50 protein-coding genes, 2 tRNA genes and 2 pseudogenes (1 of these 54 running past the window's edge) are annotated in these 57,671 nt (G+C 72.6%); 35 read left to right on the forward strand and 19 right to left on the reverse strand.

From position 1 onward, the window contains the following. Positions 1 to 270 precede the first annotated feature (270 nt). Positions 271 to 1,881 carry a citramalate synthase gene (cimA, locus tag Voc01_RS21065; RefSeq protein ID WP_203929205.1) on the forward strand — a complete coding sequence of 537 codons (1,611 nt, stop codon included), beginning with the start codon at positions 271 to 273 and terminating at the stop codon, positions 1,879 to 1,881. Here cimA and Voc01_RS21070 read toward each other — a convergent pair. Continuing rightward, positions 1,851 to 2,816, reverse strand: a complete 966-nt coding sequence (locus tag Voc01_RS21070) for an endonuclease/exonuclease/phosphatase family protein (RefSeq protein ID WP_239160362.1) — start codon at positions 2,814 to 2,816, stop codon at positions 1,851 to 1,853. The genes cimA and Voc01_RS21070 overlap by 31 nt on opposite strands. A gap of 15 nt (positions 2,817 to 2,831) precedes the next feature. Beyond that, on the reverse strand, positions 2,832 to 3,587 hold the full coding sequence (locus Voc01_RS21075) for a 3-methyladenine DNA glycosylase (RefSeq protein WP_203929206.1): 756 nt from the start codon (positions 3,585 to 3,587) through the stop codon (positions 2,832 to 2,834). Positions 3,588 to 3,615: 28 nt separating this feature from the next. Here Voc01_RS21075 and Voc01_RS21080 point away from each other — a divergent pair, with 28 nt between their 5' ends. The 4 genes from Voc01_RS21080 to Voc01_RS21095 all read left to right on the forward strand — a co-directional run bounded on the left by Voc01_RS21080 (position 3,616) and on the right by Voc01_RS21095 (position 5,499). Continuing rightward, entirely contained in the window at positions 3,616 to 4,410 is a 795-nt protein-coding gene (locus Voc01_RS21080) for a fumarylacetoacetate hydrolase family protein (protein ID WP_203929207.1), read from the forward strand. A gap of 63 nt (positions 4,411 to 4,473) precedes the next feature. Continuing rightward, positions 4,474 to 4,545, forward strand: a tRNA-Gln gene (locus Voc01_RS21085). Positions 4,546 to 4,596: 51 nt separating this feature from the next. Further along, positions 4,597 to 4,669, forward strand: a tRNA-Glu gene (locus Voc01_RS21090). Positions 4,670 to 4,761: 92 nt separating this feature from the next. Further along, positions 4,762 to 5,499 carry a sulfite exporter TauE/SafE family protein gene (locus Voc01_RS21095; protein ID WP_203929208.1) on the forward strand — a complete coding sequence of 246 codons (738 nt, stop codon included), beginning with the start codon at positions 4,762 to 4,764 and terminating at the stop codon, positions 5,497 to 5,499. A 114-nt stretch (positions 5,500 to 5,613) separates the two neighbouring features. On the opposite strand, the gene Voc01_RS21100 is transcribed toward Voc01_RS21095, so the two are convergent. Next, entirely contained in the window at positions 5,614 to 6,300 is a 687-nt protein-coding gene (locus Voc01_RS21100) for an IclR family transcriptional regulator (RefSeq protein WP_203929209.1), read from the reverse strand. Positions 6,301 to 6,349: 49 nt separating this feature from the next. Here Voc01_RS21100 and leuC point away from each other — a divergent pair, with 49 nt between their 5' ends. The 3 genes and pseudogenes from leuC to Voc01_RS21115 all read left to right on the forward strand — a co-directional run. Further along, on the forward strand, positions 6,350 to 7,753 hold the full coding sequence (gene leuC, locus Voc01_RS21105; protein ID WP_203929210.1) for a 3-isopropylmalate dehydratase large subunit: 1,404 nt from the start codon (positions 6,350 to 6,352) through the stop codon (positions 7,751 to 7,753). 27 nt (positions 7,754 to 7,780) lie between these two features. Further along, positions 7,781 to 8,368, forward strand: coding sequence for a 3-isopropylmalate dehydratase small subunit (gene leuD, locus Voc01_RS21110; protein ID WP_203929211.1), 588 nt, complete (start codon positions 7,781 to 7,783; stop codon positions 8,366 to 8,368). A 143-nt stretch (positions 8,369 to 8,511) separates the two neighbouring features. After that, a pseudogene (locus tag Voc01_RS21115) lies at positions 8,512 to 9,000 on the forward strand (HU family DNA-binding protein); the annotation flags it as partial. A gap of 107 nt (positions 9,001 to 9,107) precedes the next feature. Here the strand turns inward: Voc01_RS21115 and Voc01_RS21120 are convergent. From Voc01_RS21120 to cofC, 6 genes are all read right to left on the reverse strand, one after another. Beyond that, positions 9,108 to 9,491, reverse strand: a complete 384-nt coding sequence (locus tag Voc01_RS21120; RefSeq protein WP_203929212.1) for a hypothetical protein — start codon at positions 9,489 to 9,491, stop codon at positions 9,108 to 9,110. A 352-nt stretch (positions 9,492 to 9,843) separates the two neighbouring features. Next, a complete protein-coding gene (locus Voc01_RS21125; protein ID WP_203929213.1) occupies positions 9,844 to 10,722 on the reverse strand; it encodes an NUDIX hydrolase in 879 nt (292 codons plus the stop codon). After that, the gene (locus Voc01_RS21130) at positions 10,719 to 12,260 is read right to left on the reverse strand and encodes a CYTH and CHAD domain-containing protein (protein ID WP_203929214.1); all 1,542 of its coding nucleotides are present in this window, start codon (positions 12,258 to 12,260) and stop codon (positions 10,719 to 10,721) included. Before Voc01_RS21130 ends, Voc01_RS21125 begins: the two co-directional genes overlap by 4 nt. Next, positions 12,260 to 14,599, reverse strand: coding sequence for an RNA degradosome polyphosphate kinase (locus Voc01_RS21135; RefSeq protein ID WP_203929215.1), 2,340 nt, complete (start codon positions 14,597 to 14,599; stop codon positions 12,260 to 12,262). Before Voc01_RS21135 ends, Voc01_RS21130 begins: the two co-directional genes overlap by 1 nt. Before the next feature lie 53 nt (positions 14,600 to 14,652). Next, positions 14,653 to 14,850: a cold-shock protein gene (locus Voc01_RS21140; protein ID WP_203929216.1), complete on the reverse strand. Its 198-nt coding sequence runs from the start codon at positions 14,848 to 14,850 to the stop codon at positions 14,653 to 14,655. A 9-nt stretch (positions 14,851 to 14,859) separates the two neighbouring features. Then, entirely contained in the window at positions 14,860 to 15,486 is a 627-nt protein-coding gene (cofC, locus tag Voc01_RS21145) for a 2-phospho-L-lactate guanylyltransferase (RefSeq protein WP_203929217.1), read from the reverse strand. 132 nt (positions 15,487 to 15,618) lie between these two features. Here cofC and Voc01_RS21150 point away from each other — a divergent pair, with 132 nt between their 5' ends. Genes Voc01_RS21150 through Voc01_RS21160 form a run of 3 tightly spaced genes read left to right on the forward strand, consistent with a single transcriptional unit; the run spans position 15,619 to position 18,421 of the window. Beyond that, positions 15,619 to 16,350 (forward strand): lysophospholipid acyltransferase family protein, encoded by a 732-nt coding sequence (locus Voc01_RS21150; protein WP_203929218.1) that lies wholly within the window; start codon positions 15,619 to 15,621, stop codon positions 16,348 to 16,350. Beyond that, the gene (locus Voc01_RS21155) at positions 16,347 to 17,342 is read left to right on the forward strand and encodes an NAD(P)H-dependent glycerol-3-phosphate dehydrogenase (RefSeq protein ID WP_203929219.1); all 996 of its coding nucleotides are present in this window, start codon (positions 16,347 to 16,349) and stop codon (positions 17,340 to 17,342) included. Before Voc01_RS21150 ends, Voc01_RS21155 begins: the two co-directional genes overlap by 4 nt. After that, the gene (locus Voc01_RS21160) at positions 17,339 to 18,421 is read left to right on the forward strand and encodes a cystathionine gamma-lyase (RefSeq protein ID WP_203929220.1); all 1,083 of its coding nucleotides are present in this window, start codon (positions 17,339 to 17,341) and stop codon (positions 18,419 to 18,421) included. Before Voc01_RS21155 ends, Voc01_RS21160 begins: the two co-directional genes overlap by 4 nt. On the opposite strand, the gene Voc01_RS21165 is transcribed toward Voc01_RS21160, so the two are convergent. Next, on the reverse strand, positions 18,418 to 21,108 hold the full coding sequence (locus Voc01_RS21165) for a bifunctional diguanylate cyclase/phosphodiesterase (RefSeq protein ID WP_203929221.1): 2,691 nt from the start codon (positions 21,106 to 21,108) through the stop codon (positions 18,418 to 18,420). The two genes, Voc01_RS21160 and Voc01_RS21165, sit on opposite strands and share 4 nt — an antisense overlap. Positions 21,109 to 21,233: 125 nt before the next feature. On the opposite strand from Voc01_RS21165, the gene Voc01_RS21170 reads away from it, so the two are divergent. Further along, on the forward strand, positions 21,234 to 22,334 hold the full coding sequence (locus Voc01_RS21170) for a D-alanine--D-alanine ligase family protein (protein ID WP_239160363.1): 1,101 nt from the start codon (positions 21,234 to 21,236) through the stop codon (positions 22,332 to 22,334). Positions 22,335 to 22,495: 161 nt separating this feature from the next. Here Voc01_RS21170 and Voc01_RS21175 read toward each other — a convergent pair whose 3' ends face one another. Together Voc01_RS21175 and Voc01_RS21180 are read right to left on the reverse strand one after the other, a co-directional pair. Further along, on the reverse strand, positions 22,496 to 23,044 hold the full coding sequence (locus Voc01_RS21175; RefSeq protein ID WP_203929223.1) for a DUF3515 domain-containing protein: 549 nt from the start codon (positions 23,042 to 23,044) through the stop codon (positions 22,496 to 22,498). After that, on the reverse strand, positions 23,044 to 23,277 hold the full coding sequence (locus Voc01_RS21180) for an Lrp/AsnC ligand binding domain-containing protein (protein WP_203929224.1): 234 nt from the start codon (positions 23,275 to 23,277) through the stop codon (positions 23,044 to 23,046). Before Voc01_RS21180 ends, Voc01_RS21175 begins: the two co-directional genes overlap by 1 nt. A 127-nt stretch (positions 23,278 to 23,404) precedes the next feature. Here Voc01_RS21180 and Voc01_RS21185 point away from each other — a divergent pair, with 127 nt between their 5' ends. Next, positions 23,405 to 24,352, forward strand: a complete 948-nt coding sequence (locus Voc01_RS21185; RefSeq protein ID WP_203929225.1) for a thiamine-phosphate kinase — start codon at positions 23,405 to 23,407, stop codon at positions 24,350 to 24,352. 59 nt (positions 24,353 to 24,411) lie between these two features. On the opposite strand, the gene rpmB is transcribed toward Voc01_RS21185, so the two are convergent. Further along, positions 24,412 to 24,603: a 50S ribosomal protein L28 gene (gene rpmB / locus Voc01_RS21190; RefSeq protein ID WP_203929226.1), complete on the reverse strand. Its 192-nt coding sequence runs from the start codon at positions 24,601 to 24,603 to the stop codon at positions 24,412 to 24,414. 139 nt (positions 24,604 to 24,742) lie between these two features. Between rpmB and fakA the strand changes: the two genes are divergently transcribed. The 14 genes from fakA (at position 24,743) to Voc01_RS21260 (ending at position 39,976) form a co-directional block, all read left to right on the forward strand. After that, a complete protein-coding gene (gene fakA / locus Voc01_RS21195; protein WP_203929227.1) occupies positions 24,743 to 26,335 on the forward strand; it encodes a DAK2 domain-containing protein in 1,593 nt (530 codons plus the stop codon). A gap of 34 nt (positions 26,336 to 26,369) precedes the next feature. Beyond that, entirely contained in the window at positions 26,370 to 28,571 is a 2,202-nt protein-coding gene (recG, locus tag Voc01_RS21200; RefSeq protein WP_275423739.1) for an ATP-dependent DNA helicase RecG, read from the forward strand. After that, the gene (rsmD, locus tag Voc01_RS21205) at positions 28,568 to 29,128 is read left to right on the forward strand and encodes a 16S rRNA (guanine(966)-N(2))-methyltransferase RsmD (protein ID WP_203929229.1); all 561 of its coding nucleotides are present in this window, start codon (positions 28,568 to 28,570) and stop codon (positions 29,126 to 29,128) included. The genes recG and rsmD overlap by 4 nt, the downstream gene beginning before the upstream one ends. Beyond that, positions 29,125 to 29,622 carry a pantetheine-phosphate adenylyltransferase gene (coaD, locus tag Voc01_RS21210; protein ID WP_203929230.1) on the forward strand — a complete coding sequence of 166 codons (498 nt, stop codon included), beginning with the start codon at positions 29,125 to 29,127 and terminating at the stop codon, positions 29,620 to 29,622. The genes rsmD and coaD overlap by 4 nt, the downstream gene beginning before the upstream one ends. 102 nt (positions 29,623 to 29,724) lie before the next feature. After that, complete coding sequence (locus tag Voc01_RS21215) at positions 29,725 to 30,231, forward strand: SPFH domain-containing protein (RefSeq protein ID WP_203929231.1); 507 nt, start codon at positions 29,725 to 29,727, stop codon at positions 30,229 to 30,231. 98 nt (positions 30,232 to 30,329) lie between these two features. Beyond that, complete coding sequence (locus Voc01_RS21220) at positions 30,330 to 30,890, forward strand: YceD family protein (RefSeq protein ID WP_203929232.1); 561 nt, start codon at positions 30,330 to 30,332, stop codon at positions 30,888 to 30,890. A 5-nt stretch (positions 30,891 to 30,895) separates the two neighbouring features. Then, positions 30,896 to 31,069, forward strand: coding sequence for a 50S ribosomal protein L32 (rpmF, locus tag Voc01_RS21225; RefSeq protein ID WP_203929233.1), 174 nt, complete (start codon positions 30,896 to 30,898; stop codon positions 31,067 to 31,069). Positions 31,070 to 31,083: 14 nt separating this feature from the next. Beyond that, positions 31,084 to 32,079 (forward strand): phosphate acyltransferase PlsX, encoded by a 996-nt coding sequence (locus Voc01_RS21230; protein ID WP_203929234.1) that lies wholly within the window; start codon positions 31,084 to 31,086, stop codon positions 32,077 to 32,079. Further along, positions 32,076 to 32,915: a ribonuclease III gene (gene rnc, locus Voc01_RS21235; protein WP_203929235.1), complete on the forward strand. Its 840-nt coding sequence runs from the start codon at positions 32,076 to 32,078 to the stop codon at positions 32,913 to 32,915. The genes Voc01_RS21230 and rnc overlap by 4 nt, the downstream gene beginning before the upstream one ends. Next, entirely contained in the window at positions 32,912 to 34,174 is a 1,263-nt protein-coding gene (locus Voc01_RS21240) for a putative hexosyltransferase (RefSeq protein ID WP_203929236.1), read from the forward strand. The genes rnc and Voc01_RS21240 overlap by 4 nt, the downstream gene beginning before the upstream one ends. Positions 34,175 to 34,182: 8 nt before the next feature. Beyond that, complete coding sequence (gene mutM, locus Voc01_RS21245; protein WP_203929237.1) at positions 34,183 to 35,037, forward strand: bifunctional DNA-formamidopyrimidine glycosylase/DNA-(apurinic or apyrimidinic site) lyase; 855 nt, start codon at positions 34,183 to 34,185, stop codon at positions 35,035 to 35,037. Positions 35,038 to 35,280: 243 nt separating this feature from the next. Beyond that, positions 35,281 to 35,469, forward strand: coding sequence for a hypothetical protein (locus Voc01_RS21250; RefSeq protein WP_203929238.1), 189 nt, complete (start codon positions 35,281 to 35,283; stop codon positions 35,467 to 35,469). Between the two features lie 320 nt (positions 35,470 to 35,789). Beyond that, positions 35,790 to 39,359, forward strand: a complete 3,570-nt coding sequence (gene smc / locus Voc01_RS21255) for a chromosome segregation protein SMC (protein WP_203929239.1) — start codon at positions 35,790 to 35,792, stop codon at positions 39,357 to 39,359. Beyond that, positions 39,356 to 39,976, forward strand: coding sequence for an HAD family hydrolase (locus Voc01_RS21260; RefSeq protein ID WP_203929240.1), 621 nt, complete (start codon positions 39,356 to 39,358; stop codon positions 39,974 to 39,976). Before smc ends, Voc01_RS21260 begins: the two co-directional genes overlap by 4 nt. Here Voc01_RS21260 and Voc01_RS21265 read toward each other — a convergent pair. Beyond that, positions 39,973 to 40,521, reverse strand: coding sequence for a hypothetical protein (locus Voc01_RS21265; RefSeq protein ID WP_203929241.1), 549 nt, complete (start codon positions 40,519 to 40,521; stop codon positions 39,973 to 39,975). The two genes, Voc01_RS21260 and Voc01_RS21265, sit on opposite strands and share 4 nt — an antisense overlap. 131 nt (positions 40,522 to 40,652) lie before the next feature. Between Voc01_RS21265 and Voc01_RS21270 the strand changes: the two genes are divergently transcribed. The 8 genes and pseudogenes from Voc01_RS21270 (at position 40,653) to purE (ending at position 47,107) form a co-directional block, all read left to right on the forward strand. Continuing rightward, the gene (locus Voc01_RS21270; RefSeq protein ID WP_203929242.1) at positions 40,653 to 41,867 is read left to right on the forward strand and encodes a sensor histidine kinase; all 1,215 of its coding nucleotides are present in this window, start codon (positions 40,653 to 40,655) and stop codon (positions 41,865 to 41,867) included. Next, positions 41,864 to 42,499: a response regulator gene (locus tag Voc01_RS21275; protein WP_203929243.1), complete on the forward strand. Its 636-nt coding sequence runs from the start codon at positions 41,864 to 41,866 to the stop codon at positions 42,497 to 42,499. The genes Voc01_RS21270 and Voc01_RS21275 overlap by 4 nt, the downstream gene beginning before the upstream one ends. A 133-nt stretch (positions 42,500 to 42,632) precedes the next feature. After that, positions 42,633 to 43,217: an ATP-binding transcription factor AbmR gene (abmR, locus tag Voc01_RS21280; protein WP_239160364.1), complete on the forward strand. Its 585-nt coding sequence runs from the start codon at positions 42,633 to 42,635 to the stop codon at positions 43,215 to 43,217. A gap of 65 nt (positions 43,218 to 43,282) precedes the next feature. Then, a pseudogene (locus tag Voc01_RS53190) lies at positions 43,283 to 43,534 on the forward strand (TMEM165/GDT1 family protein); the annotation flags it as partial. Between the two features lie 84 nt (positions 43,535 to 43,618). Then, positions 43,619 to 44,122, forward strand: a complete 504-nt coding sequence (locus tag Voc01_RS21290; RefSeq protein ID WP_203929245.1) for a SigE family RNA polymerase sigma factor — start codon at positions 43,619 to 43,621, stop codon at positions 44,120 to 44,122. Further along, positions 44,119 to 45,414 (forward strand): hypothetical protein, encoded by a 1,296-nt coding sequence (locus Voc01_RS21295; RefSeq protein WP_203929246.1) that lies wholly within the window; start codon positions 44,119 to 44,121, stop codon positions 45,412 to 45,414. Before Voc01_RS21290 ends, Voc01_RS21295 begins: the two co-directional genes overlap by 4 nt. Before the next feature lie 65 nt (positions 45,415 to 45,479). Further along, on the forward strand, positions 45,480 to 46,613 hold the full coding sequence (locus Voc01_RS21300; RefSeq protein ID WP_203929247.1) for a 5-(carboxyamino)imidazole ribonucleotide synthase: 1,134 nt from the start codon (positions 45,480 to 45,482) through the stop codon (positions 46,611 to 46,613). Then, positions 46,610 to 47,107 carry a 5-(carboxyamino)imidazole ribonucleotide mutase gene (purE, locus tag Voc01_RS21305; protein WP_203929248.1) on the forward strand — a complete coding sequence of 166 codons (498 nt, stop codon included), beginning with the start codon at positions 46,610 to 46,612 and terminating at the stop codon, positions 47,105 to 47,107. The genes Voc01_RS21300 and purE overlap by 4 nt, the downstream gene beginning before the upstream one ends. A 20-nt stretch (positions 47,108 to 47,127) precedes the next feature. Here the strand turns inward: purE and Voc01_RS21310 are convergent, their stop codons facing one another. The 5 genes from Voc01_RS21310 to Voc01_RS21330 all read right to left on the reverse strand — a co-directional run. Then, positions 47,128 to 47,991, reverse strand: coding sequence for an META domain-containing protein (locus tag Voc01_RS21310; RefSeq protein WP_203929249.1), 864 nt, complete (start codon positions 47,989 to 47,991; stop codon positions 47,128 to 47,130). A 38-nt stretch (positions 47,992 to 48,029) separates the two neighbouring features. Continuing rightward, positions 48,030 to 53,375 (reverse strand): zinc ribbon domain-containing protein, encoded by a 5,346-nt coding sequence (locus tag Voc01_RS21315; RefSeq protein WP_203929250.1) that lies wholly within the window; start codon positions 53,373 to 53,375, stop codon positions 48,030 to 48,032. 44 nt (positions 53,376 to 53,419) lie between these two features. Beyond that, positions 53,420 to 55,828 carry a bifunctional polysaccharide deacetylase/glycosyltransferase family 2 protein gene (locus Voc01_RS21320; protein WP_239160365.1) on the reverse strand — a complete coding sequence of 803 codons (2,409 nt, stop codon included), beginning with the start codon at positions 55,826 to 55,828 and terminating at the stop codon, positions 53,420 to 53,422. After that, the gene (locus Voc01_RS21325; RefSeq protein WP_203929251.1) at positions 55,825 to 56,796 is read right to left on the reverse strand and encodes a hypothetical protein; all 972 of its coding nucleotides are present in this window, start codon (positions 56,794 to 56,796) and stop codon (positions 55,825 to 55,827) included. The genes Voc01_RS21320 and Voc01_RS21325 overlap by 4 nt, the downstream gene beginning before the upstream one ends. Positions 56,797 to 56,970: 174 nt before the next feature. Beyond that, positions 56,971 to 57,671, reverse strand: partial view of a UDP-glucose dehydrogenase family protein gene (locus tag Voc01_RS21330; protein WP_203929261.1) — the 3' portion only. The gene runs 700 nt beyond the window's last position; only the last 701 of its 1,401 coding nucleotides appear in the window; its start codon lies beyond the right edge, outside the window; its stop codon occupies positions 56,971 to 56,973.

The raw sequence follows: 57,671 nt of genomic DNA on the forward strand, positions 1-57,671 counted from the left end.
GTGCAAGATCGGCGCACGCTTGGACGACGGGGCGGGCGCGAGCGGCGTGGCCGGTCCGCAACCGGACACAGCGCTACCAGTGGTTGGTGGTCTCAGTTTGTGGAACTGGCTTCCACGTAGTAGGCGTACGTGGCACTATGACCGCGTGACCCGGCTCATTATTGGCCCCTAGCGCGCCCGCGACCGTCGAAGACGGCATTCCGCAGCGCGCAGACCTCTCGCTTCCCGGCGGGAGGTTTTTTGTTGGTCAAAATCAGGAGGATCGAGGAAATGCAGGTCTACGACACCACGTTGCGGGACGGGGCCCAGCGCGAGGGAATCACGTACTCGGTGGTCGACAAGCTCGCCGTGGCGCGGCTGCTCGACGAGTTCGGAGTCGGGTTCATCGAGGGCGGCTGGCCCGGCGCGATGCCCAAGGACACCGAGTTCTTCCGCAGAGCGCGCACCGAGCTCAACCTCAGGCATGCCCTGTTCACCGCGTTCGGCGCCACCCGCAAGGCCGGCACCACCGCCGACAAGGACCGGCAGGTCAGGGCGCTCCTCGACGCCGAGACGCCGGTGGTGACGCTGGTGGCGAAGTCCGACGTGCGGCACGTCGAGCGGGCCCTGCGCACCACGCTGGAGGAGAACCTCGCGATGGTGCGCGACACCGTGGAACTGATGGTCCGCGAGGGGCGTCGCGTCTTCCTCGACTGCGAGCACTTCTACGACGGGTTCCGGTTCAACCCCGAGTACACGACCCTCGTCGCGTACACCGCGTTGGAGGCCGGCGCCGAGGCCGCGGTCATGTGCGACACCAACGGGGGCATGCTGCCGTCGATGGTCACGCGCGTCGTCGGCGACGTGGTCGAGCGGCTGGCCGCGCTGGGAGTCGAAGATCCGGTGACGAGGCTCGGCATGCACGCGCAGAACGACACCTCCTGCGCCGTGGCCAATACCGTTGCCGCCGTCGAGGCCGGGGTGCCGCACTTCCAGGGGACCGCCAACGGCTACGGCGAGCGGCCCGGCAACGCCGACCTCTTCGCCGTCGTGGCGAACCTGCAACTCAAGCTCGGGCTGAAGGTCCTACCGGACGGATGCCTGGAACAGATGGTGCGCGTCTCGCACGCCATCGCCGAGATCGCCAACATCGCCCCGGACACCCACCAGGCATATGCCGGGTCGTCGGCCTTCGCCCACAAGGCGGGCCTGCACGCGAGCGCGATCAAAGTGGACCCGCTGCTGTACAACCACATCGAGCCCGAGCTCGTCGGTAACGACATGCGGATCCTGGTGACGGAGATGGCCGGCCGGGCCAGCGTCGAGCTCAAGAGCCGCGAGCTGGGCGTGGATCTGGCCGGCCATCCCGAAACGCTGTCCCGGGTCACCGACCGGGTCAAGCAGCTGGAGGCGCAGGGCTGGTCGTTCGAGGCGGCCGACGCGTCGTTCGAGCTGATGATCAGGTCGGAGCTGGGGGACGCCGCGGCGCAGCGCCCGTTCTCGCTGGAGTCCTACCGGGTGCTGGTGGAGCACCGGGAGGACGGCGCCGTCGTCTCCGAGGCGACCGTCAAGGTCCGGGTACGCGGCGAGCGGGTCATCGCCACCGCGGAGGGCAACGGACCGGTCAACGCGCTCGACAACTCGCTGCGGGTCGCCCTGACCAAGCACTTCCCGGAGCTGGCCGACTTCGAGCTCGCCGACTACAAGGTCCGCATCCTCGAGGGCAGCCACGGCACCGGCGCGATCACGCGCGTGCTCGTGGAAACCCGCGGACCGGGCAAGGACTGGGTCACCGTCGGCGTGCACGAGAACGTCGTCGAGGCCAGCTGGCACGCCCTGGTCGACGCGCTCACGTACGGGCTGTCGAGGAACTATGCGGTGGGGAGCACCAACTCGGCGTAGAACGCCTTGTGGTCGGTGCCCCGTATCCGGTACGGGCGGGCCGCCCGGACTCCGATCCGGCGGTCCGCCAGTACCCGGTCGAGCGTCACACCGGGCATGAACCACTTCTCGTCGTACGGCCACGACGGGCGCAGCCCCGAACCGACCACCGACGCGGCATCGCGGTACCCGGTGTCGATGAGCCGGCGCAGCGCCGCATGGTCGAGGGTCGCGTTGAAGTCGCCGGCCAGGACCCGGAGCGGGCCGTCCACAGTGGCCGGTGGCTGGTCGCGGAGATCCCGTTCCCAGTAGGCCATCGCCGGCGCGCCCCACGGAGCGGTCGGATGAACCGACTCGACCAGGACCGGCGGCGCGCCTGGTACGTCCACTGTGGCCTGTGCCTGGAGGAAACCGCCGGCGTGGGTGCGCACCGACCGCTCCCGCAACGGATGCCGACTCAGCAGGGCCGACCCGCCGGTGCCGTCACGCGGGTACAGCGCCCGGTACGGCAGCACCTCGTCGGCGCCGGCCTCCGCCAGCCCCGTGAGGTCGCCGGGGGAGAACTCCTGCAACGCCAGCACGTCGACGTTCAGGCGGCGGACCAGGTCGAGCACCTGGCGCTCGTCGCCGTTGCCCGCCAAAAGGTTCGCCGAGAGCACCTTGAGAGAAGGCCCGCCGGCTGCCCGTCTCCCATCATTTATCGCGCGGGGAGCGACCACGACGCACAGCGCGAGGGCCGCGACCACCGCGACCCCGCCCGCCACCCAGCGGCGGGTGCCCAGCGCCACGGCCGCGACCACGACGGCGGCCGCCGCGACGTACGGCGTGAACGCCATGAGCTGCACCCACGGCCAGCCGCGCTCGAGGCCGAACACGCGGGTGACCGACCACACCGCGCAGCCGAGGACGGCCACCCAGAGGGCGGCGAGGAGGAGGCGCCTGACGGTCGGATGCACCCGGCCGACGGTAATTCACGCGGTAAAGGCGCGATCCACTATCGCGATGAGCCGCTCGCGCAGGGGAGCGGCCCGGTCGGCGAACGCCTTCTGCGCGGCTGTGTACTCGGCGCGACCTGCCGGTGTCTCGATGCGGACCGGCTCGTAGCCGAGGTCGCGGAGGTCGTAGGGGCTGGCGCGCATGTCGAGGGTGCGGATGTCGCGGGCCAGCTCGAAGCAGTCGACCACTGTCGGGGAACCGACGAGCGGGGCGAGCTTGAAGGACCACTTGTAGAGGTCCATGTTGGCGTGCAGGCAGCCGGGCTGCTCGAGGTCGTGCTGGGTGTCGCGGGTCGGCTGCAGGAGGTTCAGGCTGCGCGCGGGCGGCGTGAAGAAGCGGAACGCGTCGAAGTGGCTGCAGCGCACCTGCCTCTCCTCCAGGAGCCGCGCGATCTCCGGCTGCGACAGGCGTAGCGGCCAGGCGGTGTGCCGGACCTCCCGCTGGTCGAGGCGGTAGACCATGGCCCACTCGTGCAGGCCGAAGCAGCCCAGGTGCGGCGGCCGCTTCGCGGTGTTCGCGAGAAGGTCGCGGATCCACTGTGCGCGTGCCCGGTGCTCCGGCCTGATCCCGGTGGTGTCGGGGCGCCACTTCCGCAGCTGCGCCGGCCGGTGCGAGTAGTAGGTGAAGAGGAAGTCCTCGACCGGGTGCTTGACGCCTCTCCTGCGCCGTTCGAGGTGACCGTGCAGCAGCGCATCGACCCTGCGCTCATGCTTCTCGGCCTCCGACTGCACCGGTCGAGCGTACGACTATGTTGGTGCCATGCGGTTCGCTCGGTTCGTGCACCCCGGTGGCATGTCGTTCGGCGTGGTCGAGGGTGAGGCCGGCGCGCCGGTCTCCGCCCTGACGGTCGCCGAGATCGACAAGATCCCGTTCGAGGAGATCCGGTACACCGGCAAGCGGTGGGCGCTGCCCGACGTCCGGCTCCTCGCGCCGATCTTCTCCAGCAAGGTGGTGTGCGTGGGGCGCAACTACGCCGACCACGCCGCCGAGCTGGGCAACGAGGTGCCCAAGGAACCGCTGATCTTCCTCAAGCCGTCGACGTCGGTGATCGGCCCCAACGACGCGATCCGGCTGCCCCCGCAGAGCCGGCAGGTCGAGCACGAGGCCGAGCTCGCCGTGGTGATCGGTATCGGACCCGGCCCGGCCCGCCGGCTCGACCGGGCCGCCGCGTCGAAGGTCATCTTCGGGTACACGTGCGCCAACGACGTCACCGCCCGCGATCTGCAGAAGGCCGACGTCCAGTTCACCCGCGCCAAGGGCTTCGACTCGTTCTGCCCGCTCGGCCCGTGGATCGTCACCGGTCTCGACGTCAGCGACCTGGAGGTGCGCTGCGAGGTCAGCGACGAGGTCCGGCAGATCGGCCGCACCAAGGACATGGTCTTCGACGTCGCCACCCTGGTGTCGTACGTGTCACACGTGATGACGCTCCTGCCCGGCGACGTCATCCTCACCGGCACCCCGGCCGGCGTCGGCCCATTGACCGCCGGCGACACCGTCACCGTGCGGGTCGAGGGCATCGGCGACCTGACCAACCCCGTGACGGCGCTGGATTAGCTAACCGATTTGGCCGCGACGCCGGGCGGCCTGTAGAGTTCTCTCTCGGCGCTCCGGTGCCAATGGGGTATGGGGTAATTGGCAGCCCAACTGATTCTGGTTCAGTTAGTCTAGGTTCGAGTCCTGGTACCCCAGCGGCTGATGTGGTTGGTGTAGTCTTCACCGGCAACACAGTTGATGTTCTAGGGCCCCGTCGTCTAGCGGCCTAGGACGCCGCCCTCTCAAGGCGGTAGCGAGGGTTCGAATCCCTTCGGGGCTACACGTGATGCGGCGCTCCCCAATGATGGGGGCGCCGTTTCTGCTTCTCGGGGGAAGTTCAGGGGGCGCTGTGCCGGATCTCGTCGTCGCGGGGTGACAGCGGCTACCCTGGCCGCCGTTTCGGCCGTTCTCGTGCTCAGTGGGGCGTTGCACGCGGCCACCGGGTTCGGCTTCGCACTCCTCAGCGCGCCGATCCTCGCCGCGCTGCTCGGCCCGCCCGACGCGATCAGCGTCATCGTCCTCACCGGCGTCGTCGTCGACGTGCTCATCCTCGGCGCGGAGCGGCGCCGCCCGTCACCCTCCTGGCCGGAGGCGGTCGGGCTCACGGCGTGGGCGGTGCCCGGTCTCGTCGCGGGCGCCTGGCTCCTCAGCTCGCTGCCGCGCACCGGGCTGCAGCTGCTCGTCGCCGGCGCCGTGCTGGGCGGGGTCGCGATGCGCGTCGTGGGCGGCCGCCGCGCGGCCGCCTCGCCCCACCGCGGGTGGACGCGCGCCGCGGCCGGCCTGTCGTCGGGACTGCTCTCGACGTCCACGACACTGGGTGGCCCGCCGGTGGTGCTGTACCTGATGAGCCGTCGGCTGAACCCACAGACCATGCGGGACACGCTGGTGGTGCTGTCACTGCTGCGGACGCCGCCGAGCGTGCTGGCGCTCGTGGTGGCCGGCGCATTGCGGTGGCGGCCGGAGATCCCGCTTCTCTGGCTGGCGGTGCTGGCCGGGTACGCCTGCGGGAAGTGGGTGTTCGTCCGCCTCGACGCGGGTCGGTATGAGCGGGGGGTGTTGGGGTTGTTGGTGGTGGCCGCTCTTACGGCCACGGTGGTTGCCCTCGTGTAGCGGGCTGTTGGTGCCGCAGCCCGTGCCCACGTCCCTTCCGCGATCTTGGACGCTTCTACATCGGATTCGATGCATATGTGTCCAAGATCGCGGGGGGTGGGTGAGCGACGGGGGTCAGAGGCCGGACAGGCGCTGACCCGCGCGGACCACGGCCATCGCGTGGCGGTCGCCGGGGCGGCGGCCGAGCCGTTCGATCGGGCCGCTCACGCTGATCGAGGCGATCACGCGGCCGGTGCGGTCGCGGATCGGGGCGGAGACGCTCGCCACACCGGGCTCGCGTTCGGCGACGCTCTGGGCCCAGCCGCGGCGGCGGACCTCGGCCAGTGTGCGCCCGGTGAACTTGCACCGGGGCAGCAGCGGCATCACCGCCTCCGGCGGTTCCCACGCGAGGAGCACCTGCGCGGCGGAACCGGCGGTCATCGGCAGCACGGCACCGACCGGAACCGTGTCGCGCAGGCCGCTCGCGCGTTCGGCGGCGGCCACACAAATGCGCTCGTCGGCCCTGCGCAGGTACAGCTGGGCGCTCTCGCCGGTGGCGTCGCGCAGGGCGGTGAGGATCGGCTCGGCCGCGGTGAGAAGGATGTCGGGCGCGGCGTTGGCCAGCTCGCCCAGGCGGGGACCCGGGCGCCAGCGGCCCTGCGCGTCGCGCACGAGCATCCGGTGGATCTCCAGCGCCTGCGCCAACCGGTGGGCAGTGGCCCGTGGGAGCTTGGTGCGCTCGACCAGTTCCGCGAGGCTGGCGCCGTCTACGCAGGCGGCGAGGATGGTGACCGCCTTGTCGAGGACGCCGACGCCGCTCATACTGTGTCCCACAAGCCGAAACTTACCTCCCAAATTTTAGGATGTCCAGATGTCGGGAGAACAGTCACCGCGCACGCTCGCGCAGAAGGTATGGGACGCCCACCTCGTCCGTCGGGCCGAGGGGGAACCGGACCTGCTCTACATCGACCTGCACCTGTTGCATGAGGTCACCAGCCCACAGGCGTTCGACGGCCTGCGGATGGCGAACCGCCCGGTCCGCCGGCCGGAGCTCACGATCGCCACCGAGGACCACAACACACCCACCGACAACCTGCTCACGATCGCCGATCCGATCTCGCGTACGCAGATCGAGACGCTGCGCAAGAACTGCGCCGACTTCGGGATCCGGCTGCACCCGCTCGGCCACGCGCAGCAGGGGATCGTGCACGTGATGGGCCCCCAGTTGGGACTCACCCAGCCGGGCATGACGATCGTGTGCGGCGACTCGCACACCGCCACCCACGGCGCCTTCGGCGCCCTCGCCTTCGGCATCGGCACCAGCGAGGTCGAGCACGTGCTCGCCACGCAGACGCTGCCGCAGGCGACGCCGAAGCAGATGGCCGTCACGGTCACCGGCGAGCTGCCGCCCGGCGTCACGGCCAAGGACCTGGTGCTGGCGCTCATCGCGAAGGTCGGCACCGGCGGCGGTCGCGGGCACGTGGTCGAGTACCGCGGTCCCGCCATCGAGAAGCTCTCGATGGAAGGCCGCATGACGATCTCGAACATGAGCATCGAATGGGGCGCCAAGGCCGGGCTCATCGCACCGGACCAGACCACGTTCGACTACCTGAAGGGCCGCGAGCACGCGCCGAAGGACTGGGACGCCGCGGTCGAGCACTGGAAGAGCCTGCGCACCGACGAGGGCGCGGTCTTCGACACCGAGGTGGTGCTCGACGCGTCCACGCTGACGCCGTTCGTCACGTGGGGCACCAACCCCGGACAGGGAGCGCCGTTGAGCGCGACCGTTCCCGACCCCGAGTCGTTCACCGACCCGGTGGACCGCACCGCCGCCACCAAGGCGCTGGAGTACATGGCCCTCGAGGCGGGCACGCCGCTGCGTGACATCGCGGTCGACGTGGTGTTCCTGGGTTCCTGCACCAACGGCCGCATCGAGGATCTGCGCGCGGCCGCCGACGTGCTGCGCGGCCGCAAGGTCGCCGACGGCGTTCGGATGATGGTGGTGCCGGGCTCGGCGGCCGTCCGCGCGGCGGCCGAGGAGGAGGGCCTGCACGAGGTGTTCACGGCGGCGGGCGCCGAGTGGCGGTTCGCCGGCTGCTCCATGTGCCTGGGCATGAACCCCGACACGCTCAAGCCCGGCCAGCGCTCGGCGTCCACCTCGAACCGCAACTTCGAGGGGCGTCAGGGGCGCGGTGGACGCACGCACCTGGTGTCGCCGCCGGTGGCCGCGGCCACGGCCGTCACCGGCCGCCTGTCAGCGCCGGCCGACCTGTAGACCCCTTACGCGAGACGGAGATCACCGATGGACAAGTTCACCGTCCACACAGGAACGGCTGTGCCGCTAAGGCGGTCCAACGTGGACACCGACCAGATCATCCCGGCGGAGTACCTGAAGCGGGTCACCCGCACGGGGTTCGCCGACGGCCTGTTCAACGCCTGGCGCGGCGATCCGGCGTTCGTGCTGAACCAGGAGGCCTACGCCGGGGCCACGATCCTGGTCGCCGGACCGGAGTTCGGCACCGGCTCGTCGCGGGAGCACGCCGTCTGGGCCCTGCAGGACTGGGGCTTCCGGGCAGTCGTGGCTCCCCGATTCGGGGATATTTTTCGGGGGAACTCCCTCAAGGGGGGCCTCCTCCCGGTGGAGTTGCCCGCCGACGCCGTCACGGAGCTGTGGGACACCATCGAGGCCGACCCGAAGGTATCGGTAACCGTCGATCTGGAGAATCGGAAAGTCGTTGTGGGACAACGGTCCTGGGACTTTCCGCTCGACGACTTCAGCCGCTGGCGGCTGCTCGAAGGGCTCGACGACATCGGCCTGACACTGCGTCACGAGGCCTCGATCGACGCCTTCGAGACCACCCGGGCGGGCTGGTTTCCGGTCGTTGCCTAGGCTTTCGGCGGGCCTCGGCGAGAAATTCGTTAGGACACAAGGATTTCTTTTCCGGTTTATGTTTGTATCCTGCTCACAAGGGCCATACGTTGCGCGAAGGGATGACTCGCGCGAGTCCAGCCACTGTGTATCGGAGGAAGAACGTGAACAAGGCCGAGCTCGTTGAAGCGCTCGCCGTCAGCCTCGGAGACAAGAAGGCGGCCACCGCCGCTCTTGACGCCGTGCTGAAGGAGATCCAGAACGCGGTCACCAAGGGCGACCGGGTTGCCATCACCGGCTTCGGTGTCTTCGAGAAGCGGGTCCGCGCGGCCAGAACCGCCCGCAACCCGCGGACCGGCGAAGCGGTGAAGGTGAAGAAGACCTCGGTCCCGGCGTTCCGTCCGGGTGCCGGGTTCCGTGAGCTGGTCGCCAGCGGCAAGGTGCCGAAGGTCGCCGCTGCCAAGAAGACCGCCGCTGCCAAGAAGACCACCGCGACGGCCAGCAAGGCTGCGCCGGCGAAGAAGGCACCGGCCACGAAGGCCGCGGCGACCAAGACCACGGCCGCCAAGAAGACGACGGCGAAGGCCACTCGCGCGGCTGCGACGCCGGCGAAGCGGACGACGACCGCCAAGGCTGCGCCGCGTAAGCGGGCGTAGTCTCACTGTTTGCGCCTCAGGGGGCCACAACTCGCTCCGGGAGTACAGCGTTCAGCTCCTCTCCGCGAGTTGTGGCCCCCTGAGGCGCGTCGTGGTTCCTACGCCTATTGCCCGTTCGTCGGGAGTGAACGTGGGGTAATGCGGGTATGCGGAATCGACTTGGGTTCCGGGCGTGGTCCTCGCCGTTGAAAGGTACCGCCCGCGCGCAGGGTGGTGACCGGAGCGCGGTTTCCCAGGAACCTCGCCATTGCCAGGCCTTCCCTTTCGGGAACGACCATGGCGGGGAAAGGGTCGTTCGGGAATGACACTGTCGCCGGGCCGTGGGAGTTGGCGATATGCGCAATGGCGGCGCGTATCTCGGTGAAGCGGTTCTCGGGCCAGCAGCGGTACGAGATGTGCACCTCGGCACTCGTGGCCTGTGCGCCCATGAACACGAAGCGGCTCAACGGGCCGTCCGGGGTCCGCAGGTCGGCCAGGAACCGCTCCATCTCCCCGGCCGTGGTCGGCGGGGCGACGGTTCCCAGAGCGCGGATCCCAGCGGTGCAGCGCATGGATCTCCGTGGGCCGGACACCGTCGAACCGGCCGTCGAACAGGCCGTCGGCGAGCATCGCCGCCGCGCCGGACAGCGTCTCCTCGGCCCGCACCGGCGACCTCGGGATGGCGGTCGAGGTCCCGCCGGAACGCGATCAGGTCGGGGTCGAGCCGCGCCGCTTCCCGGTCCACCGAACGCTGGAAGCAGCGTGTCGCGCGGGGACGGCGGAGAACCTCGGGAGGCCACCCGTTCCGCCCTGAGGCCAGCGGTACCCCCGACCCCGGCGGCCCCGCACCGACGGGAGGGGTCAGATGGCCGGGGTCCGGACGTCGAGGTGGTCGGCGGAGGCGACCTCGCCGGCCTCCGTGAAGCTCAGCACCCACGCGGTGCCCTTGGGGGTCTGCGGCTCGCCGCCCGGGCGGATGCCGGCGATCAGGGGCCGGATCAGCCCGCCCTGGCTGCACACGACCGACGACGGCGTGGCCTGGGCGAGCTCCTGCAGCGCGTGCAGGGCCTCGTCGGGGTCACCGTCCTCGGCGAAGCGGCCGTCGACCTCCAGACGCTGCCCCAGCAGGTCGGCCACGGGCGTCACGGTGTCGCGGCAGCGCACCGCGGGCGCGCTGATCACGCGGTCGGGGGCGAACAACGCCAGCAACGGCGCCGCGTTCTCCGCGTCGCGGCGGCCGTTGGTGTCCAGGGGACGCTCGTCGTCGTTGCCCTGCCAGCCGGCGCGGCGACCCGCGTGCGCGTGCCGCACCAGCACCACCACGCCCGTCACCGGGGGGAGCGCCGTGAACGCGGCCACCACGCCGCGGTCGTGCGCGTAGGTCAACAGGTCGCGGGCGGTCGGCAGCGGCACCCACCGGCGCACGTCGACCTCGTGGTCGGGCTTGTGACCGTCGTCGGCCAGGCACCGCATCGACCAGTACTCGACCTGCTTCTCCACCCCCGGCTCACCGGTGAGGTAGTTGACGGTGCGCAGCCTGGCCTGCGGCACGCCGCGGACCCCGGACTCCTCGTGCACCTCCCGCACCGCCGCCGCGAGGCGGTGCTCACCCGGGTCGAGCTTGCCCTTGGGCAGGCTCCAGTCGTCGTACCGGGGCCGGTGGACCAGCAGGATCTCGGCGTCACCCTCCGCGCGCCACCGGTACACCACACCCCCGGCGGCGAGGACGATCTGGTTCACGAGCGCAGCCACTCCGTATGTTCGGGCGTGTTTGCGGCTGCCCACGCGGCGGGGAAGCGTTCGCGCGCGCGGCGCACCGCGGTGCGTTCCCGCTCGACCAGCCGGCCGGCGGCCACCGCGAGGGCGTGATCGTCCACATCGGACCGGGCGATCGCCAGCCAGGTGTCGGCCGCGATCGCCGCGTCCTGGTGCTCCCCGAGCAGCTCCTGCACCTCCGTCAGCGACTCGCCCAGCGCGGCGGCGGGCCCACCGACCAGCTTGGCGACGGACTCGACGGCGTACCGGGCCCGCTTCGCCCGGATCCGCACCGAGTGCCAGTCGTCGTCGAGGCCGAGAACGTCGAGGTCGCCGGCGCCGACCCGGCCGCGGCCGGTGGTGCTCAACTGCCGCCACGGCTTCGCCACCATGCGGGTCAGCGCGACGTCGGCCCGTTCCTCCGCCGTCGGGCCCAGCTGCGGCTCCCGGGCGGCCTGCACCAGCACGTCGAGCAGCGTCGCGTACCGCTCGGAGTTGATGACGTTCTCCAGCGTCTGCAACGCGTCCTCGTGCCGGGCCGCGAGGTCGGCGTCGAAGCGGGCGACGGCGGCCGGGTCGAGCGGCGCCACCGGGTCGATGCCGGCGGTGCGCTGCAGGCGCTCGCGCAGCACCTCGGCGTCGCGGGCGGTACCCAGCGCCTCGGCCAGCCAACTGGCACCGGCCCGCAGGTTGTCGACCCACTGCGGGTCCAACAGGGGCTTGAACGTCCGCAGGTCGCTGCGCAGCCGGCGGCAGCCGACGCGCATCTGGTGGACGGGCGTGTCGCCATCGGGCATCGGCGACCGCAGCCGCAGGTACGGATCGGACTGGAAGATCTTCTCGATGTGCTTGCGCAACGCGACGACCACGACGTCGCCGGCGGTCGGGCTGTCCCTGGGCAGGGTTCCCGGCGGGACGAGGTCGGGCGGCGCGGCGGCCCGCTCGCCCATCGCGCGGGCGTGCTTGGGCAGGAACGCGCCGCGCGTCGCGCCGGCACCGACCAGGATCGCCTCGACCTTGTCGAGCAGCTTCGTGCGGCCGGCCTTGCGCTCCACCTCGACCTCGCGGAACGCTCCGGTGACCTCGTCGCCGTCGAGCACGCTCACCGTGTCGTCGGCGACCTCGGCGAGCACCTCGCCGTCCCGGTCCCGCAGCTCGTACGCCCGACGCTGCGTGCGGATCGTGACGGCCGGAACCAACGGCGCGCCCCGGTGGTACGCGGTCAGCAGCGCCACCAGGTCCTCGGGCATCGTGCGCGAGCCGTCACGGGTGATCTCGTCACGCGACTCGGCGGCGCCCGACGTCGGCAGCTTCACCGTCCACGGCGGCTTTCCCTTCTCGCCGCTGCGGTAGCGGATCGAGATCCCGGCGCGGGCCAGCCGGGCGGTGTCGGTGTCGTAGTAGGTCGCGCGGAGGGTCTTCGCCGGTAAGGGGACGACCTTGCCGCCCTTCGGCAGCGCATCCGTCAACGACGGAAGGTGGAACTCCGGGTCGACCTCGTACTTGCGTTCCTCTTCGAGCATCAGTCACCCCTGCCGACGATCCGACGGATCAACGCCTCCTGCGGGTTGCGCAGCGGGCCGCCGTCGGCGTCGGCCACGCGCCGCCGCCACTCACCGTCGGCCCCGAGTTCGAATGCACTCGTATCCTCGCTCATGCACAGCTGGAGGAACGAGTGCAGGTGCTGCCGGGCGTCGCGGTCGGTGACCCGCACCAGCGCCTCGACCCGGCGGTCGAGGTTGCGGTGCATCAGGTCGGCAGAGCCGATCCACCACTCGGTGCCGTCGTCGTCGAGCTCGCCGGCGCCGAACCGGAACACGCGCGAGTGCTCCAGGAACCGGCCGAGGATCGAGCGCACGCGGATGTTCTCCGACAACCCCTCCACCTGCGGCTTCAACGTGCAGATGCCGCGCACCACCAGGTCGATCCGCACCCCGGCCTGGCTGGCGCGGTACAGCGCGTCGATGACGTCCTCGTCGACGAGCGCGTTGGTCTTGACCTGTACGAGCGCCGGTTCACCGTTGCGGGCCTTCTTGACCTCGCGTTCGATGCGTTCGACGATGCCGCTGCGCACCCCGTGCGGCGCGACGAGCAGCCGCCGGAACGCCGTCTGCCGGCTGTACCCGGTGAGCACGTTGAACAGGTCGGTGAGGTCGGCGCCCACCTCGGTGTCGGCGGTCAGCAACCCGAAGTCCTCGTACATGCGGGCGGTCTTCGGGTGGTAGTTGCCGGTGCCGACGTGGCAGTAACGGCGGATCTGGTTGCCCTCCTGCCGCACCACCAGCGCCGTCTTGCAGTGCGTCTTGAGACCCACCAGCCCGTAGACCACGTGGCAGCCGGCCCGCTCCAGCATGCGCGCCCAGCCGATGTTGGCCTGCTCGTCGAAGCGGGCCTTCAGCTCGACCAGCACCACGACCTGCTTGCCCGCGCTCGCGGCGTCGATCAGCGCGTCGACGATCGGTGAGTCGCCGCTCGTGCGGTACAGCGTCTGCTTGATGGCGAGCACGTTCGGGTCGGCCGCGGCCTGCTCGATGAAGCGCTGCACGCTCGTGTTGAACGAGTGGTAGGGGTGGTGCACCAGGATGTCGTTGTCGCGCAGGCGCGCGAAGACGCTGCGCGGGGTCTCGCCCTCGGCGAACGACGGGTGGGTGGCCGGCACGAACGGCTTGTCCTTCAGGTCGGGCCGGTCGACCTCCTCGAACACCTGCCACAACGCGCTCAGCGCGAGCAGGCCCGGTACCCGGATCACGTCGTGCATGTCGACGTCGAGCTCGCCGACGAGCACGTCGAGCACGTGGTCGGAGATCGACGCCGCGACCTCCAGCCGCACCGGCGGGCCGAACCTGCGCCGGGCCAGCTCGCGTTCGAGCGCCTGCAGGAGGTCCTCGTCGCGGTCCTCGTCGAGCTCGACCTCGGCGTTGCGGGTGACCCGGAAGACGTGGTGCTCCACCACCTGCATGCCGGAGAACAGCGACCCGAGGTGCGCGGCGATCAGCTCCTCGACCGGCAGGAAACGGAACACCCGCGCCGGGTCGTCGGCCACCCGCACGAAACGCGGAACGTTGTTGGGCACCTTCACGCGGGCGAACAGCTCCGGCCCGCCGTCGGGGTCACGCACCACCACCGCGAGGTTGAGCGACAGCCCCGAGATGTACGGGAACGGATGTGCCGGGTCGACGGCGAGCGGGGTGAGAACCGGAAAGATCTTGTCCTGGAAGTACCTGCGCAGCGTGGTGCGCTCGGCGGTGTCGAGGTCGCGCCACCGCACGAACTCGACGTTCTCGTCGCTCAGCGCGGGGCCCACGTCGTCGGTGAAGCACTGGGCGTGCTGCGCCATCAGCGTCGACGCCTGCGCCGCGATGCGCTCGAGCTGCTCGCGGGGGAGCAGGCCGTCGGTGCCCCGGACGGGTAGACCCATCTGCATGCGTCGCTTGAGGCCGGCGACGCGCACCATGTAGAACTCGTCGAGGTTGCCGGCGAAGATCGCGAGAAACTTCACCCGTTCGAGCAGCGGCGTGCGCGGGTCCTCGGCGAGCGTCAGCACCCGCGCGTTGAAGTCGAGCCACGACAGCTCCCGGTTCAGGTACCGGCCGGCGGGCAGGTCGGGCAGGTCAGGCAGGTTCGGCGCCGCGTCGGGGTCGCCGCGCGCCGGATCGGGCGCGGTGGTCACGGGCGCCGCCGCCGGTGCCGGTTCGTCGGCGGCCGCCGTGCCGCGGTGGGCGTTGGTCGACGCGTGTGGACGGGAACCGGACGCCGGGACGACCCGCCCGCGGCGCCGCGCGCCGGACTTGGACCGACCGTTCCCCGAACCCCCGGCCTCGTTGCTGTTCCGGTCCTCGGGGTGAAGGGTGTTCGCGTCCACAGGATCATCATGACCGGTCGGGGCCTTGAACGACACGGATCCGATCAGCGGGATCAGTGCATCGTGACGAGAGCAACGCGTGCGACGGTGCCGTCGGGCGCCGGTTCCAGCCGGACCCGCTGGCCGACGCGGAGCAGGCGCAGCCCCGAGGCGGCGAACGCCGTGGCGGGGAAGTCGAGCCGCTTGCCGTCGTCGAGGAGCACCGCGCCCGCACCGGTACCCGGGTCGAACTCGCTCACCGTCCCCTGCATGCGCCAACCCTAGCGGTGCGGGACGGCGACGTCGGCGCGCAGGACCGCCCGGGTGTGCGGGCCGGCGCCCAGTGCGACCGCGACCGCGAGGTCGGCGGCCGTGTCGACATCGTGGCGCAGCGACGGCCAGTCGCCCTCCAGCCGGCGGGCGCCGCCGTGGCCGTGTGCCGCCGCCGAACCCGGGCCGAAGCGGGGGATGAGGCGTTCACCCGCGGCGGCGGCCAGCAGCACCGTGCCGGTGCCGGCCGCGTCGGGCACGTACCCGCCACCCGCGGCGGTCGCCAGGGCGCGCAGGGCCGCGCTCAGGTGGTCACCCCGCAGGGCGGGAAGATCGGCCGGAAGCGCCGCGATGCGACCGACCACGGTGGACGCGGCGTGCGCGAGCGCGGCGTTGAGCCCGCCGAGCGCCGGCTCGGGCACGGCGCGGGCGCCGAGCGCGGTGACCGCGGCCGTGACCGTCGGGTCGGCGGTGACCACGACCACCCCGCCGACGCCGACCGTGGCCAGCGCGGCCGCGACGGTGTCCTGCGCCATCGCCAGAACGAGCGACTCGTGCCGCTCGGCACCCACCGCGCCACGCAGCCGGGTCTTGGCGGCGGCCAACCGCTTCACCGGGACGAGCACGGACCACTCCACCCGCCGATAGTGCCCTACCAGTCACCGTCGCTGTCCCTCGCGGTGACCAGCGCCACGCCGGTAGGGTGTGGCCGGCGGAGTGGCTGGCCGGAGGGCCGAAACCGGGTGGGGCTCCGCGTGGAGGAGGCACACGTGGCCGGGCGTGATCTGAGCCTGTGGCAGCGTCTCGCGGTCGGGTTGATCAAGCCGCCACTGACGGTGCTCACCCGCCGCACGTGGAGCGGGTTCGAGCACGTCCCCCAGACCGGTCCGGTCATCATCGTCGCGAACCACATCTCGCACGCCGACACCGTCGCCGTCGCCCACTTCGTCTACGACTCCGGCCGCTGGCCCCAGTTCATGATCAAGAGCTCCGTGTTCAAGGTGCCGGTGGTCGGTTACCTGATGACCAAGTGGACCCAGATCCCGGTGCAGCGGGGCAGCGCCGACGCGGCCCGCGCGCTGGAGGCGTCGCTGAAGGTGCTCGAGGAGGGCGGTTCGGTGGTGATCTACCCCGAGGGCACCACCACCAAGGAACCCGACCTGTGGCCCATGCGCGGCAAGACCGGCGCGGCAAGGCTCGCGCTCGCCACCGGCGCGCCCGTGATCCCACTGGTCACGTGGGGCGCGCAGGACATCTTCGACCCCCGCACGAAGAAGAAGCGGATCCGGCCGCGCATGCCGGTGACGCTGGTGGCGGGTCCGCCGGTCGACCTGTCGAAGTGGGCCGGTCAGGCACCCACCAGCCAGGTTCTCAACGAGATGACCACCGAGATCATGAACCGCCTGCGCGAGATGATCTCGGAGGTGCGGGGGGAGCCGGCGCCGCCGATCTGGTCACCCCAGGCCGCGCAGCAGGAGCCGAAGGTCGAGGAGTCGTCATGACCCGCGCCGCCGTTCTCGGTGCCGGGTCGTGGGGCACGGCGTTCGCGAAGATCCTCGCCGACGCGGGCTGCGACGTCACCGTGTGGGCCCGCCGGCCGGCCGTCGCCGCGGCGATCCGGGAACAACGCACCAACCCCGACTACCTGCCGGCGCTGAAGCTGCCCCCGGGCGTCACCGCCACCACCGACGCGCGTGCCGCGATCCGCGGCGCCGAGCTGGTGGTGCTCGCCGTGCCGTCGCAGACGCTGCGCGGCAACCTGGCCGACTGGTCGTCGGCGATCGGCCCCGACGCCACGCTGATCAGCCTCATGAAGGGCATCGAGCTCGGCACGACCAAGCGGATGAGCCAGGTGATCGCCGAGGCCGCGCACGTCCCCGACCACCGGGTGGTGGTGGTCAGCGGCCCGAACCTCGCCGCCGAGATCGCCGCCGAGCAGCCCGCCGCCACCGTGGTGGCCTGCCCCGACACCACCCGCGCCGAACAGGTGCAGAAGGCCATCACCACGCGTTACCTGCGCCCGTACACGAACGACGACGTCATCGGCTGCGAGCTCGGCGGCGCGGTGAAGAACGTGATCGCGCTGGCGTACGGCATGGCCACGGCGCTCGGGTTCGGCGACAACACCCGGGCGATGGTGATCACCCGCGGGCTGGCCGAGACCGCCCGGCTGGGCGTCGCGCTGGGCGCCGACCCGCTGACGTTCGCCGGCCTGGCCGGCCTCGGCGACCTGGTGGGCACCTGCTCGTCCCCGCTGAGCCGCAACCGCACGTTCGGCGAGCACCTCGGCCGCGGCGAGACGATCGAGCAGGCGCAGGCCGCCACCCGGCAGACCGCCGAGGGCGTCAAGAGCTGCCTCGCGATCCGCGACCTCGCGCACCGGCACGGCGTCGAGATGCCGATCACCGAGCAGGTCGAGCGGGTCTGCCACGAGGGCCTCGACCCGCGCATCGCGGTCGGTGCGTTGATGGGACGGAGCGTGAAGCCGGAGTGAACGACGGAACCCGTGTGGTGCACGCAGGGCTGCCGGAACCCGTACCGGGGCAGCCGTTCATGCCCGGGCCGGTGTTCGCCGCGCCGTACCACCTCGACCCGGTCGCGGGCCCGCAGCCCGACCGGCCGGGCTACGGCCGGCCCGACAACCCCACCCGCGTCGCGTTGGAAGCCGCGATCGGCGAGCTGGAGGGCGGCGAGTGCGTCACGTTCGCCAGTGGCATGGCGGCGATCGCGGCGGTCTTCCAGGTGTGCGGCAGGGGCGGCGTGGTCGTGCCGTCCGACGGCTACTTCGCCGGCCGGGCGCTGGCCGACCAGCTGCTGCCGAACGTGCGCTACGAACCCACGGCGGGTCCCGTTCCCGCCTATGCCGGCGTGTCGCTGGTCCTGCTGGAGAGCCCGGCGAACCCCGGCCTGGACCTGTGCGACGTGCCCGCGCACAGCGCGGCGGCCCACGCCGCCGGCGCGCTGGTCGCCGTCGACAACACCACGGCGACGCCGCTCGGCCAGCGGCCGCTCGACCTCGGCGCCGACATGTCCGTGGCGTCGGGCACCAAGGCGCTGGCCGGCCACTCCGACGTGCTGATCGGCTACGTCGCCACCCGCGACGCCGAGCTGGCCGACAAGCTCCGGTCGTGGCGGGCCCTCGGCGGCGCGATTCCCGGCCCGTTCGAGGCGTGGCTGGTGCACCGCTCGATGGGCACGCTCGACCTGCGGCTGGCCCGGCAGAGCGCCAACGCCGCCGCCGTGGCCGAGGTGCTCGCGGCGCATCCGGCCGTCTCGCGCGTGCGGTGGCCAGGACGCGCGTCGGACCCGGCGTACGACCTCGCGCGCAGGCAGCTGCGCCGGGTACCCGGTGTGGTGACGTTCACGCTGGCCGACAAGGCGGCCGTCGACCGGTTCCTCACCGCGAGCACGCTCATCGCGGCCGCGACGAGCTTCGGCGGCCTGCACACCACCGCCGACCGGCGGGAGCAGTGGGGCGACGACGTACCGCCGGGCCTGGTGCGGCTGTCGTGCGGCATCGAGGACGAAGCCGACCTGGTCGCCGACATCGAGGCCGCGCTGAAGGCGGTCTAGACCCCGGCGGTCGCGGTCGCGTAGTCCGCGATGTCCGCGGGCTTGAGGGGACGCGCGAAGTGGTACCCCTGCGCGTACCGGTACCCGATCTCGTGCAGCCGTTCGGCCTGCGCCGCGGTCTCCACCCCCTCGGCGACCACGAGCAGCCGCATCGAGGTGCCGATCTGGCTCAGCGACGTGATGATCGCCTCCTGCTCCGGGCTCTGGCCCACCCCGTCGACGAACGACTTGTCGACCTTCAGCACGTCGATCGGGCAGGTGCGGAGCAGGCCCAGCGACGAGTGGCCGGTACCGAAGTCGTCCAGGGCCACCTTGACGCCCAGCTCGCGCATCGCGGTGACGGCCGCGAGCGCCGGCCCGCCGTCGAACACGGCGGTCTCCGTGATCTCGACGGTCAGCCGCTCCGCCGGCAGGCCCGACGCGAGCAGCGCCGCCTCGACCACGGTCGGAAAGTCCGGCTCGATGAGTTGGCGGGCCGACACGTTCACGCTGATCCGGCCGGGCGCGGCCGGCCCCAGCTCCTTCAGCCAGGCCGCGCCCTGCGTGCACGCCTCGTACAGGACCCACGCGCCCAGCTGCACGATCAGCCCGGTGCGCTCGGCGACCGGGATGAACTCGGCCGGCGACACGAACCCGCGCACCGGGTGCGTCCACCGTACGAGCGCCTCCACGCCGGCCAGCTCGCCGTGCGGCAGCGTGACGATCGGCTGGTACACCAGCGCCAGCTCGTTGCGCTCGACCGCGGCCGACAGGTCGGCCGCGAGCCGGGCGTGCTCCTGGGCGCGCACGTCCATGCCCTGGTCGAACTCGACGCACCGGCCACGGCCCCGGTTCTTCGCCACGTACATCGCGAGGTCGGCCCGGCGCAGCAGCTCCGCGGCGCTGGCGTCCGGTGCGCCCGCGGCGACCCCGACGCTCGCCCGGACCAGCAGGTCGTACCCGTCGGCGGTCACCGGGCGCTCCAGCTCGCCGACGATCCGGCGGGCGATCGCCATCCGCTCGTCGGGCTCGACGTCACGCAGCAGCACCGCGAACTCGTCGCCGCCGAGGCGGGCCACCGTGTCCTGCGGCCGCAGACCGTTGCGCAGCCGGGCGCCGACATCGCGCAGCAACGCGTCGCCGACCGCGTGGCCGAGCCGGTCGTTGATGAGCTTGAAGTCGTCGAGGTCCACGAGCACCATCACCGTGCGGTCGGGTGTGTCGGTGGCGAGGGTCTCGTCGGCGAGGCGGGCGAACAGCGTGCGGTTCACCAGGCCGGTGAGGTCGTCGTGGGTGGCCTGGTGCGCGAGCTCCTTCTGGTACTTGCGGGCCTCGGTGACGTCGCGGGTGTTGTTCACCATGCCCTGGATGTCCGGGTCGTTGAAGAAGTTGGTGCTGTGCACCTGCAGCCACCGCCACGAGCCGTCGGCGCGGCGGAACCGTGCCTCGGCCCGCGCGGTGGCGCCGGGAGCGGCGTACGCCGGAGCCATCGCGGACGCGAAGGCCGGCAGGTCGTCAGGGTGCACCAGAAGCCCGCCGCCGCTACCCAGGATCTCGTCGGGCGTGACCCCGAGCAGCGTCTCGATGCCGGGGCTGACGTAGGTGAGCTGGCCCTCGTGGTTGTGGATCGAGATGACGTCGGTCGAGTTGCGTACCAGCGACCGGAACCGGTGTTCGTGGCCGCGCACCTCGCGCAGGCTCTCGTCGAGGCGGCTCACCAGCCGGGCGTTGTCGTGGAACGCGGTGAGCTGGCGTCCGATGATCAACGTGGTCAGCGTGACGGACCCGATCAGCAGTACCCGGTGGTGCGGGATGTCGCGGAGGTCGGCGACCACGGCCAGCAGGTTGAACAGCGCCACGGCCGCGTACGGCACCACGCTGAACGGCCGGCGACGGGTGCGCGCGGCGGCCGCCGCCGGGTCGGCCAGCGCGTGCCGCTGCCGCCGGGCGGCGAGCATCCAGCCGATCGCCGAGAACGGGAGCACCGCGGTCTCCGGGGTGAGCCCGGTCCACGGGGTCAGCGCGGCCAGGCCGCCGGCGGCCATCGCGCTCATCACGAGGCTGCCGCCGATCAGCCGCATCGCGACCTGGTCGATCGGCTCGGCGCCGGTGAGCATGAACTTGCCGACCGCGACCAGGCCGCACGCCGTCACCGCGCCGAGCGTCACGGCGAGCGCCGTGGCACCGTGCCGGCCCGTGCCGGTGAGGAGCTGGGTGGCCAGGTACCACATCATCACCAGCGTCGCGCCGCCGACGATCCCCAGGTCGAGGACCACCGTCACGCGGTTGCCGATCTGGCGCCACGGCACCGGCAGGCTCGCCACCGCCGCCACGAAGAAGAGGAGACCCACGACGTACAGCACCAGCGCGGCCGGGGGTACCGAGTTCAACCGGTCGCCGAGCACCCCGCTCATGACGGCGCCGACGCCGGTGAGCCCCATCGAGACGGCGACCAGCAGCCAGAACCGGTGCACCACGGCGCCGGCCACGGTTCCGTTCCGGCCCGCCGCCCGAGCGGTGTCCACCGCCACGACCGCGCCCAGCATCCAGTTGACCATGCTCAGCACACCGGCGGCGACGTCGCCGCCGCGGCCCGAGTAGTCCATTGCCCGGGCAACGAACAGCAGCGTGGTGACGACCGCCAGCGCTGCGGCCGCCGCGGGCAGCGACCGCACGAGCCGGTCGGGTGACCGCCGTCCGTTCTCCACCGTCAGTCTCTCCAGGAGTTCGTCCGTTACGGTCTTCAGATCGGCTGTGTACCGGCAGTGCTGAGGGTTCGGGTTCCGGTGGGGCGTGCACCCTGCGTATGGCACCACCCCGGTATGGTCGGCGCGTGGCTGACTCGTCGGTTCCAGCGAAACCCCGTGTCGCGGTCGTCTTCGGCGGTCGCAGCACCGAACACGCCATCTCGTGCGTCAGCGCGGGAAATGTCCTGGCCGCGCTCGATCCGGACGAGTTCGAGGTGGTGCCCGTCGGCATCACCCAGGCCGGTGGATGGGTGCTCGCCACGGGCGGTGCCGTCACCGCGATCGAGGGTCGCCGGTTACCGGCTGTGACCAACGAGTCCGGAACCGCTGTCGTGCTGCCCGCCGACCCGACGATGGGTCAGGTCGAGGTCGTCGACGCGCGCCAGGGCGTCCAGGCGCTGACCGGGGTCGACGTGGTGTTCCCGCTGCTGCACGGCGCCTACGGCGAGGACGGCACGATCCAGGGCCTGCTGGAGATGGCCGGGCTGCCGTACGTCGGCGCCGGGGTGTTCGCGTCGGCGGCCGGTATGGACAAGGAGTTCACCAAGCGCCTCGCGGCGGCCGACGGCATCCCGGTCGGTCCGTACACGGTGCTGCGGGCCGGCCAGTCGCTGTCGGCGGACGACCGCGGGCGGCTGGGGCTGCCGGTGTTCGTGAAGCCGTCGCGCGCCGGGTCGAGCATCGGCATCACGCGCGTCACCGACTGGGCCGACCTCGACGCGGCGGTGGCGAAGGCCCGCGAGATCGACCCCAAGGTGATCATCGAGGCGGCGGTCGTGGGCCGCGAGGTGGAGTGCGGCGTGCTCGAAGGCGAGCACGGCGGGCCGCCGGAGGCCAGCGTGGTCGGCGAGATCTCGGTGCCCGGCGGGTTCTACGACTTCGACGCCAAGTACCTCGACGACGTCGCCGAGATCTCGGTGCCGGCCGACCTGCCGCCCGAGGTGTCGGAGCGGGTGCGGGAACTGGCCGTGCGCACGTTCGTGACGCTCGACTGCGCCGGGCTGGCCCGGGTCGACTTCTTCGTGGGCGCCGACAACGAGGTCTACCTCAACGAGATCAACACGATGCCCGGGTTCACGCCGATCTCGCTGTTCCCCGTGATGTGGGCGGCGTCGGGCCTGGAGTACCCGAAGCTCGTGTCGCGCCTCGTCCGCACCGCGCTGCGCCGCGGCACCGGTCTGCACTGACCCGGCCCGCCGCTCGCTGCCGCTCCGGGCGCCGCTCGCTGCCGCTCCCGGCGCGCCGATCTTGCAGTCATGGCCGCACCTATGTGGTGACATGTCGCGTTTTAGCCGGGGCCACAACTGCAAGATCGGCGGGCGGAGGGGCGCTGCACGGCGCAGCACGGCTAGGTCTTGCAGACCTGCCTCACCTCGGGGATCGCCTCCGACACCGGTTTCGACAGGTCGACCAGGTCTTCGCCGTTGTAGGCCGCCGGCACGGTGACCATCAGCGGCACCTCGCGGCCCTGGAGGCTCCACCGACGGTCGCCGGTGACGTCCTCGGTGTACCAGCACACGTTGTTGACCTCGAAGAACTGGGCGCCGTCGGGCGGGGTGGGGCCGGCCACGCCACAGGCCACGGTGACCGCGGGGTCGCCGTAGGCGGCGTTCTGCTCCGGCCCGGCGGTGACCGGCCGGCGGGGGAGGTCGCCGAAGTGGTCGGGCAGCTTCGCGAACAGCGCGCGGCAGACGGTTGCCGCCCGTTCGGACAGCGGCGGCGCGGAGACCTCCACCGGGGTCGACGGCACCGGTCGGGGTGACGCGGCCGCGGTGCCGGGACCGGCCGGATCGTCGGGCGACATCACCTGGAACACGACGATGCCGGTGACCACGGCGACGGGCACCGCGACGAGCGCGGCGATCCGCGCCGCCCGGCGGGCGTCGGGATCGGCCATTACAGGTGGACGACGGAGCAGGTGACCGTGCGCGTGATGCCCGGCACCAGCTGAACCTTGCTGACGATCATCTTGCCGAGCTCGTCGACGGTGCGGGCCTCGGTGAGCACGACGACGTCGTACGGCCCGGTGACCGCGTCGACCCGGACCACGCCGCCAACATCCCGGATCGCCGCGGCCACGTCACGCGCCTTTCCCACCTCGGTTTGGATGAGGATGTACGCCTGGACCACGACACAGCTCCAATCCGCTGGTTCCCTATCCGTTCGTTTCCGACCGCATTTGCCCGGGACCACTGCAAGCCCTGTGAAACTACAGCACAGAGCGGATAGGGCTCACTCCCACGAGCGAGGTAGGTACATGACCGTTGCCAAGGCGGGCGAGTTCGGGCTGATTGCCCGGATCACCCGGCGGCTCCCTCCCGGTCCGTCCACATTGCTCGGTCCCGGTGACGACGCCGCGCTGGTGGCCGTTCCGGACCGACGGGTGGTCGTATCGACCGACGTTCTCGTCGACGGCCGGCACTTCCGCCGGGACTGGTCGACCGCCGAGGACGTCGGACACCGCGCGGCGGCGGCCAACCTCGCCGACATCGCGGCGATGGGCGCCGTGCCGACCGCGTTGGTCGTGGCCCTGTGCACCCCACCGGATCTGCCGATCGCCTGGGCCGAGGAGCTCGCCGACGGCCTGGGCGCGGAGGCGGCGAGCGCCGGCGCGGCCGTCGTCGGTGGCGACATCTCGGCGAGCCCCACCCTGACGATCGCGGTGACGGCGCTCGGCGACCTCGACGGCCGCGCGCCCGTCACGCGGAGCGGCGCGCGCCCGGGTGACCTCGTGGCGGTCGCCGGCCGCCTCGGCCACGCCGCGGCGGGCTACACCGTGCTGTGCCGCGGATTCCGGACGCCGAAGATCCTGGTCGACGCGCACCGGCGGCCGGAGGTGCCCTACCGCGCCGGTCCGGAAGCGGCGCTGCTGGGCGCCACCGCGATGATCGACGTGTCCGACGGGCTGCTCGCCGACCTCGGCCACATCGCCACGGCCAGCGGCGTCGCCATCGACCTGCGCCGGGAGACGTTCCCGCTGCCGGGCCAGATGCGCGACGCGGCCGCGGCGCTCGGCGTCGACCCGTACACCTGGCTGCTGTCGGGCGGCGACGACCACGCGCTCGCCGCGACGTTCCCGGCCGGCACCGAGCTACCGGACCGGTGGCTGGTGGTCGGCCAGGTCCGGGACTCGGCCGCGGTGGAGGTCACCGTCGATGGTCGCGCTTTCGGTGACGGCTCGGGCGGGTGGGACCACTTCAGGTAGCGACACCAATAGGGGACGGGCGTGCGCCCGTCCCCTATTCGCAGTTCTGGAGTGCGCCGCTAGGCGCGGGTGACCTTGCCGGCCTTCAGGCAGGAGGTGCAGACCTGGACGCGCTTGGTGTTGCCACCACCGGCGGGGGTGCGCACGTTCTGGATGTTCGGGTTCCACCGACGCCGAGTACGGCGGTGCGAGTGGGACACGTTGTTGCCGAAGCCGGGCCCCTTGCCACAGACGTCGCACACGCTAGCCACGGGAATCTCCTGGAGTTGCTCGTCGAATACTTACCCGAGTAACCCGGGCAACCGGTCAAGACTACCCGGCCCGCCACGGAGTGCGAAATCGGCCGCTGGCGTGGGCAGGCTGTCACACCGCGCCATTAGGGTTACCGGCGTGCCGGACAGTCTCGATGCGGTCGCCGTGCGCCAATGGTGTGCGCTCGGTCTCGATGCGTTGCGCCGGCACCAGCGCGAGATCGACGACCTCAACGTGTACCCGGTGCCCGACGGCGACACCGGCACCAACCTGGTTCTCACGGTGTCGGCGGCGGTGGAGGCGATCGCGGTCCACCGGGAGGCGATCGCTCCGGAGCTGCTGCGCGCGCTCGCCCGCGGCGCGCTGCTCGGCGCCCGGGGCAACTCCGGTGTGATCCTCTCGCAGCTGCTGCGCGGGCTGGCCGACGGCCTGGCCACCAGTCCCAGCCCCGGCGGGCTGGCCTTCGCCGCGGCACTGGTCGCCGCCGCCGACGCGGCGTACCGGGCGGTGGCCGTCCCGGCCGAGGGCACGGTGCTGTCGGTGGCCCGGGCGGCGGCGACGGCCGCGGCCGAGACGGAGTCCGACGACCTGGCCGTGGTGGTGCGCGCCGCGGCCGCCGCCGCCCGCCAGGCCCTGGCGCGCACGCCCGAGCAGCTGCCGGCGCTGGCCCGGGCCGGCGTGGTCGACGCGGGCGGCCGTGGCCTGTGCGTGCTGCTCGACGCGCTGGCCGAGGTGGTCACCGGCGTCACCGGCACCGACGAGGTGTACCCGCCGCCGAAGAGGAGCGTGGTGGCGCGCGAGCGGCTGCGGGTCAGGGAGGCGGGCTCGACGGAGTTCGCGTACGAGGTGCAGTACCTGCTCGACGCGTCCGACACGGCGGTCGAGAAGCTGCGGGCAACGCTCGGCGGGCTGGGCGACTCGCTCGTGGTGGTCGGCACCGGCGACGGCACCTGGAACGTGCACGTGCACGTCAACGACGTCGGCGGCGCGGTCGAGGCGGGCGTGGTCGCCGGCCGGCCGTACCGCATCGCGGTCACCCGGTTCGACGACCAGGTGGGCACCGACCCCGACGCGCGCGCCGTCGTGGTGCTGTGCGTGGGCGACGGCATCGCGGAGCTGTTCGCGGCCGAGGGCGCGGTCGTGGTCACCGCCTCGGCGGGCGGCACGCCGTCGACGGCCGAGATCCTCGCGGCGATCCGGGCCACCGGCGCGGGCAACGTGGTGGTGCTGCCCAACGACCCCAACGCGGCCTCGGTCGCCGCGGCGGCGGCCACCGAGGCGCGCGCCGAGAAGGTCAACACGGCGGTCATCCGCACCCGGTCACCGGTCCAGGCACTCGCGGCCCTGGCCGTGCGCGACCCGGAGCGGCGGTTCGACGACGACGTCATCGAGATGGCCGAGGCGGCCGGCGCGTGCCGGTACGGCGAGGTCACGGTCGCGAGCCGCGCCGCGCTCACGGTGGCCGGCCCGTGCGAGCCGGGCGACGTCCTCGCGCTCATCGAGGGCGAGGTGAACCTGATCGGGAAGGACCTGGGCACGGTGTGCCGCGACCTGCTCGACCGCATGCTCTCCGGCGGCGGCGAACTGGTCACGCTCGTCACCGGCGAGAACGCGCCCGACGGGCTGGCCGGCGAGTTGGCCGGTCACCTGGAACGGCGCTGGAAGTTCGTCGAGATGCAGGCGCACGAGGGCGGCCAGCCGCACTATCCGCTCCTGGTAGGTGTCGAATGAGCGAGCTTCGCGAGCGAATCATCAGCACAGTGCTTTGCGAACGCATGGCGGAGCGAAGCGGAGCCATCACATGAGCACAGTGGACACCCCGTTGTCCAAAGTGGTCGGTGCCAAGACCGGCAAGGCGTTCGCCGACCACCTCGACCTGCACACCTGCGGCGATCTGCTCTACCACTTCCCGCGCCGCTACGACGAGCGCGGCGAGCACACCGACATCCGCGGCCTGCAGATCGGTGAGCAGGTCACCGTGCTGGCCCAGGTGAAGTCCGTGAACCTGCGCCCGATGCGGGCCCGGAAGGGCACCCTGCTCGAGGTCGTGGTGGGTGACGGCACCGGTGGGTCGCTCACCTGCACGTTCTTCAACCAGGCCTGGCGCCAGCGCGACCTGCAGACCGGGCGCTGGGGGCTGTTCGCGGGGAAGGTCACCGACTTCCGCGGCAAGCGGCAGCTCAACGGTCCCGACTACGTGCTGCTGAGCGCCGATGCCGACGCCGAGGAGGAGGTCGAGGAGTTCGCCGGTGCGCTGATCCCGGTGTACCCGGCCGCCGCCGCGCTGCCCACCTGGACCATCGCCCGCACGGTGCGGGTGGTGCTCGACACGTTCGAGCCCCCCGACGACCCGCTGCCGGCGGGCCTGCGCGCCGAGCACGACCTCGCCGGCATCGGCCCGGCGCTGCGTGACATCCACCGGCCGGCCACCCGTGGCGCGCTGGAGGTGGCGAAGCGGCGGTTGAAGTGGGACGAGGCGTTCGCCGTCCAGCTGACGCTCGCGCAGCGCCGCAAGCGGGCCGAGCAGCTGCCCGCGGTGCCGCGGCCGCGCCGGGAGGACGGTGTGCTGGCGGCGTTCGAGGAGACACTGCCCTACGAGCTCACCGAGGGCCAGCTCAAGGTCGGCGACGAGATCGCCGACGACCTGGCCGGGTCGCACCCGATGCACCGGCTGCTGCAGGGCGAGGTCGGCTCCGGCAAGACCCTGTGCGCGCTGCGCGCGATGCTGCAGGTGGTCGACGCCGGTGGTCAGGCGGCGATGCTGGCGCCGACCGAGGTTCTGGCCGCGCAGCACGCCCGGGGCCTGCGTGAGCTGCTCGGCCCGTACAGCCGGCCGGGCGAGCTCGACGGCAACACCGACGGTACGAAGGTCGCGCTGGTCACCGGGTCTCTCGGCGCGGCGGCCCGGCGCGCGGTGGCCGCCGAGGTGTCCTCCGGCGAGGCGGGCATCGTCGTCGGCACGCACGCGCTGCTCTACGACGGCGTCGACTTCAAGGACCTGGGCCTGATCGTGGTCGACGAGCAGCACCGGTTCGGCGTCGAGCAGCGCGACAAGCTGCGGTCGAAGGCCGACAAGCCGCCGCACGTGCTGGTCATGACGGCCACGCCGATCCCGCGCACGGTGGCGATGACGGTCTTCGGAGACCTGGAGACCTCGACGCTGAGCCAGCTGCCGCGGGGCCGGTCGCCGATCGCCACCCACCTGGTGCCGGTCGCCGAGAAGCCGCAGTTCCTCGAGCGGGCCTGGCGGCGGGTGCGCGAGGAGGTCCAGAAGGGCCATCAGGTGTACGTCGTGTGTCCGCGGATCGGCGACAACGACGAGGAGGAACCGCCTTCGGACAACGAGAAGGCCAGGCCGCCGCTCGCTGTTCTGGAGATCGCCGAGATCCTGCGCGGTGACCTGCTGCCCGACCTGCGCATCGGGGTCCTGCACGGCCGGCTGCCGGCCGACGAGAAAGACGCGGTGATGCGGTCGTTCGCCGCCGCCGACCTCGACGTGCTGGTGGCCACCACGGTGATCGAGGTGGGCGTCGACGTCCCCAACGCCACGATGATGATCATCATGGACGCCGACCGGTTCGGGATCTCGCAGCTGCACCAGCTCCGCGGGCGTGTCGGGCGGGGCACGGCGCCGGGGCTGTGCCTGCTGGTCACCGAGGCGATGGCCGGCACGCCGGCCCGCGAGCGGCTCGACGCGGTGGCCTCCACCCTCGACGGCTTCGCGCTCGCCGAGCACGACCTCGACCAGCGCCGCGAGGGCGACGTGCTGGGCGCGGCGCAGAGCGGACGCCGGTCCCATCTGCGGCTCCTGTCGCTGCGCCGTGACGCCAAGCTGATCACCGAGGCCCGCTTCGCCGCGAAGGACCTCGTCGACGCCGACCCCGAACTCGAGAAGCACCCCGACCTCGCCGCCTCGGTGGCCCGCCTCGTCGACGACGAGCGCGCCGAGTACCTGGAGAAGGGGTGAGTCGGGTGATCGCCGGCACGTACGGGGGTCGCCGGCTGCAGACGCCGCCCGGTCAGGGCACCCGGCCCACGTCCGACCGGGTGCGGGAGGCCCTGTTCAGCACGCTCGACTCGCTGACCGACCTCGACGAGGCGCGGGTCGCCGACCTGTACGCCGGCTCGGGCGCCGTGGGGCTGGAGGCCGTCAGCCGGGGGGCCGGGCACGTCACGCTGGTCGAGTCCGCGCCGGCGGCGGTGCGGGCCGTCCGGGCGAACATCGCGGCGCTCGGCGTGGGCGGGGTCGTCACGCTCGTCACGACGGCGGTCGAGCGGGCGGTCGCGGCCCCGCCCGCACAGCCCTTCGACGTGATCTTCGCCGACCCGCCGTACGACCTGCCCGACGCCGACCTCGCGTCGGTTCTCGCGGCGATCGGGGCCAACGGGTGGCTGGCGGACGACGGGCTCCTCGCGGTCGAGCGGTCCACCCGTTCGCCGGAGCCCACCTGGCCCGATGTCGTCACATCCGGGCGTGGTCGGCGGTACGGGGAGACCACACTTTGGTACGGTCGCCGATCATGAGTGACCAGCCACGGCGGGCGGCCTGTCCCGGATCCTTCGACCCGGTGACCAACGGCCATCTCGACGTGATCGGCCGCGCCTCGGCGCTCTACGACGAGGTCGTCGTGGCGGTGCTCGTGAACGAGTCCAAGGTGGGGCTGTTCACGATCGACGAGCGGATCGAGATGCTCGCCGAGGTCACCGCGTCCTACCCGAACGTCACCGTGCGCAAGTTCCGCGGCCTGCTCGTCGACTTCTGCCGCGCCAACGACATCCCGGTGGTGATCAAGGGCCTGCGGGTCGCCAGCGACTTCGACTACGAGCTGCAGATGGCGCAGATGAACCTGGGTCTGGCCCGGGTCGAGACGCTGTTCATGCCGACGAACCCGCAGTTCTCGTTCGTGTCGTCGAGCCTGATCAAGGATGTCGCGAAGTGGGGCGGAGACGTTACCCCCCATGTGCCGGACGCGGTCGCGGCACGGCTCCGGGAACGTCTCGCCAAACCGCAGGACTAGAAACGCGGAAGTTTCAGGTCGGGCCTAATCGGTCTACAGGCGGCATGATGAGTGGGGCCTTTGCAGGGGGCCGGGTGACATGCCGACAAGGAGAACATCGCGGTGGATCCGCTCGATCGGGTCGATGAGCTGATCGCGCTCATCGAGAACGCGCGCTCGATGCCCATGTCGCGCGCCAACTGTGTGGTTGACCGGGCATACACGATCAACGCGCTGCAGGAGCTGCGCGCGGAGCTGCCCAGCGAGGTCCGCCGCGCGGTGGCGCTGCTGGAGGAGCGCGACAAGATCATGGACGCTGGCCGGCGCGAGGCGGAGCGCATCATCGCCGAGGGCGAGGCCGAGCACAACAGGCTGGTGTCGATCAACGAAATCGTCGTGTCGGCCGAGCACGAGGGCGCCCGCATCCTGGCCGATGCCCGCGCCGAGGCGCAGCGCCTACGCGAGGAGGTCGACGACTACGTCGACACGGCGCTGGCGAACTTCGAGCAGCTGCTCACCCGTTCGCTGGCGTCGATCGAGCGCGGTCGCGACAAGATGCACGCGCTGCGCGAGATCGGCTCCTACGGAGGCGGCGGTCAGGAGGTCGACGACCGCCCGCTGCCGTTCTGAATGCGCCCGCCTCCGCGGGCGCGGGCCTCTGATTTCGGGTCAGCGGGGAGCGTCGGGTAAGGTTGTCCGTCGGCCTCACCATGGGCCGGGAGCCTACGATGCAGCAACAGCCCAAGACACACCTGAACCCCCGGTCGCCGCTCGTTCTCGACACGCGAGAACTGCCGCGCCGCCCGGGAGCGATGCGTACGGTCAACCGGGCGGTTGAGGCACCGGATCGCCTCGGTCTCGACCTCATCGGGGTGCCGGTGGGTGCCACGCTCGACCTCGACCTGCGGCTGGAGTCCGTGTCGGAGGGGGTGCTCGTCTCGGGCACCGTCACCGGGCCGGTCGAGGGTGAGTGCGGGCGGTGCCTGGCACACATCGGCGAGACGCTGGAAGTGCGCATCCAGGAGCTGTACGCGTACGAGAACAGCACCACCGACGAGACGACAGACGAAGACGAGGTACGCCGGCTACAGGGAGACCTGATCGACCTGGAACCGGTGGTGCGGGACGCGGTGGTCACGGCACTGCCGACGAACCCGCTGTGCCGGGACGACTGCCCGGGGCTGTGCGCCGAGTGCGGCGAGCCCTGGGACGAACTCCCGGCCGACCACAAGCACGACCAGATCGACGCGCGCTGGGCCGCGCTGACGCAACTGAGAACCGAGGAGTAGATCCGGTGGCTGTTCCGAAGCGCAGGATGTCGCGCAGCAACACCCGCTCGCGCCGCTCGCAGTGGAAGGCGAAGGCGGTTCAGACCGTGGCGTGCCCGCAGTGCCGTTCGCCGAAGCTGCCGCACGCGGCGTGCTCGGTCTGCGGCACGTACAACGGTCGCCAGGTCCTTGAGGTCTGACACCCGACGCCCGGGTGACGGACTCCTCGCGGCGTGGCGCCGCGCGGATCGCCGTCGACCTCCTCGGCGGGGACGCCGCTCCCGCCGTCGTGGTTGACGGCGCTCTACGCGCCGCCGACGCCGATCCCGACCTTTCGCTGCTGCTCGTCGGCCCCCAGGAGGTGGCCGACGAGATTATTGCTGCGCTCCCACCCGACCGCCGCGCGTCCGTAGAGGTCGACGCGGTGCGTCGGGTCGTCGGCATGGCCGACTCGCCGCTGCGGGCGGTCCGCTCCGACACCACGGTGCGGGCCGGGGTCGCCGCGGTCGCGGCCGGCCGCGCCGGAGCGGTCGTCACGGCCGGAGCCAGCGGCGCGGCCGTCACCGCCGCCGTGCACGGGCTCGGCCGTCAGCCGGGCGTCCGCCGTCCGGCCCTCTGCGTGACCCTGCCCGCGCTGCGCGGGCCCGTCGTGCTGCTCGACGTCGGAGCCGGGCTCGACCTCATGCCCTCGGAGCTGGCGGTGTTCGCCCAGCTCGGGGCCACCTACGCCGCCGTCCTGCACGGCATCACCGCCCCGCGCGTGGGGCTCCTGTCGATCGGCGCCGAGCCCGGCAAGGGCGACAAGCTCCGCAAGGTGGCCGCGGTGGCGTTGGCCGACGCCACGCTGCCGCCCGGCGCCCGCTACACCGGCTACGTCGAGGGCCACGACGTGACGCTCGGCGGGCACGCCGACGTCGTGGTCACCGACGGGTTCACCGGAAACGTGCTGCTCAAGGGCATCGAGGGTGCCTACGCGCTGGCCGCCGGGCACGAGACGGCCAGCGGGCCGCCCGTGTCGGTGCCGCGCGCCGCGGTGCTGCTCGGGGTGCCCGGGAACGTGGTCGTCTGCCACGGTGCGGCCGAGCCCAAGGACGTCGCCGACGGCATCGCCCTCGCCACCACCCTGCACCACCTCGGCCTGTCCGGCCGTATGGCCGCCGCGCTGGACCCGCCGGCCCGCGCACCCGTCGTCGCGGAGGTTCGCCCGTGAAGAGAAGGCCGTCCGTCGTTCACCTGGAAGCCGCGTTCGGGGTCGCGTTCGATCCGGACCTGTTGGAACGGGCCCTGACGCACCGCTCCTACGCGTACGAGAACGGTGGGCTGCCCACCAACGAGCGGCTCGAGTTCCTCGGCGACGCCGTGCTCGGCGTCGTGATCACCACCGCGCTGTACCACAACCACCCCGACCTGCCGGAGGGCCAGCTCGCGAAGCTGCGCGCCAGCGTGGTCAACTCGCGGGCCCTGGCCGGGGTGGCGCGCGGGCTCGGCCAGGGCGGCATCGGCCCGTACCTGCGGCTGGGCAAGGGCGAGGAGGCCACCGGCGGCCGCGACAAGTCGAGCATCCTGGCCGACACGCTCGAGGCCCTGCTCGGTGCGATCTACCTGCAGCACGGGCTCGACCGGGCCAGCGAGGTGATCCACAAGGTCTTCGACCCGCTGATGATCGAGGCGGCCGGCGGCGGGCCGGCCCTCGACTGGAAGACCAGCCTGCAGGAGCTCACCGCCGAGCTCGGCCTGGGCGTGCCGGAGTACCGCATCGAGGACGCCGGCCCCGACCACGCCAAGACGTTCACCGCCTGGGTGCTGGTCGCCGGCGAGCGGTTCGGTGGCGCCGAGGGCGGCAGCAAGAAGGAGGCCGAGCAGCGCGCGGCGGCGTCGGCCTGGCAGGAGCTCAAGGCCCGCGCGGTCGCGGCGGCGGCCGACGTGGCACCGGACGACGCGACGGAGGCGGTGGCGGCGGCCGCGGGGGCCGCGGCGTCCGCACCGGAGGAGAGCGTCGAGGGGACGGACGTGAGCGCGGCCGGCCCCGGCCAGCCGGACGCATGACCACGGCGGAGTCGGTGGAACGCGACGAGCCCGCTGCTCCGGACGGGAAGCGGGCGACCTCCGATCCGCCTCCCGACGAGGACCCGGCCGAGGGCCCAGCCGACGGTCCGGCCGAGGACGACGCCTCGCCGCTGGGGCGGATGGCGTGGATCGCCGCGCCGTTGTCGATCTACCTCGCGACGCGGATCGTGCAGTTCTGGGTGCTCGAGTGGATGCTGCCGCCCGGTTCCCTGATGCGCGACAAGCTCCTGGCCTGGGACGCGTCCTGGTTCGTGCGGGTGGCGCAGGAGGGCTACCCGACGTCGTACCAGTACGGGCCGAACGGCGAGCTGCTCGGGTCGACGTTGGCGTTCTTCCCCGGCTACCCGCTGATGATCAGAGCCGTGGCCGCGGTCACCGGTCTCGAACACGGCACCGCGGCGATCGCGCTGGCCTGGATCTTCGGCGGGGTCGTCGCCGTGCTCCTGTGCGCGCTGGCGACCCGGCTGTGGGACCGGCGGGTGGCGCTCGCGCTCGTGACCCTGGTGTGCGTGCAGCCGATGTCGGTCGTGTTCACGATGGCGTACTCGGAGCCGATGTTCCTCGCCCTCGTGCTGGCCAGCCTCCTCGCGGTGCACAAGGACCGGTGGCTGCTGGGCGGCCTGTTCGGCTTCCTCGCCGGGCTGACCCGGCCGACGGGCGCGGCGCTGGCCCTCGCGTTGATCGTCGCGGCGGTGCTGCACGTGCGCAACGGCTCGCTGGGACGGCGGCGGTGGCTGGCGGTCGTGGGCGCCGGCGTGGCCTGTCTCGGCGCTCCGTCCTACCTGTTCTGGGTGGGCCGGCGGCTCGACGACTGGCCGGCCTGGTTCAAGGTGCAGTCGGCGGGGTGGGGCACCACCACCGACTACGGCGTCATGGTGTTCACGTTCGTGCGGGACTCGTTCCGGGCCGGTGACGGCTGGGTGCAGATGAGCGTGGCGCTCATCCTCGTGGCCGCCGTTGCCCTGGCGCTGCTGTCGGTCGTCATGATGTTCCGGGGTGAGATCTGGCCGCCGCTGGTGGTCTACGGGCTGGTGGCACTCGCGCTCGTCGTGGGGCAGGCGGGCTACTACCATTCCAAGCCGCGCCTGCTGGTGCCCGTCCTGTTGACGCTCGTGCCACCCGCGATCGCGCTCGGCCGGGCGAAACCCCGGACGGCGGCCGCGGCGCTGGTGGCGTTCGGGCTGTTCGGGCTGTGGTACGGGGCGCACATGATCATGGTGTGGCGGTACGCGATCTAGGAGTTTCGTTGCCAGAGTTGCCCGAGGTCGAAACGGTACGGCGGGGCCTGGAGAAGTGGGTCACCGGACGCACGATCGACACGGTCGAGGTCCTCCACCCCCGGTCGATCCGGCGGCACGTCACCGGCCCGCTCGACTTCGTGGCGCAGCTGCGGGGACGCACGATCCTCGGCGTCTCGCGGCGCGGCAAGTACTTCTGGTTCCCGCTCGACGACGGTGCCGCCATGTACGGACACCTCGGCATGTCGGGCCAGCTGCTGGTACAGCCGTCGTCGGCCACCGACGAGATCCACCTGCGGATCCGGTTCACGTTCACCGACGGCGACCCGGAGATGCGGTTCGTCGACCAGCGCACGTTCGGCGGGCTGGCCGTCTCGCCCGGCGGCGCCCTGCTGCCGGCGGAGCTGGCGCACATCGCGCTCGACCCGATCGATCCCGAGTTCGTCGACGAGGACTTCGTCACCGCGATCCGCAACCGGCGCACCGGCGTCAAGCGGGCGCTGCTCGACCAGACGTTGATCTCCGGGGTCGGCAACATCTACGCCGACGAGTCGCTGTGGCGCTCGAAGCTGCACTGGGCCCGGCCGACCGACACGCTGACCCGTCCGGCCGCCCGCCAACTCCTCGGCCACGTGCGCGATGTGCTCACCGCCGCGATCGGCGCCGGTGGCACGAGCTTCGACTCGCTGTACGTCAACGTCAACGGCGAGAGCGGCTACTTCGACCGGGCGCTGGCGGTGTACGGCCGGGAGGGGCTCGAGTGCGAGCGGTGCGGCACGGCGGTGCGCCGCGACCCGTTCATGAACCGGTCGAGCTTCACGTGCCCCAAATGCCAGCCGAGACCCCGCCGAGCACGCCTTTAATCGGTGTCGGGCCCCGCGGAGCCACGGTATCGTCAGTGCCGACCCGGGCTGACAGATGTGATGTTCGCCCAGTACGGATCCCGCGCACCCGTGGTGCTTGACGTGCCGCCACGTTCGGCGGACTATAGAAAAGTCGCCAGTCGCGCCCAATCACGCCCGTGACAAGTCATGTCATGTGCAGGGTCGCGGAACGCTGGGCGCGCGTAGGCCGCACACACCGGTCGCGCAATACGAGGAGACGATATGGCGAAGGCCCTCTACGGCCACGTCGGCAACGCGCCTGACCGGCGCCTGCTCGACGAGGTCACGCTTCTGCGCACCAAGGTACGGGCGCTTGAGATCGAACTGACTCGGCTGCGTGCCGAGAACGACCGGCTCGCCGCGGCGGCCGAGGCGGAGCTGCTCCGCCTGCCAGAGCCGGCAATGGCCTGACACGTTCGTTCGATCGTCATCCGGGGGGCCCGCCCGACGGGCCCCAATTCCCGAGGTGCTGAACCCGTAACCAGTAGCACAACTGAAGATACGCAAACTGCGCGCCGAACGCTCACGCGACGGCGCGCTTGCGTGTTCAGGGGTGTGTAACGGAGCTTCAAGATTCGAAACTGGCTGGTGGGGGCCCTGTCACCGCCTGTGCCGGGCGCGCCCGCGTGTGGGGGAATGCGGGGATGGGTACGCATCGAGCGGTACCCTGCCCGATGTAACCAGGTAAGCGGTGACTTACAGTAGTTGCCCCGGTCGGTCTGCGGAGTTTAGTGCATCTCAAGAGTCTGACGGTCAAGGGCTTCAAGTCCTTCGCCACCGCGACAACGTTGAAGCTCGAGCCCGGCATCACCTGCGTGGTGGGCCCGAACGGCTCGGGCAAGTCCAACGTTGTCGACGCGATCGCCTGGGTGCTCGGCGAGCAGGGCGCCAAGGCGCTGCGCGGCGGCAAGATGGAAGACGTGATCTTCGCCGGCACCACCGGGCGGGCACCGCTCGGCCGCGCCGAGGTCACCCTGACCATCGACAACAACGACGGTGCCCTGCCGATCGACTACACCGAGGTGTCGATCACCCGGCGCATGTACCGCTCCGGCGAGAGCGAGTACGAGATCAACGGCAACCGCTGCCGCCTCATCGACATCCAGGAGCTGCTCTCCGACTCCGGCATCGGCCGGGAGATGCACGTGATCGTCGGGCAGGGACAGCTCGACGCCGTGCTGCACGCCAAGCCGGAGGACCGGCGCGCGTTCATCGAGGAGGCGGCCGGCGTCCTCAAGCACCGCAAGCGCAAGGAGAAGGCGCTGCGGAAGCTCGAGGCCATGCAGACCAACCTGAACCGCCTCACCGACCTCACGGCCGAGCTGCGGCGTCAGCTCAAGCCGCTGGGCCGGCAGGCCGAGGTGGCGCGACGGGCGGCCACGATCCAGGCCGACCTGCGTGACGCCAAGCTGCGGCTGCTCGCCGACGAGCTCGCCACCATGCGCGAGACCCTGAACAAGGAGATCGCCGACGAGACCGCGCTCCGGGCGAAGCGCGAGGAGGTCGAGCAGCAGCTCGCCGCCGTCGACGAACGGCTGAGCCAGCTCGAGACCCGTGCGGCGGCCGAGGCGCCGGTGCTCGCCCGGGCCCAGGACACCTGGTACCAGCTGTCCGGGTTGCAGGAACGCCTGCGCTCCACCCACCAGCTCGCCACCGAGCGGCTCAAGCACCTCAACACGGTCGAGGAGGAGCGGCCCGGCCGCGACCCCGACCAGCTGGCCGCCGAGGCCGACCGCGTGCGGGAGCAGGAGAACGAACTGCGCGCCGCCCTGGAGACCAGCCAGGACCGGCTGGCCCAGGCGGTCAGCGAGCGGCAGGACCTCGAACGCACCCTCGCCGCGGCCGAGAAGGCCCTGACGGCGGCGCACAAGGCGGTGGCCGACCGGCGCGAGGGCCTGGCCAAGCTGGCCGGCCAGGTGCAGTCGGCGCGCACCCGTGCCCACGCCGGCGCCGAGGAGATGGAGCGGCTCGCGTCAGCCTTCGCGGAGGCGAAGGCCCGCGCCGACGTGGCGCAGGAGGAGTACGACCTCGCCGCCGACGGCGCCACCGAGGCCGAGCAGGACACCGCCGACCTCGACGTGCGCCACAAGGAAGCCACCACCGCGCATGAGCAGGCGCAGCAGAAGGCGCGCCAGGTCGAAGCCGCCGAACGGGCCGCCGAGAAGGAAGCGGCCCAGTGGAAGGCCCGCGAGGAGGCCCTCGCGATGGGCCTGCGCCGCAAGGACGGCGCAGGCGCGCTCCTGGCCAGGGCCGACCAGATCGACGGGGTGCTCGGCAGCGTCGCCGCGCTGCTGTCGGTCGAGCCGGGCTACGAGGCCGCGCTCGCCGCCGCGCTGGGCGTGCTCGCCGACGCCGTCGCGGTCGACGGGCTCGACGCGGCCAAGGCCGCCATCGAGCTGCTCAAGAACGACGACGGCGGACGCGCCGCGCTCCTCGTCGGCAGCGCGCCGACCAGCGAGAAGGAGGAGCGGCCCGCGCTGCCGGAGGGCGCCCGCTGGGCCGCCGACCTCGTGCACGCGCCGCCGGAGCTGAAGCCGGCCGTCGACACCGCGCTGCGTGGCGTCGCGTTCGCGCCCGACCTGGAGACCGCGCGGGGCATCGCCGCCTACGCGCCGACCGTGCGGGCGGTGACCCCCGAGGGCGACATCATCGGCGCCTACGCGGCCGCCGGCGGCTCGGGCAAGCAGCCCAGCTACCTCGAGGTGCAGGCCGCCGTCGAGGAGGCCCGCAGCCACAAGAACGAGGCCGACGCGAAGGCCGCCGCGCTGCGCGACGAGCTCGCGGAGGCACGCGAACAGGCCGCCGAGCTCAAGGAGCGGGTGTCAGAGGCCAACACGGCCCGCAGGCAGGCCGAGGGCGCGCGCAACGCGGTTGCCCGCAAGCTCGCCGAGCTCGGCGCCGCCAGCCGCAGCGCGAAGGCCGAGGCCGACCGCCTCGCCACCGCCCGCGCCAAGGCCGAGAACTCCCGCGAGGAGGCGCTGCTCGCCCTGGAGGCGCTCGAGGAGCGGCTCGCCATAGCCGAGGACACGCCGGTCGAAGCCGAACCGTCCACTGTGGAGCGGGACGAGCTCGCTCAGGCGGTCCCGCAGGCCCGTCAGCGCGAGATGGACGTGCGCCTCGCGGTCCGTACGGCCGAGGAACGCGTCGCGGCGCTGGCCGGCCGCGCGGACGCCCTCATGCGACAGGCCCAGGCCGAACGCGCCGCCCGCGAGCGCGCGGCCGCGGCGCGGGCCGCGCGTGCCCGCGGCGCCGCGATCGCGCAGGCCGTCGTGGTCGGTGCCGAACGGGCGCTGGAGGCGATCGCCGTCAGTCTGGCGGCGGCGTCCGAACAACGCGATCACCTCGCCGTCGCGCGCGCTGAGCGGGAGCAGGAGCTGTCGGGCATCCGCGGGACCAGCCGGCAGCTGACCGCCCAGCTGGAGCGCCTCACGAGCGCGGTGCACCGCGACGAGGTGGCGCGGGCCGAGCAGCGGCTGCGCATCGAGCAGCTGGAGGCGCGCTCGGCCGACGAACACGGGCTGGAGCCGGAGCTGCTGATCGCCGAGTACGGCCCGGCGAACCCGGTGCCGCCGACGGCGCCCGAGGTCGCTCTCGCCGAGTCGGAGGGCCGGGAACCGCCGGCTCCGATGCCGTTCGACCGGGCCACGCAGGAGAAGCGGGCCGCCAAGGCCGAACGGGAGCTGAACCTGCTGGGCAAGGTCAACCCGTTGGCGCTGGAGGAGTTCGCGGCGCTGGAGGAGCGGTTCAAGTTCCTGTCCGACCAGCTCGAGGACCTGAAGAAGTCGCGGCGCGACCTGCTCACCGTGGTGAAGGACGTCGACGACCGGATCCTCGAGGTGTTCGCCAGCGCCTACCACGACACCGCCCGCGAGTTCGAGCAGGTGTTCGGGGTGCTGTTCCCGGGCGGCGAGGGCCGGCTGGTGCTCACCGACCCGGAGGACATGCTCACCACCGGCGTCGAGGTCGAGGCCCGCCCGCCGGGCAAGAAGATCAAGCGGCTGTCGCTGCTCTCGGGTGGCGAGCGGTCGCTGACGGCGGTGGCGATGCTGGTGGCGATCTTCCGCGCCCGGCCGTCGCCGTTCTACATCATGGACGAGGTCGAGGCCGCCCTCGACGACGTCAACCTCGGCCGGCTGATCACGCTGTTCGCGCAGCTGCGGGAGAAGTCGCAGCTGATCATCATCACGCACCAGAAGCGCACGATGGAGGTCGCCGACGCGCTGTACGGCGTCACCATGCGCAGCGGCGTCACCGAGGTGATCAGCCAGCGGCTCGCGCGGGACGCCGATGAAGCCGCATGAGGCAAAAGCCTTCCGCACTGCTGATCGACTTTGACGGGGTGCTGCGCCACTTCGACCCCGCGGTGATCGCGGTGGCCGAGGAGCGGTACGGCCTCGAGCCCGGCGCGGTCACCGACGTCGCCAGGGAGTGGCCGCGGCTGGAGGCCGCGATCACGGGACGCGTGTCGCACGCCGACTGGTTCCTGGGCGTCGCCGACGCGCTGGCCGACCGGGTCGGCGGCCCCACGATGGCGCGGAACCTGATGGTCGAGTACGGCGCCTACCGCGGCGCGGTCGACACCGAGGTGCACGCGTTCGTGCGCTCGGCGCGGCAGGCGGGTGTGCGCGTGGTGCTGGCGACCAACGCCACCGACGCGCTGGACCTCGATCTCGACCAGTTCGGGATCGCCGGCGACTTCGACGCGGTGGCGAACTCCTCGGCGATCGGCTCCTACAAGCCGCAGAAGGAGTACTTCCTCGCGGCCTGCGCCCTGGTCGACACGCCACCGGCGCAGTGCCTGCTCATCGACGACACCGACCGCAACGTGCGCGGGGCACGTGCGGCCGGCCTGTCGGCGCTGCGGTTCAGCGGCCCAGCAGATCTTTCGTACGCCCGGTCGGCGCTGTCTCTTCCCTAGGCCTGCTGGTCCTTAGGCCTGCTGGGAAAGACCGTCTCGGCCACCGGCCAGAAGATCAACCAGATCAGCATCGGGACGGCCGGCTTGGCGGCCCAGGCCAGCAGCGGCGCCGCGCGGTCGTGGTCGCCGACGAGCAGGTAGCCGGCGCCGAGCAGCAGCGCGGCCACCGCCCACCCGAGCGCCGCCCTGCCCCACGCCTTCCACTCGTACACGAGCTTGTCGCGGCCGTACTTCGGCGGCTTCCAGGGCGGCGGGCCGCCGGCGAAGCGGTGCGCGAACCGCTGGTCGGCCCAGCGGATCATGTCCTTGCCGAACGCGACCGAGAACCCGATGTAGAGCGCGGCCAGCCCGTGCCCCCACTCGGGCTCGGCGCCGCGTCGCAGGTCGATCACCGTGGCGACGAGGAGCACGACGTCGATCAGCGGCACGCAGACCAGCAGCACCGTGCTGACCCGCCGCCACCGCAGCAGGTACCGCGCGGCCAGTCCGGCGCCGAGGAGAACCCAGAATCCGATCTCGCTGGCGATGATCAGTGCGAGCAGCATGGGTCAAGCGTCACCCGCCCGGAGGGCCGGATCGTCGGCTGGCGCGACGATTCGGCGGCTACATCCTTCGACGGACCCGGCTCCCGCTCTCGACGGACCCCGGCCGCCGCTACGGATGGTCTGATGGACGGGTGAACGTCGAACGGGTGGCCCGGTGGACCGGCGCCGTGCCGGCCGAGTGGGCCGAGCCCACGGGGCTGCGCCGCGACGTGCGGCTCGCCGCGTTCTGCTTCGGCGGCGGCCTGCTGCTGCTCGCGCTCAACGTGAACCAGGTGGGCATCGACGCAGGCTGGTGGCGGGCGCTGCCGCTGGCGTTCGTCTGCCTGGCCCTGCTGCTGCGGCGGACCGCGCCGCTGGTGGGCCTGCTCGTCGGCGTCGTGGCCGGGGTCTGGGACCTCACGTTCGGCCCGTCGCTGGCGACCTGGCTGGTGTTCGGGCAGCTGACGTACGACGTCGCGCTGTACGGGCGGCGCGAGGTGCTGCCGTGGCTGCTGCGGTTCTCCGTGGCCGCCACCGTGGTGTCGACGCTCGCCACGCTGTTCCTGGCCGAGAACTTCGCGCTGGGCGCGGCGGTCGGCGTCACGTTGACGTTGATCCTCGTGGTGCCGGTGGTGACCTCGGTGCCGGTGCGACGGTGGCGCGAGCGGGCCGAGCGGGAACGCGAGCGGGCCGAGCAGATCACCCGCCTCGCCGAGCTGTCGCGCCGCCAGGCGCTCGCCGAGGAGCGGGCCAGGATGGCGCGCGAGCTGCACGACGTCGTCGCGAACCACCTGAGCGCGGTCGCGATCCACGCCACCGCGGCGCAGGCCCTCGTCTCCGCCGACGACCCGAAGCTGGTGGATATTCTCGGCGTGATCCGCGAGAACAGCGTGCAGGGGCTGGCCGAGATGCGCCGCATGGTCGAGGTGCTCCGCGAGCCCGGCGACCTGGTGCTGGCGCAGGGCCTGGCCGAGGCGCTGCCGCGGCTCGCGGCCGCGGCGGCCCACGTCCAGGTGACCGTGGAGCAGGTCGGCGAGCCGCGCCCGTTGCCGCCCGACGTCGATCACGCGGCGTACCGCATCGTGCAGGAGTCGCTGACCAACGCCGGCAAGCACGCGCCGGGCGGAACGGCCGCCGTGCGGCTGGAGTACCTGCCGTCGAGCGTCGTGGTGACGGTCGACTCGTCGGCGCTCGTCGCGTCGCCCCCACCGGTGGACGGGGCGGGCATGGGCCTGGTCGGGATGCGGGAGCGGGTGGCGCTGCTCGGCGGCGAGTTCTCCGCCGGTCCCATGGCCATTGACTCTGTTGGTTCTTGTGGGCGAGCCTGGCGGGTCCGCGCGGAGCTTCCGATGGGCGTGGCCCCGTGACGGTGCGGGTGCTGGTCGCCGACGACCAGGAGGCGGTGCGGTCGGGCCTGGTGCTGATCCTCGACACCGCGGCCGACATCGAGGTGGTCGGCCAGGCCCGCGACGGGCTGCAGGCCGTCGCCGCGGCCCGCGACCTGCGCCCCGACGTGGTGCTCATGGACATCCGGATGCCCGGCCGCGACGGGATCGCCGCCACCCGCGACATTGTGGCCGAGGGCGGGTCGGTGCTGATCCTCACCACGTTCGACATCGACGAGTACGTGTTCGGTGCCCTGCGGGCCGGCGCCGCCGGCTTCCTGCTCAAGGACGTCGACGCGGCCGGCCTCATCGACGCCGTGCGCACCGTCGCCCGCGGCGACGGCGTGATCGCGCCCGCGGTGACCCGCCGTCTGATCGCGGCGTTCGCCGCCACCACACCGGCCCTGGACCTGACCGCGCTCGACACCCTGACCGCGCGCGAACGCGAGGTACTGGCGGCGGTGGGCCGGGGCCGCTCGAACGCGGAGATCGGGGTCGACCTGGGCATGGCGGAGTCGACCGTGAAGACGCACGTGAGCCGGGTGCTGGGGAAGCTCGGCGTGCGGACCCGCGTCCAGGCGGCGATCGCCGCCCGCGAAGCCGGCCTGGCCTGACCGCGCCGGCCGCCTGGCGCCGGCCGCTTGACGACCGAGCGCGTTCGCCTCTGGTGAACGCGACTTCTGCATGCGCTGTAGCGGTGTAATGCTGTAATCAATGCAACGGCTGCAACGTGTGAAGGAGTGACCGATGCGGAAATTTGGTGGCTGGGAAGGTCGCGGTCCGGGCTTCTTCGGTGGGCGGGGCCGGGGCGCCTCGGAACCTCCGTCGGCCGACGACGCACGGGCGTTCATCCAGGGCGCGCTGCCCGACGACTGGTTCACCGGGCCGGCCGACGTGTCCATCGACCGTGACGAGATCATCATCGTCGGCACGCTGCCGGCGCCGAAGCTCGACGAGGGCGCCAGCGACGCCGACCGGGCCTCGGCCGAGCAGGGTCGCATCGCGTCGTACCGCGAGTCGACCCGCGAGCGGCGGATCCAGATCGCCCGCCAGCTCGAGCACCGCTACCAGCGCAAGGTGGCCTGGGGCGCGATCGCCGGCGACACCCACGAGCTGTTCACCACGCACTCGGCCCCGGTGATGACGCGGCTGCGCCAGCCGGAGCGGCAGGTGCTCGACACGCTGGTGGCGGCCGGGGTGGCGCGGTCGCGGTCCGACGCGCTGGCCTGGTGCGTGCGGCTCGTCGGCCAGCACGCCGAGACCTGGCTGGGTGAGCTGCGTAACGCCATGGGCGCCGTCGACGATCTCCGGAAGCGGGGTCCCGAGCTGTAGGCTTCCGGGAGCGAAGGGGAATAGTCCCCAATGTCGTGGTCGACATACTGGCGTGGTCCTCCGGGGCGAAGACGTTCGCGACCCGGTACCGCACGCTGCCGGTACTGGTGGGCATCACGATCGCCACCGCGGCGACGCACGCAGTTTCCGTCGGGGTCTGATACGGCCTCGGCGCCACCCTCCCCAGCGGGTGGATCGCGCTCGTCGCCGCGCTGGCGTTCCTCGGCTTCGCCGCCTGGACCCTGCGCGGCGACACGCTCAGCGAGCACGAGGAACGCAAGGCGCAGACGTCGAAGCGGTCGGCCGTCGTGGCGGTGACGGCTGGCTGCTCGTCGACACGATCCGCGAACTTGGCGGGTGACCGTTGCAACCCATCGCCGGTCGGCCACCATCAGTTCGATGTGAGCCTCAGTGCCGACGACGAGTACGTCGAGTTCGTGTCCAGCCGACTACCCCGGCTGCACCAGACCGCCTACCTCCTGTGCGGTGACCGGCACCGGGCCGAGGACATCGTCCAGGCCACGGCCCTGAACCTGTACCTGAAGTGGTCGCGGGCCAGGGCGGCCGACAACATCGACGGCTACGTGCACCGGATGCTGGTGCGCGAGTTCCTCGGGCAGCGCCGGCTCGGCTGGGCCCGCGTCCTGCTGACCGACCGGATGCCGGAACGCCCCGCACCGCCGTCCGACGACGTCGAGAACCGCGACGAGGTGCTGGCCGGTCTCGCCCAGCTTCCCGCCGGCCAGCGTGCGGCGATCGTCCTCCGCTACTACAGCGACCTGTCGGTCGCCGACGCGGCGACCGCGCTCAACTGCTCGATCGGCAACGTGAAGAGCCAGACCGCCCGCGGCCTGACCACTCTCCGCCGCATCATGACCCAGGCCGCAGACAGGAGCGCCCGATGACCGACGAACGCGACGTCCGCGGCTGGCTGGCTACCGCCGAAGCACCGGACTTCCGGCTCGACCTGCGGCACACCGTGGCGACGGGTCGGGAGAAGGCCCGTCAGCGCCGGATCCGGCGGGTCGCCGGCACGGTCGCCCTCGGGCTGGCGGCCATCGTGGCGGTCCCGGGCGCCATCGCCATCGCGAGCCGCGACCGCACCGACTCCCTACCCGACGACCCCGCCGCCTCGGCGTCGGCATCGGCGTCGGGCGCACCCGCCACGATTCCCGACGCCGGGCCGGACGCGTGCCGGTACCACCTGCTTCCGGTGCCCGACGATCCGGCCGTGAAGGAGCTGAAGGACCCGCAGGTCGTCGTCTCCGCCGTCGACCCGACCGGGCGGTGGGCCGTGGGGTGGATCGCCTCGAACGACCGGCAGACCCAGCTGATGATCCTGTGGGAGAACGGCAAAGCCCGCCTGATGCCGCCCGAGACGAAGAACGGGCACCCGATCGCGGTGAACGAGCAGGGCCAGGTCCTCGGCAAGTCCGGGCTGAACGAGTACGGGGCCGTGGGGAGCTGGGTCTACCGGAACGGCTCCTTCGACCGGCTCGGGATACCGGCCGGCTATCCCGGACATGACCTGAACGGCATCAACGCGGCCGGCGACGTGCTCGGATACGTGGTGTACCACCAGGCCGGCGCCACCGGACTGCAGTCGCGGGTCGCCGTCTGGAAGGCCGGTGACCTGTCCACGCCCCAGCTGCTGCCGAACCCGCGGAACGCGCTGTGGGGTGCCGAGCGGTTCGGGTCCGACGGCACGATCCTCGGCAGCCTCCAGCCGGGTATGCGGCCGTACGTCTGGGCCGGCCCGGGAACCGGCCGGGAACTGTCCGGGCCCTCCGACACCGAGTCGCCACGGCTGCGCGATTCCAACGGCGACTGGGTGGTGGGCGACACGGGAACGGGTCGCCGCGTGTTCCGGTGGCGGCTGAGCACGGGTGAACGTACCGAGGTCCCGATCCCGTCGCTTCCGGGATTCCGGGCCGGGGGGATGACAGGGATCACGGTCAGGTCCGACGGCGAGGTGGCGATCATCGGCCGGCAGGAGGACCCGGCCGCGGGCCCCGACAGCCCGTTGCTCCTGCTGCGGAACGGCCAGAAGAAGGTACTGCCCGCCCCGGACGGGTTCTGGGCCTCCGGTTCGCACATGAGCACCGGCGGGTCGATCGTGTACGGCGAGGTCATCAGGAGCCTGGAGCCGAACGAGCAGAAGAAGGACATGCCGGCCGCGGTGTACTGGACCTGCTGACCGGCAATGGCCGGCCGCCGGCCCGGTGACCGGGCCGGCGGCCGCCGTCACTACCCTGGCTGGCGATGGACACCAGGACCGGGCTGCCCGTGGTCGGCATGATCGGCGGCGGCCAGCTGGCCCGCATGACGCACCAGGCGGCGATCGCCCTCGGACAGTCGTTGCGGGTGCTCGCCGCGAACCCCGACGACGGTGCGGCGCTGGTCGCGGCCGACACCTCGATCGGGACCCACACCGACCTCGACGCGCTGCTCGCGTTCGCCAAGGACTGCGACGTGGTGACGTTCGACCACGAGCACGTGCCCGGCGACCACATCCGGGCGCTGGTGGCGGCCGGTGCGGTGGTGCGGCCCGGCGCCGACGCGCTGCTCCACGCCCAGGACAAGCGGGTCATGCGGCAGCGGCTCGGCGAGCTCGGCGTCCCCGTGCCGCGGTGGGCACCGGTCCGGTCGACGGAGGAGCTGGCCGCGTTCGGCGCGCAGGTCGGGTGGCCGGTGGTCGTCAAGGCCGAGCGGGGCGGGTACGACGGGCGCGGGGTCTGGGTGATCGGCTCGCCCGGAGAGGCGCCCGCTGGTGTCGAGCTGATCGCGGAGGAGAAGGTCCCGCTGGTGCGGGAGCTGGCCGCGGTGGTGGCCCGCTCGCCGTTCGGGCAGGTGGCCGTGTACCCGGTGGTCGAGACGGTGCAGCGGAACGGCATCTGCGTCGAGGTGATCGCGCCGGCACCCGGCCTCACCGACGAGCGCGCTGTCGAGGCGCAGAACCTGGCGATCCGCGTCGCCACCGAGCTCGACGTGGTGGGCCTGCTCGCCATGGAGCTGTTCGACACCGGCAGCGCGCTGCTGGTCAACGAGCTCGCGATGCGCCCGCACAACTCGGCCCACTGGACCATCGAGGGCGCCCGCACCTCGCAGTTCGAGCAGCACCTGCGCGCCGTGCTCGACTACCCGATGGGGGACACGTCGCTCACCGCCCCGGTGGTGGTGATGGCCAACGTCCTCGGTGGTGAGCCCGGCGGCATGTCCATCGACGAGCGGCTGCACCACATGTTCGCGGCCGTTCCGGAAGTGAAGGTGCACCTGTACGGCAAGCAGGTGCGTCCCGGCCGCAAGATCGGTCACGTGACGGCGCTGGGCGACGACCTCGAAGCGGTGAGAGCGAGCGCCGCGCGCGCCGCCCGGTGGTTGGAGGAGGGGTCATGACCGTCGTCGGCGTGATCATGGGCAGCGACTCGGACTGGCCGACCATGCAGGCCGCCGCCGAGGCGCTCCGCGAGTTCGACGTGCCCCACGAGGTGCGCGTGCTCTCCGCACACCGCACCCCGCGGGCGATGCTCGACTACGCCGCGGAGGCGGCCGGCCGCGGCCTGCGGGTGATCATCGCCGGTGCCGGGGGAGCGGCGCACCTGCCCGGCATGGTCGCGTCGGCCACGCCGTTGCCGGTGATCGGCGTCCCGGTGCCGTTGAAGTACCTCGACGGCATGGACTCGCTGCTCTCGATCGTGCAGATGCCGGCCGGCGTGCCGGTCGCCACGGTGTCGATCGGCGGGGCGCGCAACGCCGGCCTGCTCGCCGTCCGGATGCTCGCCGCCGCCGATCCCGACCTCCGCGCGCGGATGGAGGGGTTCCAGCGGTCGCTGCAGGACCTCGTCGCGCAGAAGGACGCCGCCCTGCGGCAGGCCGCCAGCTCTTCCTGAGGCGGCCCGCCCCCCGGCCGTCAGCTCTTCCTGAGGCGGCCCACCTCGGTGCCGGCGGCGTCGACCAGCACCAGCTGGCCGTCGGCGAGGCCGGCCTGCGCCGCGGTGGAGAGCCACGTCGGCACGGCGGCGCCGTCGCACGCCATCAGCGTGCTCGGCCCGCCGGTCGCGAGGAACGTGCCCTGGGGACCGGCGGCCCAGCGTCCCCCGTTGCCGTTGCACCCGTCCGACCCGGTCCACACGCCGTCGGCCTGGAACGCGACGAACGCCGTCGCGCCGCCGCTGACCGGCACCCACCGGCCCACGAGCGCGTTCCGGTCGACCGCGGCGAGCCCGGCCGGCAGGGTGGTGTCGGCCGACAGCGCGGCCCGGTCCTCGTCGGTGACCACCGGAGGCTCGGCCTCCTCCGGTGACACCCCGTCGGTGACCTTCGGCTTGCCGCCGGCCACCAGCCGCGCCACCACCGCGCCGGCCTGGTCGACGAGCGCCAGCGCGGCACCGTCGGGCTTGTAGCCGTTGGCCCTGAGCAGCCAGCCGGGCGTGAGCTGGGCCGGCGGTTCGCCGTTCGCGAAGCAGCCGCCGCTACCGCCGTGCAGGGTGGCGAGGAACAGGTTGTCGGCACCGGCCCAGGCGCCGTTCAGGGTGCCGCAGTCGCGCCACAGCGACAGCTGCTTCTTCGGGGCGATCCGCAGCACCGTGCCGGGCTTCTCGTCGGTGTCCTCCACCGTCCACAGCCCGATCAGGGCCAGCGGGCCGCCCTCGGCGGCGGGCGGTGCCGGCGCACCGGCCTCCGGGTCGGCCTGTGAACCGGACTGGGGGCCGTCTCCGGCGCAGGCGGCGAGCGTCAGGACAAGGGCCGTGGCGAGCGCGATCCGAAACCTCATGTGCCTTGGACGCAGCGCCACCACGTATCGGTTCCCACCTATCTGAACGATCCATAAGCGCCGCGGAACCGGCCCAGCAACCGGCGGCGTTCGTAGGTCGCGCCGAGGCTGACCAGCAGGCCACCGGTGAGCACGAACATCAGGAGCAGGATGTACCAGGGCACGTCGCGACCGATCAGGACCAGCTCGTTGGCCATCGCCAGCACCGTGACCACCGCTCCGATCGTCACCGGAGCCTTGTGCCGGCGCACCGAGCCGATCGCGACCGTCAGCACGGCCGCGACCAGCAGCAATACCCGGCGGACCGTGCTCGCGTCGGTGATCAGCACGATCGTGAGCGTGGGCGCGAACGCGGCCACCAGCGCCGGACCGTACGCCAGCCAGCTGCCCAGCTCGGGCCGCCGGCGCAGCTCGACCAGGCCGATCACCAGCGCGAGCGCGGCGAACGGCAGCGTGTACGCCTCCGGGATGCCGATCTCCCGGTCGCGCAGCAGCATCCAGATCGCCACGACCTCGATCACCGCCGCGGCCACGATCAACGTGCTGCGGTACTGCTCGGTGCGCCCCTGCCGGATCGCCGCGACCCCGAGCAGGGTGCCGGTGGCCATGCACGCGACCGCCGTGTACTCCGGGTAGCCCATGGTCAGCGCGATCGCCACGACGAGCGCGAGGTAGCCGAACGCCTCCAGCAGCGACTGCTCGCTGTCGAGGCTGGCCAGCCGCGCCGGGTCGTTGCGGCGCAGCCGGGGCAGCGCGGCCGAGGCGCCGAGCAGCGCCGCGCCGGCCGCCAGCACGGCGACGGCGCTGGTGCGGGCCGGCAGGTGCGCGGCCAGGCCGCCGGCGATGGCCACCCCGATCAGGGACCCGGCGGCGAACTGCCACGCGAACAACCGGGCGAAGCCGGTGCGACCCCACACCGCGCCGATCACGCCGAAGAACACCGTGCCGGCGAGCGTGCTGACCGTGGTCGACGGGGTGGCGAGGCTGCCGGCGAACCCGGCGCCGGCCGCGGCCAGTCCGATCGCGAAGATGACCCGACGGGCCTGCCGCAACGGGTGGGCGTCGATGGACTCGGGTGGCGGCGGGGTGAGGGCCAGGCCGAGCCCGGCCAGCACGGCGACGACCAGCGTGACCGTGTTGTACACCGGCCAGGGCACGTCGAGGGCGGCCGGGATGATCAGCAGCGTCACCGCGACACCGGGGATCACCACGGCGACGGCCCGGTCGGTGATCGCCCGGCGGCTGCCGCCCAGCCCGACCGCGGCCAGCGCGGCGGCGAGCGTCAACGTGGCGGCGGCGAGCACGTCGCTCGGGCCGCCGGTCCACCGCTCGAACCAGCCGAGGTCGGCCGCGGTCTCGGCGGTGCCGGTCCACGGGTCGTCGACCCACATGTACGGGCCGAGCAGCGCCGCCGCGACGGCCGGCGCGATCACGATGAGCGCGACGCCGGCGGGCACGGCGCTCGCGGCCATGACACCCGCGCCGAAGCCACCCGGCCGGCGCGCCATGCGCCAGCTCGGCAGCGGGATCCGCGTGCGGTCGGGCCGCCAGCCGGTGGTCGGCGCCCACTCCGCCGCGGGCCGCTCGGTGCGCACCCGCAGCAGCTCCGCGATCACACCGAGGAGCGCCGCCGCCGCGGCGTAGATCGCCGCCGGCAGGTCGGTGGCCAGCGACGTCAACGCGGCGACAGTGGCCGAGGCGGCGACGCCGACGGTGACGTACGGCAGGTACATCGGGACGTTGCGGCACAGGAACCCGGACACGGCGAGCCCCACCGACGCGCCCGCGAGCGCCGCGGTGACCGGCACGTCGACCTCGTGGCTCAGCGTGGCCGCGAACGCCGCGCAGGCCCCCGACAGCGCGAGCAGGGAGCTCGCCACCGCCGAACCACCCACGACGGGCAGGTGCGCGCGGCCGAACCCGGCGGTCTCCGCGGCTCCGTCCCGGTCGGCCCGGCTCTCGTCGGTCAGCCAGCCGGCCAGCGCCACGATGATCCCGACGGTGAGCAGGCCCAGCAGGGTGCCCGCGGTGGCGCTCGGCTCGCACAGGCTGGCCACCGCGGTGTGGATGCCGAGGGCCGCGGCGACGCCGACGCGGGTGAAGCCGGTACGCGGGTTCCAGGCGACCACGGCCGCCAGGCCGAACCCGAGCGTGGACAGCAGCCCGATCACCAGCGGTGCCGCCCAGCCGAGCTGGAACGCCACCGGTACCGACACCGCGCCGAGACCGGCCAGCACGGCCGCCACGTCGTCGCCGACCGGCTTCGGCATCGCGATCGCGGCGGCTGCGGCCAGCAGGAACAGCGCGATCGGCACCTGCGTGCCGAAGACGGCGTGCTGGCTGGCCGTCTCGGTCCACCGCGGACCGAGGTCGGCCTCCCAGATCGGGCCGGCGGCCCGGATCACGCCGACGGCCGCGCCCAGTGCGCCCCAGCCCGCGAGCACCGCCACGATCGCGCCGACGGCGGCGGAACCGACCACCGGTCCGCGTCGCCACCGCTCGTCGCGCAGCGTGCGGGTGCCCAGCGACACCGCCAGCACCAGCGCGGCCACCAGCACGAGCTCGCTGCCCTCGACGAACAGCGACGTCGCCCGGGCGAGCGCGGCCGTACCGGCGATGGTGACCGCCGCGGCGGCCAGATCGGCGCCGTCGAGGCGCTGGCCGAAGATCTGCCGGTCGTCCATGCTCGGCGCGAGCCAGAGCAGCACCGCGCTGCCGAGCAGCAGGAACGCCACCACGATGTCGATCGCGGTGGCCGCACCGACCAGCAGTGTCGCGAGTGTCACCACGGCGGCGGCACCGATGGCGCCGGCCACGACCGGCGGCACGGAACGCCGCTGCATCACCTGCACGAGCGCCGCGTAGGCGAGCACCACCGACAGCGCCAGGTACGTGGTGACCAGCACCGCGGTCGCCGCGAACGCCCGGTCGTCGGTGCGTCCGGCGACGAACGTCGCGGTGAGCGCGGCCACGGCGCCGGGGAACGCGAACACCGCGCCACCGGCCGCGGCGTCGGACGCGATGCGGGCGACCATCTCGGCCCGCGGGTCGGTGACCGTCGACCGGCGCCCGAACGCCACCGCGAACCCGGCGACCGTGATCGCGGCGAGCGTCAGCGCGGTCGCGGCGGGCCGGGTGAGGCTGGCCGCGGCCGCCCACGCACCGAGGAGCAGCGCCGCGCCGAGGCAGATCCAGGCGGTGCGGACCAGCGGGTCGGCGGCGTCGGAGGTGGCGCCGTAGCGGTCGCCGGCCAGGTCGGTGGTGGGCCGGGGCTGGCCCCATCCGGCGTTGCGCCGCCCGGGCCGGGTCGGGTCGACCGACACCTCCGGTCGCAGCGGGTCGATCGAGGGCACGGGCGGGTCGAAGGACGGGGCGGCTGCCCGCCGCACCCGGCCGACCCGGGGAGCCGCCACGCCGGCGATGATCGCGGCGGCGACGGCGACGGCCGGCGTCAGCACCCAGTTCAGGCCCAGCGACGCGGGAGCGGTCAGCGCGGCGAACGCGCCACCGACGACGATCGCGTCGATGCGGAACTCGGCCGGCAGCAGCAGCGCGGCGGCCACCGTGAGCAGCATCGCGGCGACCGGCAGCTGCCACGTGGCGCCCTCGGCCAGCGTCGAGACCCGCGCCTCGTACGTGCCGAGGTCGGTGGCCCAGTACGGCGACGCCGCCCGGATCGGCGCGCCGACCGCGGGCATCGCCACCCAGAGCCACACCAGCGTGGTGACCGCGCCGGCCAGGATGCCGGCCAGTGCCGGCCCGCGCCGTGCGCGTTCCGGCAGGACGGGGACCAGCGCGGCGGCCAGGGCGACGGCCGCGGCGGTGACCACCACCGCGTACCCGGGAGCGGCCACGGTGGCGACCCGGGCGGCCGCGACGACCACGGCGATCACCGCGAGGCCGCCGGTCAGGTCGCCGAGCGGCTGCCGCCGCTGCTGGAGCGCACCGGCCACCCCGACGGCGGCCGCGAGCACCAGCACGGCGGCGGCCCGCATCGTCTGCGGCACCCCGTCGGCCTCGACCAGCGCCGACGCCGCGAACGCGAGCGCGGCACCGTAGGCGACCGCGAACAGCACCCACGTGGCGTCGCGGAGGAACGCCGCCCACCGGCCCTCGCCGGGCAGCACCACCAGCCCGAACAGCGGACGGGCGGCCGATACGCCGAGCCCGAAGCCGAGGTTCATCACCGCGACGCCGACCAGCGCCAGCGCCCAGCCGGCCGGCTCGGTGACGAACGGGTACGCCAGCAGCGGGATGACCGGCTGCAGCACGAGCAGCGCCGCGTACCGGGGCGCGAGCAGGTGGGTGGCGTACTGGTACCCCACCGAGATGGCGGCGGTGATCAGGCACACGATCGCGATGTAGGTCTGTGTGGGCAGGCCGGCGCCGCCGAACAGGCCTTCCGTGTACGCGACGTACCCGTCGACGAGCACCATGACCAGCGCGACGGCGGCCAGCGTCTCGGCGGTGGCGATCAGCTGCCGGCCGGCCAGGATCACCGGAACCACCAGCAGGACGAGCGTGATCAGGCCGAGGATGGCCATCCGCGCGACCGGGCTGACGTTGGTGAACGCCAGGGTCAGCACGACCACGGCGCCGGCGAGCAGCAGGCCGCCGAGCGTGAACAGCACGGTCTGGGTGGCGCCGGTGCTCGTCTCGACGCCGACCATCCGGCTGCGTGGCGCCCGGGGCAGGTCGTCGTCGAGCGGCATCACCCGGGCGGGCCCGCGCGGGGTGCCGGGAGGGTCGGGGGACCGGTCTGCGCCGAGCCCGGCGAGGCCGCCGCGCAGCCGGCCGAGCCGGGTGAAGCGGGCGAGCCGGCCGGGCGGCTCGAAGCGTCCGGGACGCGACGGCTGGCCGGCGCCGGCGGGTGGTCCACCGGCCCGGCTGGGTGCGCCACCTGGACCGCCGCCGGGTCCGGTGGCCCGCGTGGGCCGGCGCCGTGCGGCGCTGCCGGGTTGGCCGGCCCCGCCCGGTCGGCGGGGGGAGAACGTGCCCTCCGGCAGCGGGGCGCCGCCGGCGCCACCCGCACGGGCGCGCGAGCCGCGGGCGGCGCTTCCCCGGCTCTCGCGCGGCGGCGCGCTTCCGGGAGCCGGCGGATCGTCACGGGCGGGTACCGCCGGCCCGTCGGCAGCGTCGATGGGGTCGGCGCTGGCGGTGGTGCCGGCGGTGGTGTCAGCGGTGGTGTCGGCTGTGGTGTCAGCGGTGGTGTCAGCCCGGCGGGGCGGGGAGCCGGGGCGGAAACCGGCGGCCGGCAGGTCGGTCTCCGGCCGCTCATGCGCCAGCGGCGCGAGCGTCTCCCCGAGGTGCTCTCCGCAGTGGGGGCAGACGGTCGCGCCGCCGGGAACGTCTTCCGAACAGTACGGACACGGGTACGGCTCCACTCGGCTCCCTCCCGTGCTCGTGCGACTACCGCACGCCCACCCCTCTAAGGAAGAATGCCGTGTTTCGACGCCTGAAGGAAGTCTTGATCGCGTTGTGCCGGCGTGTCGGTGTACGGGTTCGGTGGGACGCTCGCCACACCGCGCGGACGGACCAGCTCACCCGGTCCCGTCGCTTCGGAACGATCGACGGCCGGAACCCGCGCCGCCGAGCCCGAGGCCACGACGACGTCGGCCGGCGCGGGCCGCGGCGGCGGCGTGCGCGGCGGCATGTTCGCCGGCGCGCCCGCCTGGATCGCGACGCTGGCCGGCGCGGTCGCACCGGCGGTACCCGACCGGCGCAGCTTGTGCCAGCGCAGGCGGGCCCCGGTGAGCGCGGTGAGCATCGACTGGATCAGCACCAGGTACATCAGCTGCCGGTAGGCGAACTGCTGCAGCGGCAGTGTCCAGAGTGGAGTGAGCTTCTCCTTGTCCAGGCGGAAGGCCACGGCCGCGGTGAGGAACTGCAGGCCGAGCATCGCCACCCACGCGATCGCGGTGTCGGTGCGGTCGAGGAACACCAGGCCGTACAGGGTCAGCAGGTCGATGATCGGCGCCAGCAGCGGCAACGCGACGCCGAACAGCGCCACCAGCGGCAGCCCCAGCCGGCCGAAGCGGCCCGACGGTCCCCGCTCGACGAGCGACCGGCGGTGCTTCCACATCGCCTGCATGGTGCCGTAGCTCCAGCGGTACCGCTGCGTCCACAGCTGCCTGAGCGTCGACGGAGCCTCGGTCCAGGCCCGGGCCCGCTCCTCGTAGACGACGTGCCAGCCGGCGCGGCACAGCGCCATGGTGACGTCGGTGTCCTCGGCGAGCGTGTCGTGGCTCATCCCGCCGGCCTCGGCGAGCGCCTGCCGGCGGAACGCGCCGATCGCGCCGGGGATCGTCGGCATGCACCTCAGTACGTCGTAGAGGCGGCGGTCGAGGTTGAACCCGATGACGTACTCGATGTGCTGCCAGCGGGCCACCAGGCTGTTCCGGTTGCCGACCTTCACGTTGCCGGCGACCGCGCCCACGCGCGGGTCGGCGAACGGCTGCACGAGCCGGTTGAGCGACTCCTTCTCGAAGACGGTGTCGCCGTCGACCATCACGATCAGGTCGTGGCTGGCCATCGCCACGCCGGTGTTCAGCGCGTTCGGCTTGCCGCCGTTGGGCACCTGCACCACGCGCACGTTCGGCAGGCCCATCGCCCGGACCAGGTCGGCGGTGTTGTCGGTGGAGCCGTCGTCGACGACGACCACCTCGATGCCGCCCGGATGGTCACCGCCGGCCAGTGACCGCACGGCCGCCTCGATGCCCTCCTTCTCGTTGTAGGCGGGCACGATCACCGACACCGGGTCGAGCACGCGCTCGCCCCAGCTCCACGTCGCGCCGCGGCGCTTGCGGGCGTGCCGGCCGGCGAGGATGAACAGGGCGACCGTGCGCACGACCGTCAGCACACCCACGATCAGGAACAGGACCGCGAGGCCGTCGACGGTCCGGTCGGCGATGGCGATCGCCGCCGTCAGCGCGAGGCCGCGCTGACGGTCGGCCTTTGTCGCGAGCGGGTTGCCGGTGACGGACGCGGCCGGGTCCCGTTCGACGAGCGTGCGACGCAGCCCCTCGGAGACGGTGACGAACGAGTAGCCGCGCTCCTTCATCAGCGGGATGAAGCGGTCGAGCGCCGCGACCGTCTGCGACCGGTCACCGCCGGCGTCGTGCCACAGCGAGATGGTGCCCTTGTCGTCCTTCGGCGTGGCGTTGCGGACGATCTGGTCGACACCCGGCCTGTCCCAGTCCTTCGAGTCGGACTCGGTCATGATCGTGAGGTAGCCGAGCCGGCCGGCGTCGCGCATCATCTTCCAGTTCGCGTCGTCGATCGCCGCGACGGTGGACGAGTACGGGAACCGCAGCAGGTTCGACTTGCGTCCGGTGGCGTTCACGATCGCCATCTGGGTGTGCGAGTACTCCAGCTCCTGCCGCCAGGCCGGCAGGGCGGCCATCTGCGGGTGGGTGAAGCTGTGGATGCCGATCTCGTCGCCGTTGTTGACGAGGTCGCGGACCAGGTCCGGGTACCGCGCCACCTGGGTGCCCACGACGAAGAACGTCGCGGGTACCTGGTGGCGGTGCAGCACCTCGTTGACCGCGGGGGTCCACCGGGGGTCGGGGCCGTCGTCGAACGTCAGCGCGATGGTCTTCGGCGGCAGCGAGAACGAGCGCGCGCCGCCGTTCGTGGTGTCGATGATCGGGCCGCCGGAGCGCACCGACTCGGGGATCGAGCCGTTGCCGCCCAGTTGCTGCGCCGAGTCGGGTGCGAACTCCGCGTTCACGTACGCCTCGACGAGCAGGATGCTGGCGAACATCAGCACGAGCACGGTCGCGACGAGCCAGCGGCCGATACCGAAACGCGACCGGCCCGGGGTACCGGGAACGGTCACTCCTGGCCCCCGACGGGCTGGGGCGCGACCTGCGTGACGGTCGGGGCGGGGGCGGACTCGGCGAACTTGTTGGCGGGCTGCACGGGCGTCTGCGCGAGGGGCGCGGTGCCGCTGCCGCTACTGCCGCCGGCGGTGCCGCCGGTGGTGTCGCCGGTGGTGTCGCCGCCGCCCGAGCCGCCGGTGGTCGTGCCGCCGGTTCCGGTACCTGTGCCGGTTCCTGTGCCGGTTCCTCCGCCGGAGCCGCCGGTGCTGGTTGCTCCGCCGGTTCCTGTTGCTCCGCCGGTGCCTCCGGTCCCGGTGCCCGTCCCGGCGCCCGTGCCGCCGGTGGTCGTGCCGCCGGTGGTCGTGCCGCCGGTGGTCTGGCCGCCGGTGGTCTGGCCGGTGTTGGTGTTGGTTCCGGTACCCGTCCCGTTCTCCGGTGCGGGCCCGGTCGGCGTTCCGCCGCCGCCGCCACCGCCGGGTGCCGGGTTCGTCGTGCCGCTCGGTGCCGGGTTCTGCGACGGGGCGGTCGACGGCGGCTGCGAGGGCGCCTGCGACTGCGGCGTCGACGGGGCCGGCGTGGCCTCGGGAACCGCCGGTCCGGGCGGACCGGGAACGGGCGCGGCCGACTGTCCAGGCTGGGCCGGGATCTGCGCCGCTTCACCGTCCTGGCCGGTGCGGCGTCCGTCGCCCGCCCGGTTGGTGCCGGTCGGCGCCGGCTGTGCCGGTTCGGGCGTCGTCTCGACGGCGGCCGGGCGGTTGATCAGCAGGTCGGGGAACGGCAGCAGGGTCTCGGGGTTGAGCGGGCCACCCGCGAGGCTCATCGCGACCATGCCGGCATAGGTGAGACTCAGTCCACCGATGCCGTAGAACGCGAAGCGGATCCGTCGGCCACGGCGGCCGGTGGAATCGACGAATACCGGTGCGGCGTCGTCCGGCACTTCGAGTGGACGGGTTACATCGTTGTCGGTGGGCTTCTCGGCAGTCACGCGGGAAAGATAGAAAAAGGGACCGAAACGAATCTAGGAAACCCGTCTATTAGGTACCCGTAACCTTTTCCTAAAGCTCCGGCAACTGGACTTATTGAGATCAGCCGATAACGCATTCATCCTTTCGGGATAATCCACCGGGCCGAGGTGCGATCGCGAATCGGCCGCGTGTATTCAGGCCGGCCGGCCCATGCCCCGGTACTCCCAGCCGGCGCGGCGCCACAGCACCGGATCGAGGCAGTTGCGTCCGTCGATCACGACCTTGCCGGCGGCGAGCCCGCCGAGCACCACCGGGTCGGCGGTGCGGAACTCCTCCCACTCGGTGAGGACGCACACCAGGTCGGCACCGGTGACCGCCTCGACGACGGAGCGGGCGTACGTGGCGTCGGGCACCTCGCGGCGGGCGTTCTCCATGCCCTCCGGGTCGAACACCGACACCTCGGCGCCGCTGCGGCTGAGCTTGCGCACCACCGACAGGGCCGGCGAGTCGCGCACGTCGTCGGAGTTGGGCTTGAACGTGGCGCCGAGCACCGCGACCTTCACGCCGCTCAGGTCGGGGCCGGCGGGGCCGAACGGCCGGCCGAGCAGCTCCGCCGCGAGCTGCACCACCCACTGGCGCCGCCGCTGGTTGATCAGGTCGACCTCGTGCAGGAACCGCAGCGCCTCGCCGACGCCGAGCTCCTGCGCGCGGGCCTGGAACGCGCGGATGTCCTTCGGCAGGCAGCCGCCGCCGAAGCCGACGCCGGCGCGCAGGAACCGGTTGCCGATGCGGGCGTCGTACCCGAGGGCCCGGGCGAGCTGCGTGACGTCGGCGCCCGCGGGCTCGCAGATCTCGGCCATCGCGTTGATGAAGGAGATCTTCGTCGCGAGGAACG

Origin of the sequence: Virgisporangium ochraceum (genome assembly GCF_016863655.1) — a bacterium.
Lineage (GTDB): Bacteria > Actinomycetota > Actinomycetes > Mycobacteriales > Micromonosporaceae > Virgisporangium > Virgisporangium ochraceum.

Excerpts from the sequence above, each read along its gene's own strand:
- cimA (WP_203929205.1), top strand. The coding sequence starts at position 271 with ATGCAGGTCTACGACACCACGTTGCGGGACGGGGCCCAGCGCGAGGGA.
- Voc01_RS21080 (WP_203929207.1), top strand. The coding sequence starts at position 3,616 with ATGCGGTTCGCTCGGTTCGTGCACCCCGGTGGCATGTCGTTCGGCGTG.
- Voc01_RS21100 (WP_203929209.1), bottom strand. The coding sequence starts at position 6,300 with ATGAGCGGCGTCGGCGTCCTCGACAAGGCGGTCACCATCCTCGCCGCC.
- leuC (WP_203929210.1), top strand. The coding sequence starts at position 6,350 with ATGTCGGGAGAACAGTCACCGCGCACGCTCGCGCAGAAGGTATGGGAC.
- leuD (WP_203929211.1), top strand. The coding sequence starts at position 7,781 with ATGGACAAGTTCACCGTCCACACAGGAACGGCTGTGCCGCTAAGGCGG.
- Voc01_RS21120 (WP_203929212.1), bottom strand. The coding sequence starts at position 9,491 with ATGGAGCGGTTCCTGGCCGACCTGCGGACCCCGGACGGCCCGTTGAGC.
- Voc01_RS21130 (WP_203929214.1), bottom strand. The coding sequence starts at position 12,260 with ATGCTCGAAGAGGAACGCAAGTACGAGGTCGACCCGGAGTTCCACCTT.
- Voc01_RS21140 (WP_203929216.1), bottom strand. The coding sequence starts at position 14,850 with ATGCAGGGGACGGTGAGCGAGTTCGACCCGGGTACCGGTGCGGGCGCG.
- Voc01_RS21155 (WP_203929219.1), top strand. The coding sequence starts at position 16,347 with ATGACCCGCGCCGCCGTTCTCGGTGCCGGGTCGTGGGGCACGGCGTTC.
- Voc01_RS21175 (WP_203929223.1), bottom strand. The coding sequence starts at position 23,044 with ATGGCCGATCCCGACGCCCGCCGGGCGGCGCGGATCGCCGCGCTCGTC.
- Voc01_RS21185 (WP_203929225.1), top strand. The coding sequence starts at position 23,405 with ATGACCGTTGCCAAGGCGGGCGAGTTCGGGCTGATTGCCCGGATCACC.
- coaD (WP_203929230.1), top strand. The coding sequence starts at position 29,125 with ATGAGTGACCAGCCACGGCGGGCGGCCTGTCCCGGATCCTTCGACCCG.
- Voc01_RS21220 (WP_203929232.1), top strand. The coding sequence starts at position 30,330 with ATGCAGCAACAGCCCAAGACACACCTGAACCCCCGGTCGCCGCTCGTT.
- Voc01_RS21240 (WP_203929236.1), top strand. The coding sequence starts at position 32,912 with ATGACCACGGCGGAGTCGGTGGAACGCGACGAGCCCGCTGCTCCGGAC.
- Voc01_RS21250 (WP_203929238.1), top strand. The coding sequence starts at position 35,281 with ATGGCGAAGGCCCTCTACGGCCACGTCGGCAACGCGCCTGACCGGCGC.
- Voc01_RS21260 (WP_203929240.1), top strand. The coding sequence starts at position 39,356 with ATGAGGCAAAAGCCTTCCGCACTGCTGATCGACTTTGACGGGGTGCTG.
- Voc01_RS21265 (WP_203929241.1), bottom strand. The coding sequence starts at position 40,521 with ATGCTGCTCGCACTGATCATCGCCAGCGAGATCGGATTCTGGGTTCTC.
- abmR (WP_239160364.1), top strand. The coding sequence starts at position 42,633 with ATGCGGAAATTTGGTGGCTGGGAAGGTCGCGGTCCGGGCTTCTTCGGT.
- Voc01_RS21295 (WP_203929246.1), top strand. The coding sequence starts at position 44,119 with ATGACCGACGAACGCGACGTCCGCGGCTGGCTGGCTACCGCCGAAGCA.
- Voc01_RS21300 (WP_203929247.1), top strand. The coding sequence starts at position 45,480 with ATGGACACCAGGACCGGGCTGCCCGTGGTCGGCATGATCGGCGGCGGC.
- purE (WP_203929248.1), top strand. The coding sequence starts at position 46,610 with ATGACCGTCGTCGGCGTGATCATGGGCAGCGACTCGGACTGGCCGACC.
- Voc01_RS21310 (WP_203929249.1), bottom strand. The coding sequence starts at position 47,991 with ATGAGGTTTCGGATCGCGCTCGCCACGGCCCTTGTCCTGACGCTCGCC.